Genomic DNA, 55807 nt, shown 5'->3' with positions numbered 1-55807 from the left:
GTTGGCGCGAATTTCCGGCTTCAGGTCTTCGACAAAGCCGCGACCCAACCAAGGGTTTTTCATCACCACGGCCAGCCCGACCATGGTCACAGGCTTGTCCGTAGCCTTGCCGCCTTCGATAAAGGTTTCTTCGACATAGCTGACGATCTTGCGAATTTCGAAACTCATGGGCTGCTCCGTTGGGGATAAGAGTGTCTGTGCGTATGATGGTATACCATAATATCGGAAGCACAAGTCCTTGAAATGAGTTTCTGGTTCAAAGGCGATAAAAGGGAGGGAGGTATTGCCCGTTGCCCGGAGTACTGCCGGTCACACTGGCTAAAATTAACCTGCGAGATGCTCGCGCTCTGCGTGATGTTGCTTGGGCGCCATACCCGGTGGCCTTTCGGGTTATGGGCGCGGAGCGGACAGGGTTGCGCGCTATTGCCGCGCAGGTGCGCGAGGTCTTGGCGGCTAGTCCCATGATGAGAACCCTGCCAGCGATGTACTCCCTCTGGTTCAAGATCAGAGCTGAGTCTGCAAGTGATGTGGATGCGCGTACTCAATCCGCATGAGCAATGCCAGCCTGGGCCATTGGAGTGTCGCGTGACGGCCGTCGATAACAATCACATCCCGCCATCCCTGCGCAAAGGCCCATTCAACTCAAGCTGAACGCTGAGCGATTGTCAGTAATATTGCGAAGCTCACGAGTAGGCCGCCAAAAATCCGGTCAATCCATTGTCGTGCGGCCATCAATTTCTCGCGCACCCTCCCGGCTGAGAAGCACAGCGCGATGAGGCTGAACCACACCGCGTGCGCCCCAGCGATGAACAGTCCATATGCAATTTGCACTGTCAAGGCGGTGTCCGGCCGTACTACACCAATGAACACACTAACGATGAAGATCGATGTTTTAGGATTCAACGCGTTCGTGAGAAATCCCGTACGCAGAGCTGCCAGATCTGACATGGCGGGTGGCGGTGCGTCTAGCTGTTCAATAGCCGGTTTGGAACGAAGCATTTTGATGCCTAGGTAGACGAGATACGCCGCTCCAGCCAGCTTCAGCGCATTGAACAACCAAGGCGTTTGTTGAAGCACTAACCCTAGTCCGAGCAGCGTATAGCACACGTGGACAAGCACCCCCATACCAATTCCCACCGCTGTGAGGACGCCTGCTCGTCGAGACAATAGCAATCCGTTGCGGCAAACCATGGCGAAATCCGGTCCTGGACTGATGCATGCGAGTATTGTAATGGTGATTACGGCTATCCATTCGCTCATGCTGTACCCTTCTAATTGTGGTGATAGAGAGCGATATTTACAGATGATTTACCTTGGTACTAACGATGATTTCTGAAGGAAATAGTGACTACGACTCACTAATTTCTAAGGCTCGCATGCCTTCTCTACTTGCGTTGCGTTGCTTCGAATCAGCCGCACGGCTCGAAAACTTCGCCCGAGCGGCTGACGAACTGCATCTGACCCCGGGTGCCATTAGCCGCGCAGTGCGCTTGCTTGAAGAGGATTTGGGCGTTGACCTGTTCGAGCGGCGTAGCCGAAGGGTTTTTTTGACGGATGCCGGAAGACACCTGGCGAAAGCGGTTAGTGAAGGGCTTGGGTTGATGAACCAGGCAGTTGGCGAGATACGCACCGATGCCCGTCGTGCTCGTCAGCTTGTCCTGTCCTGTGAGCCAACGCTTTTAATGCGATGGTTGATCCCTCGTTGGAGCGACTTCAAAACACATCATCGAGGGTTAGAAATCCATTTAGTGGCTGGCGGCGGCATCTTTTCATTCGACCATGGCATAGATTTGGCCATTCGACGGGACGATTTTCCTCGCCCCCCCGGATATCATGCCGAGACTCTATTCACAGAGAAGGTCGGCCCTGTATGCAGGCCAGAAAAGGCAGATCAGTGGTTCGGCAAAAGCAGGAAAGATCTGCGCTCCTCGGCTCCATTGCTTCAGACAACTAGCCGGCCTAATGCTTGGCAGGAGTGGGCTGGCGCAAAAGGACTGCCCATTCCTGAGATGGACATGCAATCTTTTGAGCACTTTTATTTCAGCATCCAGGCGGCTGTCGCAGGCCTCGGAGTAGCCATTGGCCCGTGGCACTTGGTGCGCGACGATATCCAGAGCGGTGTGTTGGCCGCGCCATTAGGATTTGTTGAAGACGGCTCCCGCTACTGCCTGTTATCTCCCACAGCTCCTAAGCCAGGCAGCCTGGAAATGGATTTACTTAAATGGCTGCAGGCAATGGGCTGAGGCTTGGCGATCTTCAGTTGCATCCACTGCGGACCAGTAGTTCCTGTGGGCAACAACTGCTATTGCTCGTCAATCGGCCAGCATCGATGAATGCAGCGCATCGATGCTGGCCTCGACACTACTTGACCACCTCGACCTCATAATTCGCATAGCCAAACTCGTTGCTGCGAGCCGCCACGTATTTGCCGTTTTGCTCGAACACCGTGGCCTCGAAGGGCGTGCCGCCGAGTGTTGTCAGCAGATGGCCGTCCTTGATTTCATACTTGGCCGGAACGCCAAACTGGCCGGCATGCAGCATGTTCAGGTATTCCCCTTGTGCAGGCGGCTTGCCGTCGACGCTGGTGACCAGACGTTGGCCGTCGGTGCCATAGACGATCTCAAACGTCTGGCCGGTGACGGTATTGCGCACCTTGATGGTTTTGCCCACCACATAGGTTTGCAGTTGCTCGTTGGTGAGTGCTTTGGCCCCTTCGGTTTTCAGTTGATCGATGGTTTTACCGCCGGCGATGGACTTGCTGTCCTCAGCATTCGGCGTGTACCAGATCGGCGAGGTCCAGGCACGTTCCTGGACGGTGGCCGAGACATCCGCCGGCGGCGGTACTTGCAGCTTGGCCGCGTCATAGGTGCTCCAGCGCGGTGTCGGGATCTGTAGCACGCGGGCGTAGTAGAACGCGTGCTGCGCCGGATCGAAATCCGGATCGACCCAGACTTTTTTCAGCTCGGTGGCACCAATGGTGTTGGTGTAAGTCGCCTTGGAAACGTCAACTGTCGAGCCCACCGACGGCACGTTGCCGGTCGCCTGGTCCGGTTGGCGATCCCCGGACCAGACGACGTCATAGATCTTCTCGAAGGTCTGACCGTTTTTGGTCCAACCCTTGATGATCTGGATGCGGTCGAGGTTGCCGTCGTCTGCATCCTTGACCGCCCACACTACAAAGGACGGCGCCGCTTTACCCGGTTTTGCCGGCAAGTCGCCGCCCATAGGCACGCCCTTGGCGTAAGCAGTTTGAACCCAGTCTTTTTCGTTCCAGACACTGCTGTCGAAACCCCAGCCACCAAACAGGCGCACGGGGATGCGCACGCCGCTGGTGCCATAGACTTCCTTGCGTTTCATGGCATCGAAGATCGATTCACGGGTGTTTTCTTCCGCCCAGACACCGGCCAATCCCGACGTGCTGGTTTGCAAGGCCACCATGCCGGAGTTTTCCTTGCCGGAAATACGCGCCGCCGGGGTGCTGTCGGTAAACCCGTGGGAGCCGAAGTTGTTGCTCTGCGAATAGGGAATCACCCCGTTGTGCGAGTCGCTGGCACCGACCACGCCCATTTTGTAGGGGTTGTATCCGCGGGCTTCCTGCAAGGCCATGCCGTTCTGCCAGGCTTGCCTGATGTAACTGCCATTGAGTTTCGACGTGCTGTTGTCGATACCAAGCAGGAAACTCATGATTTCATAATTGGCAAATTCGTCGGTCGGCGACAGTTCGGGGTGGGTTTCGGAGGTGCCCTTGACCTGATGAATTTCGGTGAGGGATTCATTGCGCATCCGCGTTTCGGCCCAGGCGGCATCGATGGGGCGACCACGATCATCAACATCCACCGGAAACATCAGGCCGTTGCTGAGGTTGCCGTTGTGGGAGATCGCCAGCACCTCATTGCCCTTTTTGCGTTGATCGTCCATCCAGCCCCACAAATCCTCCGGTTTGTCCGAGTCGAGGGCCGTGAAGGGCAGGTCCGGCACCTTCTTCGAATCGCGGAAAAATATATTGCGGTGCATGTTTTGATTGTTCGGTGCCGAGGTCCATTCATAGGCGACGAACGTGGTGAACTTGCCGGGCTTGTAGTACTTGTCGGCGATGGCGATGTTCTGCTGCCAGATGTTGCCGGCCACCTTCGGATCAATCAGCTCCTTGATCGGGTGGCTCAAGCTGCCGGCGATCCATTTGAACACTCGGTTGAAATCTTCCGGGGTCTTGGCAATCAGCTTTTGCGCGATGGGCTGCTTGCTGAAGTCCGACTTCGGATCATTGGCCAGGGCGATCACGCCCACGTATTCCGAGTGGTCGGTCACGCCATGGAAATCCAGCGGTCGGCCTTTGAGCTGCACTTCAACCCCCATCGGATGCTTGACCGGCATCCCAAGTGAGTATTGGTATGTCTGCTCGGGATCGACCTGATGGTTGCCGATCAGGTAGGCATCAATCGACCAGGAGGTATGCGAGTGCGTCTGGCCAAAGTAAACCTCGCGATCAGGGATTCCCTCTGCCAAGGCTAGTGTGCTGAAAGCAAGCACGGCGCTACTTAACAGTGACGGCACGATGATGGGTGTATGGGGTTTCATATTCCACCTCTTGGGAATACGGCAGTGATAGGGGGCAACTCAGGTCCAGAAACTCCAAACTCTCTCGAAAAACCAGAAGGCAGCCAGCGTGCCCAACCCGTAGGACGCAACCGGTTGGGCATACAGAAGCGCGGACCGTGGCAATCGACAATGCAGCAACAGTGCGCGAAGGCTCAGCGCGGCGGCGACAAACATCAGTTGGCCGATCTCGACGCCGACGTTGAAGGTGAACAGCGCCAAAGGCAGGTCGTGCCGGGGCAAGCCGATTTGCGCCAGCGCCCCCGCAAAACCAAAGCCGTGCAACAGACCAAAAAAGAACGCCACGACCCAGGGCCATTGAATGGTGAAGCTGGTTTCACCACGATTCTTGCGGGCGATTTCCACCGCTAGCAACAGAATGCTCAGTGCAATCGTCGCTTCCACAGGCGGGCCGGGAAGCCGCACTGCGCCCAGTGCAGCAAGCACCAGCGTGATGGAGTGGGCGAGGGTAAACGCGGTGATGGTCTTCACCAGCATCCACCCGTTACTCACCAGCAGCAGAAGGCCGAAGACGAACAACAGGTGATCGACCCCCCCGAGGATGTGCTGGATGCCATGGACCAGAAACGCACCGGCCACCGAGAGCATTCCCGGCGTGCCAGTGATGTCTATCCAGGGTTGTGCGGGGTGGACGAGGGTGGTCGTCAGGCTGCCGTCCAGGCGCGAGACACGCACCAGCACATCGGTGATGCTCGCTTGCAGGCCGATAAATTCAATGCGTTGCCCAACCAGTCCCGTGGGACCCGCATCAATGATTCGGCGCTCGATCAGTGAATCGTTCAGTTCGCTTTCAACCGGCTCAACGACAGTGCGCACACCGTCGGCAAACTTCAGCGCAATCGGCAAGCGCATGCCTGAAAGCACCGGGGTGCGCCACATGACGTCATAGCGCCCGGTGGTCGTTTCGTTGATTTCCAGGTAAGCAGGGCGGGACTCATGGGCCATGGCCGTCAGCCCCATGAACCAGAGCAACAACAGCCAGACCATGTGTTTCATCACGGCCGCTCCGTTTGAGCAGCGACAATCCCGCTGGTGGACGTCGGCATCATCACCACGACGTCATAGCGTGCTTTCAGTGCATCGAAACTCGCGCGTTTCGATGCGCTGCGTTGCTCGGACAACCAATCGGACTTGAGCTGCCGGGCCACGGTTTCGAAGGGCGGTGGTGGTGGTTTGGCCAGCGAATCAATCCACACCAGGTGCCAGCCAAAACCGGACTCCACAGGGCCTACCCAACTTCCGGGCGTTTGCTTGAACAATGAAATGGCAAACTTTGAACCAAAGACTCGCGCCACCTGAGTCTGGGATTGTTCGGAGTAGGTGTTTTTAAACATGAAGGCATCGCCTTCTCCACTGTTCTGATCAGTCAGGCCACTTAGCGCAGCTTGAGCCTGCGTTTGTGCATCAGCACCGCGTTTGTCCGGGGCGAAAAATAAATGACGGAAAGTCGCCAATGGTGGCAGGGCATACGCGTCCTGACGCTGGTTATACCAAGCCTCAAGTTCACCGGGTGCAGGCTCGCGAAGTGACGCGACATCTTCGGCGAGGAAATCCATCTTTTGCGCCAGTCGGCGGCGAATGATGGTGTCGTCTTTATCCAGGCCAAGTTTCAGCGCTTCGCGATAGAGGATTTCCTCTTTCACATAGTCATCTATCAGGCCCTGCAACTGTTGCTCCGATGCCGGTCTTTGCCATCGCGCCAGCCACGAGATCGCGATCCGTTGGACAACTTCAGGCGTGATTTCGATGCGTTGGGGATTTTGATCGACGGGGGAACGGTGCAAACCTCCGTACAACACAAAGAGTGCAAAACCGGCGATTAAAAAGTGCAGTAATGGCTGGCGAAGGCATCGTTTGAATGACGAAAGTCGAGATGCTTTAAGTTCGGAGACGGTTAAGTTCATGACTTATTGCCCCACGCTATACTCGGATAGTTTCTAAGCAGAGTGGAGTATTGCTGCTGGATTGGAACTTTCCACCAAGGTTAATCACGATAGGCACTAAGCGTTAGTCGCAATCGGATTAACCTGTTCACCGGGTAGTGCAGTTACGTGGCTGCGCAGCCCGGACTGGAGCGTCCGTATGATGAAAGGACTGCTGGTTTTCGCCGCGATTATCGAGGCCGCCACTGGCGTGGGGCTGTTGTTTGTCCCGTCTCTGGTCGGGCATCTGCTGCTTGGCATCGAACTGACCGGTGTCATCGTCCGCGTGGCCGGCATTGCCCTCATTGCCCTGGCAGTCACCTGCTGGCCAGGCCCTCCCATGCTCGGCATGTTGATCTATAACGCAGCCGTTGCGTTGTATCTCACCTACGTTGGCTTCTCCGGTGACGCGAGCGGGATTCTCTTGTGGCCAGTGGTTATCTTGCATGCAGTGATGACGGTACTTTTGATACGAGCAATGACGAGGCAGGTCACGCATTGAGCGCCGTCATTATCGACGCCATCGTTTTCGCCTGCCTGTTCGCTGCCGCGCTGATAAGAATGCTGCTGCACATGCGATTGCCGATTCATCCCCTGGATGTCGAGTCCAAAGAGCGCGTGCAGAGGCTAAAGCCACGTATTCACCACTCGTCTATCCAGCTCCTCCCAATCCGCCATGCCCAATACACGTGTAGTGTTCAACCCGCGCAAATAGCCGCGTAACTGATTGGCGGTGGCCTGTACAAGCTCCCGGTCGGGCGCTTTTTCGCACAACAGTACGGTTTCGTATTGGGTCAGGTACTCGGCCACCCGGTCTCGGAAATCGGGCAAAACGGCGTCGCGTATCAGGTCAAATGTTCTCAAGGAGAGATCCTCATCAATCTTTCTGGTTGTGATTGAGTGTGCATCCGTCGGCACGGCGCGCAACTATTGCTAGAAGTAATAGTGAACATTACGAAACGCAAGTTCTGCTTTCTCGGCAGCAGGCGGAAAATCGCCTCCATGACGACGTTCGTGACGAAGTCCCGTTGCTTGTTGTACCGAACCTTTTATTTTCAGGATGAGACCGATGCGCCCTTTATTCGTGCCCGCCATGATGTTTGCCGCTTTGCTCGCCGGTTGTGCCTCCACGCCGAACGATCCGACCCTGACCTTGCAGACCAGCAAGACCCCGGCCCAATACGCCGACTGCGTCGTGCCGAAATTGCAGGGCAGTGCGTTGAACCCGACTGTCTCGCAGACCCAGCGCAGCTACCGGATCGTCGTGCCGAGCAAAGTCTCGGCGGATAACGTGCTGGAAGCCTACAAGACCGGGAACGGCGGCAAGGTGTTCATCTACGAACGGCATTTGCTGGCCTCGAACTTCCTGCCTTCAAGTTTTGAACGCGCCGCGCAGGATTGCATCTGACCTGGACCGTAAACGCTTCTCACCGTGCTCCTTTGGTTGGCCGCAACCAACCAGTTTTTTGCCCCGCACCGCATTCGGTGGCGGGGCTTTTTTTCGTCTGCTGTGTCGTATTGATGATGGTTTACATCAGCTGGCTTCTAGCAGGAGGCTGCAATGTCCCACGTCAACATTATCTGGGTGATGGCCGCATCAATGACCTCATGCGGCGTGTTATCACGAGCGAGGATGGAAATGCCCTGCAAGAAACTGTCGAACACCGCAGCCATCGCGGGCGCGTGAGTATTGCCCGGCAACTGACCGGCACTGACTCCCCGCTCGACACACGCCAAAATCCCCGCACGCGTCCGGGCGCGAGATTGGGTCAGGGCATCGACCACCCGAGCATTCTCCGGGCTGGGTGCGCTCATCACACCGAGGGTCACCATGCAGCCCTTGGGATGACTGTCCTCACATTGCATGCGCGCCGACTGGCGTAGCGCAGTCTCGATGGCCTGGTGCGGCGGCAGACTCTCGTCCCACAGACATTCGGTGACCTGAGCGAAGGTCGCCAGGTAACGCTGCACGCACTCATCAAACAACGCTTCCTTGGAACCGAACGCTGCGTAAAAACTTGGCGCGGAAATCCCGCTGCCCAGTCCGGCTTTCAACTGTGCGAGCGAGGTCGCGTCGTAGCCGTGTTGCCAAAACAAATGCATGGCCTGTTCCACAGCGTGGTCGCGGTCGAAGGTGCGGGGGCGGCCCATTTGCGCCATTTCAAGGCTCCTCTGGATGACGAGATAAATACTAGTCGATACATAAGTCGTTGACAACGGACACGGGCAGCCCTCAACATTTGTATCGATCAGTATTTAAATCTGAATCCTCACTCAGGAGCCTCCCATGACACCCTCAATTACATTATCGGCAGCGCCCGACCGCCTGCCCATCGGTGCGTTGCTCGCGCTGGCCATGACCGGCTTCATCTGCATCGTCACCGAAACATTGCCCGCCGGCCTGTTGCCGCTGATCAGCGAAGGCCTGGCAATTTCCCCTTCGATGGCTGGCCAGATGGTCACCGCTTATGCGCTGGGCTCGGTGCTGGCGGTCATCCCCATGACCATCGCCACCCGCGGCTGGCGCCGCCGTAATGTGCTGTTGCTGACTATCGTCGGTTTCTTGCTGTTCAACTCCATCACCGCGTTGTCATCGCATTACGGCGTGATCCTGGTGGCGCGCTTTTTTGCTGGCGTCGCGGCTGGCCTGGCCTGGAGCCTGCTGGCCGGCTACGCCAGGCGTATGGTCGCGCCCCATCAGCAAGGCAAGGCGCTAGCGCTGGCCATGGTCGGCACACCGATAGCGCTTTCACTGGGTGTACCACTCGGCACCTGGCTGGGTGGCCTCGTGGGTTGGCGCACCACTTTCGGCATCATGTCCGTCCTCACACTGGTGCTGATCGCCTGGGTACTGGTGAAAGTCCCGGACTACCCACCTCAAGCCGCCAGCCAGCGCATGTCATTGCGTACCGTGATGACCACGCCAGGCGTGCGACCCGTGCTGGCAGTGGTCATCAGCTGGATGCTGGCGCACAACATTCTCTACACCTACATCGCACCCTTCGTGGCGCCAGCAGGGTTGGCGGATCGGGTGGATGTGGTGTTGTTGGTGTTTGGTATTGCGGCGTTGGTGGGGATTTGGCTGACTGCCAAAAGGGTTGAGGTATCGTTGCGCAAAACGGTGTTGGTGAGCCTGGCAGCGTTTGCGGCGGTGTGTGTAATGTTTGGCCTTTTGGGCCGCGTGCCGGAGATGATCTATGTCGGCGCAGCGGTTTGGGGGGTGAGCTTCGGCGGAGCGGCGACGTTGCTGCAAACGGCGCTGGCGGATGCCGCGGGGGATGGGGCAGATGTGGCGTTGTCGCTGAATGTAGTGGCCTGGAATAGTGCGATTGCCGCGAGTGGTGTCGTGGGCGGAGTGTTGTTGGACAGGTGGGGCGCCGCCTCTTTTCCATGGGCAATGGTGGTGTTGGTCGGGGTGGGGTTCGTGATTGTCTGGGGGGCTCGGGTTCATGGCTTCAAATCGGGCGCGCGTGCGGCTGGAAGGCCTGTGGTTGCGGGGCACTGACCATAAAAAAGGGTTGAAAAGAAGGCTTTGGAAATCGCTAGAAGAAAGCACAAAAAACGTTAGTTAATCGTTCTTTCTGCTGGCTTTCAGGCTCATTCAACCTGGCTTCTACCCGGCATCTCTATACCGTGCTGATGCACCCGCCGATACAGCGTTGCCCGAGAGATGCCCAAAGCCTTGGCGGCGGCGGTGGGTTTCCAGCGATGACGCACCAGGGCATCGAGCAGTGCTTGGCGTTCGGGGCTCGCGCCGCAATCGTTGGTGTCGCTGAAACTTGGGCCGTTAAGCCTGTGGCCTTGCAGTTGCTCGGGCAAATGACTGACCTGAATCAGGTTTGAATCGCACACCGCACAGGCATAACGCAGCACGTGGCGTAACTGGCGAACGTTACCTGGCCAGCGGTAGCCAAGCAGGCATTCCAGCGCCGCGCCTCCCAGGTGCATGGGGTCTGCGCAAAGCGTCGATTCTTCATCGAGAATCCTGTTGATCAGCGCCAAGCGGTCACTGCGTTCGCGCAGCGGCGGTAACTGGAAGCGGGCTCCACTCAAACGAAAGTACAGGTCTTCGCGAAATTCGCCCGCGGCGACCAGTGCTTCCAGATCGCGGTGACTGGCGCAGATGACCTGAAGGTCGATCGCTTTGCGCCGTGAAGCTCCCAGTGGCGCCACTTCACCTTCGGCCAGAACCCGCAGCAGGCGGGTTTGCAAGGGCAGGGGCATGTCGCCGATTTCATCGAGAAACAGCGTGCCGCCGTCGGCCTGCTCCAGCAGACCTTGCATGCCCTTGCTCGAGGCGCCCGTGAAAGCACCGGCGACATAACCAAATAATTCGCTTTCGATCAGGTTCTCCGGGATCGCCGCGCAGTTCACTGCAACGAACGGACGCTCACGGCGCTGGCTGGCCTGATGTAACTGACGGGCGAAGACTTCCTTGCCGGAGCCGGTCTCGCCCTGGATCAGCACCGGCAGGTTGCGGTCTTTGACCCGCACTGCAAGGCGCAGGCTTTCTTCCAGTCGCGGATCGAACTCGGCGGGTGTCAATACAGGACGCAATGGGGTGCGTTTCACCCGACGTGGACCGCGGAGTCGTCCATGCAGCGCAGGGTGGCCTCCTTGGCCGTGAAGCACGCAGAGCGATTCATCGCTGGCCCGATGCAACAACTGCTGATCGAATACCTGGCCGATGTGTTCCGGCAGATGGCCAAAGCTTTGCAGCAGCAGCTGCCTTGCTGCCGGGTTCAGTGCCTGCAAACGGCCGTCATCATCCCAGGCGAGCAAGTAATCGGGTTGGCTGTCGACGTAGCCGGGGCTGTTGTGGGCTCGCAGCACCCAGTAACCCTGGGCACTGTTCATGAAAAACGCCTGTTCGATTTCCCGTGCGCTTTGCACCACCATCTGCCGGATCAAATGTTGGGAGCGGCGGTCGTCCGGGGAACTCACTGCGGACACGTCGAGCACTCCGAGCAATTCGCCTCGCGGGTCGAAGACCGGCGCGGCCGAGCAGGTAAGGCCGATGAACGCGGCGCGAAAGTGATCGCGTTTGTGCACCGTGATCGGTGTTCTCGCTGTCAGCACCGCAGCCACGCCACAGGTGCCTTCTTCGCCTTCTGACCAGCAAGTGCCCAAGTACAGGCCGGCTTTACGGCAGTCATTGCGGATGGAGGTTTCCACGCGATAGTCGATGGTCTGACCCTGGGCATCGGTCAGCAGCACGCAGTAGTTAGCGTCACGCACGCGACCGTGGAGGCGGGCGACTTCTTCGCTGGCGATGCGCAAGAACAACTCGGAACGCTCGCGGCATTCCTGCAGCACGTTCTGCGAAAGGATCCGTGGCCCTTGCAATGAGCCAGGGTCCAGATGGTGTTGCTCCATGGAGCGGCGCCAGGAGTCGAGTATCAAGCCCGGCACAGGCAACTGCGGCAGGTGTTCGGCGTTTTTCAAAACACGGCTGACGCAATCCACATGCGCCTTCGAGTGTGCGGAAAGCATTAAGGCCTCCGGTTCCATCTTCTTTTAGTTGTGCGGCTATTAAGCGCCGTTCATTGGTCGCCGACAAGGGCCGGGTCTCACAGGGTTGGCGGTGAGACGCAACGTCTCACGGTCTCGCCGCCGCCTCGTGCAGCCTGACATGACGCGTCTCATTCGGGCTTGATTCGACCACCCTCGGGTTCTCGCCGGACCGCTCTACGACGGGCTTGTGCAGGTATTTTGGCGGATCTGGCATCGGCCTTGCTCTAGCTCTGGCAACCAGCCCGACTGGCAACCCAAAAATAAAAAGAGGTGCCCGATGTCCTGTCCAGCCCCTTTCCCTGTTCTGCCCGCGGTGGCGTCATGAGTCGTGCGCCGCTGACCGTAGGCATCATCGCCAACCCGGCATCCGGTCGGGACGTGCGGCGCCTGACCGCCAGCGCCGGGCTATTTTCCAGCACCGACAAGGTCTCGGTGATCCAGCGCTTGCTGGCTGCCTTTGGCGCCACTGGCATCGAACGGGTGCTGATGCCCACCGACATGACCGGCATCGCCGCCGCCGTGCTGAAAAACAGCCACGGTCGCCAGGCTCGCAGCAGTCACTGGCCGGCCCTTGAGTTCCTCGACCTGACCCTGCGCCAAAGTGTCGAGGACACCCGTCACGCGGCGCGCTGGATGGCCGAACGCGGCGTTGCCCTGATCGCCGTGCTGGGCGGCGACGGCACTCACAAGGCGGTGGCCGCCGAAGTCGGCGACATTCCGCTGCTGACCCTGTCCACCGGCACCAACAACGCCTTTCCGGAACTGCGTGAAGCCACCAGCGCCGGGTTGGCCGGCGGGCTGTTTGTCAGTGGGCGGATCCCGCCCGAGATCGCCTTGCGCCGCAACAAACGCTTGCTGGTGCGCGAGCCGGGTCGTGGCCTGTGCGAGATGGCCCTGGTGGACGTGGCGGTGTCCTCGCTGCCCTTTGTCGGCGCCCGGGCCATCAGTCGCGGATCTGATCTGGCCGAGGTCTTTGTGACCTTCGCTGAACCGCAGTCCATTGGCATCTCGGCCCTTTGCGGCTTGTGGTTTCCGGTGTCACGTCAGGCTCCGGGCGGGGCCTGGATGCGCCTCGATGCGCAATCACCAGAAGCGCTGCTGGTGCCTCTGGCTCCCGGCCTGCTGCAAGGCTGCGGCGTACTCGCTGCCGCGAGCCTTGAACTCGGCGTCGCCCACGGCCTGTGCCTGGCCAGCGGCACCCTGGCGCTGGATGGCGAGCGCGAGATCGAATTCAACGCCCATGACCGGCCCACGGTCACCCTCGATGCCGACGGTCCGCTGAGCATCGACGTCAATGCGGCCCTGGCCTATGCCGCGCAACAGCGACTTCTGGCCATCGGCCGTGAACACCCGCAACACCCTTTGAACCTTGCACCTTGAAACTTGAGCCTCAAGACACCCTGGAGAATAAAAATGTCGACACAGCTGACCGCTGATCAATTGCTGCATGCCTACCAGGTGATGCGCACCATCCGCGTTTTTGAAGAACGCTTGCACGTGGAATTCGCTACCGGCGAGATTCCAGGTTTCGTCCATCTGTATGCCGGCGAAGAAGCTTCAGCCGCCGGGGTCATGGCCCACTTGGGTGATGACGATTGCATTGCCTCCAACCACCGTGGTCACGGTCATTGCATCGCCAAAGGCGTCGATGTGTACGGGATGATGGCCGAGATTTACGGTAAGAAAACCGGGGTCTGCCAAGGCAAGGGTGGCTCCATGCACATCGCCGATTTCGAGAAGGGCATGCTCGGTGCCAACGGCATAGTGGGGGCCGGTGCGCCGCTGATCGTAGGCGCGGCCCTGGCCGCCAAACTGAAGGGGACTGACAGCGTTGCGGTGGTGTTTTTCGGTGACGGCGGCTCCAACGAAGGGGCGGTCTTCGAAGCGATGAACATGGCCTCGGTGTGGAATTTGCCCTGCCTGTTCATTGCCGAGAACAACGGTTATGCCGAAGCCACAGCCTCCAACTGGTCGGTGGCCTGCGATCACATCGCCGACCGCGCTGCCGGTTTCGGCATGCCCGGGGTCACGGTGGACGGCTTCGACTTCTTCGCCGTTCACGAAGCCGCCGGTGCCGCCGTGGAGCGAGCCCGGGCCGGGGAGGGGCCGTCACTGATCGAGGTCAAGCTGACTCGCTATTACGGTCACTTTGAGGGCGACGCCCAGACCTATCGGGCGCCGGACGAGGTCAAGCATTTCCGTGAGCACAACGACTGCCTGATGCAGTTTCGCGAGCGCACTCTCCGTGCCGGGCGGGTGCAGGCCAGCCAGTTGGACCAGATCGACAGCGAGGTCGACCTGCTGATCGAGAACGCCGTGCGCAAGGCCAAGTCCGACCCCAAACCGAGCGCGGCCGATCTGCTCTCCGACGTCTACGTTTCCTATCCCTGAACACGCCCCCTATAACAAGAATCGAGACCTTCATCATGGCGAGAAAAATCAGTTATCAGCAGGCAATCAACGAAGCGCTGGCCCAGGAAATGCGCCGCGACCCCAGCGTGTTCATCATGGGTGAGGACGTCGCCGGCGGTGCCGGTGCCCCCGGTGAAAACGACGCCTGGGGCGGGGTGCTGGGCGTGACCAAGGGCCTCTATCACCAATTCCCTGGGCGAGTGCTGGACACACCATTGTCGGAATTGGGCTATGTCGGTGCTGCGGTGGGCGCCGCGACCTGTGGTGTGCGCCCGGTGTGTGAGTTGATGTTCGTCGACTTCGCCGGTTGCTGTCTGGACCAGATCCTCAATCAGGCGGCCAAGTTTCGCTACATGTTCGGTGGCAAGGCCTCCACGCCACTGGTGATCCGCACGATGGTCGGCGCCGGGTTGCGGGCCGCCGCCCAGCACTCGCAGATGCTGACCTCGTTGTGGACCCACATTCCGGGGCTGAAAGTGGTTTGCCCGTCGTCGCCTTATGACGCCAAAGGCCTGTTGATCCAGGCCATCCGCGACAATGACCCGGTGATCTTCTGTGAACACAAAATGCTCTACAGCATGCAGGGTGAAGTACCGGAAGAGCTCTATACCATTCCCTTCGGCGAAGCCAACTTTTTGCGTGATGGCAAGGACGTGACGCTGGTCTCCTATGGCCGCACCGTCAACACGGCGATGGACGCCGCGCGCAATCTGGCCGCACGCGGCATCGACTGCGAGGTGATCGACCTGCGCACCACCAGCCCATTGGACGAAGACAGCATTCTCGAAAGCGTGGAAAAGACCGGGCGCCTGGTGGTGATCGACGAAGCCAACCCGCGCTGTTCCATGGCCACGGACATCTCGGCCCTGGTGGCGCAAAAAGCCTTCGCCTCGCTCAAGGCGCCGATCGAGATGGTAACCGCGCCGCACACGCCGGTGCCGTTCTCTGATGCCTTGGAGGACCTCTATATTCCCGACGCGGCGAAGATCGAAAGCGCCGTGCTCAAGCTGATTGAGTGGAGCAAGCGTTCATGAGCCAGATCCATACCCTGACCATGCCCAAGTGGGGCCTGTCCATGACCGAGGGACGGGTCGATGTCTGGCTCAAGGAGGAGGGCCAGGTTATCGCCAAGGGCGACGAAGTGCTGGACGTCGAAACCGACAAAATTTCCAGCAGTGTCGAGGCACCGTTTTCCGGGGTGCTGCGCCGGCAGATCGCCCGCCAGGATGAAACCCTCGCGGTGGGTGCGTTGCTCGGCATCGTGGTCGACGGCGAAGCCAGCGAGGCGGAGATCGATGCGGTGGTCGAGCAGTTTCAAGCCGCGTTCGTACCCGGTGACGGTGCCGAAGAAGACAGCGGGCCGAAACCGCAAAAGGTCGAGCTGGACGGGCGGTTGATCCGTTACTTCGAGCGCGGCGATGGAGGTGTGCCGTTGGTGCTGGTCCATGGCTTTGGCGGTGACCTGAACAACTGGATGTTCAATCACGAAGCATTAGCCGCCGGCCGCCGGGTGATTGCGCTGGACCTGCCGGGCCATGGCGAGTCGACCAAACAGCTGGAGCGTGGAGACCTGGACGAGCTGAGCGGCGTAGTGCTGGCATTGCTCGATCACCTGGAGATTCCCGCAGCGCATCTGGTGGGTCACTCCATGGGCGGCGCGGTGTCGCTGAACACTGCGCGTCTGGCTCCGCAGCGGGTACGGTCCCTGACCTTGATCGGCAGCGCCGGTCTGGGCGAGGACATCAACGGTGATTACCTGCAAGGCTTTGTCGAGGCTAGCAACCGCAATGCCCTCAAGCCACAGTTGGTGCAACTGTTCTCCAACCCCGAGCTGGTCAACCGGCAGATGCTCGAAGACATGCTCAAGTACAAGCGCCTGGAAGGGGTGGACGCGGCATTGAGAATGCTGGTTTCGGGCCTGTTTACCGAGGGCAGGCAACAACTGGATCTGCGCCATGTGGTGCAAGAAGGCCAGCAGCCGGTATTGCTGATCTGGGGCAGTGACGATGCAATTATTCCGATGAACCACAGCGCCGGGCTGAAGGCCCAGGTCGAGGTCCTGCCAGGTCAGGCGCACATGGTGCAGATGGAAGCGGCCGAGCAGGTCAACCGATTGATCCTGGACTTTGTGCAACAGCACTGATGCCTTCTCCTGGCAGCCTCTCACGGGGTGCCAGGACCAACGATTTCAAGGAGATTTTGCTATGAGCCTTTCAATCAATCCGGTACGCAGCATGCGTGCAGCGGTCTGGCATGGCCGCAACGATATCCGCGTCGAAGACGTTCCGCTGCCAATAGCACCGCCCGCCGGCTGGGTGCAAATCCGTGTGCAATGGTGCGGAATTTGTGGTTCCGATTTGCATGAGTACGTGGCCGGGCCGGTGTTCATACCGGTCGACGCGCCGCACCCGCTGACCGGGATCAAGGGCCAGTGCATTCTCGGACATGAGTTTTGCGGTGAGATCGTCGAACTCGGCGCCGATGTCCAGGGTTTCACTGTCGGCGAACCGGTGGCGGCCGATGCCTGCCAACATTGCGGCACCTGCTACTACTGCACCCATGGGCTGTACAACATCTGCGAGAACCTGGCCTTCACCGGGCTGATGAACAATGGCGCCTTCGCCGAACTGGTCAACGTGCCGGCCAATCTGCTGTACAAATTGCCGGCAAACTTTCCTGCCGAAGCCGGGGCACTGATCGAGCCGCTGGCGGTGGGCATGCATGCGGTGAAAAAAGCCGGGAGCCTGCTCGGGCAGAATGTGGTGGTGGTCGGTGCAGGCACCATTGGCCTGTGCACCATCATGTGCGCCAAGGCTGCCGGTGCGGCTCAGGTGATCGCTCTGGAAATGTCTGCAGCACGCAAGGCCAAGGCCCTGGAAGTGGGGGCGAACCACGTGCTCGATCCCAATGAGTGCGATGCGTTGGCTGAGGTGCGGCGCCTGACGGGTGGGCTCGGGGCGGATGTCAGCTTCGAATGCATCGGCAATAAACACACGGCCAAACTGGCGATCGATCTGATCCGAAAGGCCGGCAAGTGCGTACTGGTGGGGATCTTTGAGGAGCCCAGCGAGTTCAACTTCTTCGAGTTGGTGGCTACTGAAAAACAAGTGCTGGGCGCGCTGGCCTATAACGGTGAGTTCGCTGATGTGATTGCTTTTATCGCTGACGGTCGGCTGGACATCACACCTCTGGTGACCGGGCGCATTCAGTTGGAGCAGATTGTGGGGCAGGGCTTCGAGGAACTGGTCAACAACAAGGAGCACAACGTGAAAATCATCGTGTCACCTGCTCGAGTCTGAAGCGGGTGAATCTGGCGATGGTTCAGGTTGTGTGAAAACGCACAACGTTTTGAACGTGTGCCTGAATGTTGGCCCCGCGCAATCTTGTGCCCGCGATCCCTCGATGTCTCGTCGCATCAGGGTGAGGCAGGGCACGCGGGGCTTACATTCCGAGTACAAAAAGGCCAGCAGGAAGGCCCGCGTCGCCATTGCGCACTCCGTCAGAATGGGCTCGCCGTGGGCCGAACGATCAGCTCGCTTACATCCACGTCCGCAGGTTGTTCCACGGCATAGGCAATCGCTCGTGCGATGGCGTCGGCCGAAATCGCGATCTTGCGAAACTCTTTCATCTCGGCGCGACCGCCCTCATCAGAGATGCTCTCGGCCAGCTCGGACTCAGTAACACCAGGAGCGATGACGGTAACCCGAATATCGCCTCCAACCTCTTGACGAAGGCCTTCGGAAATGGCCCGGACAGCGTATTTGGTGGCGCAGTAAACGGCCGCAGTCGAACTCACGGCATAGGCACCAATAGAGGCAATATTGATGATCTGCCCAGCCCGTTGGCGCTGCATCAGCGGCAACGTGGCAGCGATACCGTGCAGAACTCCGCGAATGTTCACGTCAATCATACGGTCCCACTCATCCACCTTGAGTGCCTCAAGTTTGGAAAGAGGCATCACGCCAGCGTTATTCACCAACACATCAACACGACCGAACCGGGTAACGGCGAAGTCGATGAAGTCTTGGACATCCTTTCGGTCCGTGACGTCCAGAGCACGGAATTCAGCGCTGCCGGAGGAGGCGTTGATATCGCCAGCAATCCTTTCAAGTCGGTCAGTACGACGGGCGCCGAGCACTACTTTCGCGCCTTGGCTAGCCAGCAGTCGCGCGGTAGCCTCACCGATACCGCTGCTTGCGCCGGTGATTGCGATGACTTTGTCTTTGATGTTCAACATGATTGGTTTCCTCTTCTGTTTGCCCAGGAAGCGGGTCTGGAAACAAGGTTAAGGACGGGCAACAACTTTCCGTTAGTCGAATACTCCGTAACCTTTGCCTATTTCTGCGGCACGCCTTTGCACTGAGGTTTAGCTCACCCGTTCATAGGGCATCTGTTGTCGCGCAGCCTTCAGGGCTCTCGCCCACCAGTTCAGCTGTACCAGCATTCGAGCCATTGGAAGCCTGGCTTGATCAGGCTGACGTATAACCCCGGCCTCATCGATTAGCGCCCAAGGATTAGGGAAGGACACGAAATTGCAGATGGGTACCGCGTGTTGCTCGGCCAGTGCCTGGCGAAGCTGATCAATCGCGTAACGTCCACCCGACGCCCCGCCGTAGCCGACGAATGCCACCGGTTTTGCGTGCCAGCGAATCGAAACCTGGTCAATGAATGCCTTCAGCTCGGAGTGATAAACATTGGTCAGTTCCGATGTAATGATCAGGAATGCATCAGCCTCGGCCAAATGGCGAAGACTTTCCTGTCGCTGCATCACGGCCTTATTGTCTGGCTTGGCTATGAGGTTGGCAGGTTCCATATACCAAGGCGCGAACTCAGCACGTTGCGCTAAAACATCAGAAACCCATTTCAGCAGTGCAGTGTTCAGTCCTTCTTCATCCTGAGCACCGTGAATCAGGACCAGTTTTATCTCGCTATTCATCTCACCCTCCAAACTTGGTATCCAAGTGGTGGCATGTCGTTTGCTGAATTTCACGTCCGCCTTTCAGGCTCTGGATTAGAGTATGAGTGGCAACGCGGCAGATATAGCCGGTCCTGGGGCATACAACTTGTGACTTGAATTCATATGAGACGGTTGGACATAAACTGCTTCGCCGAAATGAACGTGTTCGTCAGGGTCGTTGAAGATGGCGGCTACACGGCTGCCGCCAAGAACTGTGCGATGACCCCATCAGCGGTCAGCAAGCTCGTCTCAAGGCTGGAAAACCGCTTGGGAACGCGTTTGCTCAATCGCTCAACAAGGCGGCAGTTGCTCACGCCTGAAGGGGCCGCGTTCTATGAGCGCAGCCTGACTATCCTGGCGGCGGTCGATGAGGCTGAGCAGGAGGCAGCAGCCAGCTCCGCACCTCAGGGAACAGTGCGGGTCAATTGCAATGTCGATATCGGGCGTCTGTTTCTGCTGCCTCTATTGAAGACGTTCTTGCAGCACCACCCTGGAGTATCGGTGGAGGTTTTCCTCAGCGACGAAGTCGTCGACCTGATCAGCGCACGGGCTGACGTGGCCATCCGCAGCGGACCGCTCAAAAGCTCCAATCTCGTGGCCAGGCGTTTGGGCGAGACGAGAGGTCTTATCGTGGCATCGCCGGCCTACCTTGCAGCACGCGGCATACCCAAAACTCCAGCCGAGCTTGTAGACCACAACTGTCTGGGGTTCACCTTCAGCCCACCGATGATGGAGTGGAGCTTCGTCAGCGCAGACGGCCAGCTAACACCGGTGTCCGTTACCGGCAACGCACGGACCAGTGACGGTAATGGAGTACGAGAACTTGCAATCCTCGGGCTCGGCCTCGCGCGCGTAGGGTTTTGCCAGGTCGAGCACGATCTGGCGGACGGGCGCCTTGTCCCGGTTTTAGAGGACTTCATGCCCATCGCGAAGACTGAAGTGCATGCGGTTTACGTAGGGCAGGGAGGAAAGTTGCCCACACGTGTCAGAGCCTTCATGGACTTTCTGGCGACAAACCTCAAGATCCACTAATCGCGCAGGGGCTGAGCAGGCGGGGCGGCTTACATGCGCAGGCGGGATACTCGATTCGAGCGAGCGCCTCGCAGAAACGGTAGGGCATGTCACGCTTGGCGGTAGGCGCTGGGCGTGACCCCCACCTCCCGACGAAAAACCTGGGAGAAATGGCCGGGGCTGGAATAACCGACTTCCAATCCGACATCAATAATGCTGCGATTGGTCTCAAGCAGTAGATGCCGGGCGCGACTCATGCGCAGGCGGATGAAGTACTGCGATGGTGACAGCCCCGTGGCACGTTTAAACATCCTGCTGAAGTGATACTCGCTCAAATCGGCGATATGAGCCAAATGGGCAAGGCGGAAGTCATCGGCCAGGCGCTCGTTCATGGCATCGATGACGCGGCGCAGTTTGTAGGCTTGTAGTGCGTTGCTGCGTCGGGTAGTGCTCTGCGGATCGAGATAACGGCGTAACAGATGAACGGTCAGCGCCTGAGCCAGGCTGTGTACGAACAACAGGCTGGGCGTACGCTCCTCGGTTAGCTCGAAGCGCAACTGATCAAGCATGAAATTTACCCGCTCATCCTGGGCACCGGAGATCTCGAGGAAGGTCACCGGATCGGTGTGCTCGCCCAGAAGATCACGGACAGCCCGATCGATCAGTGGAAGGCCGAGATACAGATGCATCACTTCGAAGGTGTCGCACCCCATAGTCTGCCAACGCATCTCGTAAGGCTCGCTTGTGTTGGTGAGAAAGAAGTCGCCAGCCTGCACATTGACGGCTTTCCATTCCCCACCGAGGGAGCGCTCCTCGACCCTGGCCGTTCCTGCCAGGACCAATACCAGCAGCGGCTCGACCACCGCGGGCACTAGTATCGGCTCGACGGTACTGTGATGGCTGAACAACTGCACCATCACATCCTGCATCTGCGGGAGCAGCGCATACACCTGCGGTGTTCCCGGCAGATGATGCGGCATCGATTCGGCCGTGATGCGCTGAGCACCCTTCGGTTTCAGGACTTCATTTTCAGGCTGGTGCACAGGAGGCTCCATCGAAACACCCTCAGATGGGGGGCTGGCGTCGATAGAATACCGTAGCCTCGGCTTCCATCAGAGGCTTTAACGTTGGCGCAAAACTCCGACAGCTTCGGCAAGCCTGCGAAAGCCCAACCCTCCCTATTGCGAGACAGTGAAGCCGTCGATAACGACAGCGCCTCACGGGCGCTGAGCCGCCGAATATCTCGTCGGCTTGCAAGGCAGGAGAGCACCATGACTGAGATCAATCACAGCATTCCCAACGAAGTCGAAGGCAAGGTTGCGCTGGTCACCGGCGCCGCCAGTGGCATCGGCAAGGCTATCGCACTGTTGCTGCACGCGCGTGGCGCCAAGGTCATTGCTGAAGACCGCAATCCCTGCGTCGAAGAACTCGCCCGCCCCGGGTTAGTGCCGCTGGTAGCCGACATCACCGAAGACGGCGTCGCCGAGCGCGCAGTCGGTTTGGCCGTCGAGAAGTTTGGCCGGCTGGACATTCTGGTCAACAACGCCGGGATCATCATCAATAAGTTAGTCATCGACATGACCCGCGCAGACTGGGAGCGCATCCAGGCGGTCAACGCAACCGCGGCCTTCCTGCATTGCCGCGAAGCGGTCAAGGCGATGATGCCCAACAAATCGGGAGCTATCGTCAACATCGCCTCTTACGCATCCTATTTCGCATTCCCAACCATTGCCGCTTACACCGCTTCCAAAGGCGCATTGGCCCAGTTGACCCGCACGCTGGCGCTCGAGGTGATTGAGCATGGCATTCGAGTCAATGCCATCGGTGTCGGCGACGTGGTGACCAATATCCTCAACGACGTGGTTGACGACGGCCCTGGCTTCTTGGCCCGGCACGGTGAAGCTGCCCCCATCGGTCGTGCTGCACAGCCAGAGGAAATCGCCGAAGTTGTGGCATTTCTCGCCTCGGACCGCGCAAGCTTCATCGTCGGCTCCGTGGTCATGGCCGACGGCGGCATGACCGTCACCGCCGGTTGATCAACTGACCCGGCATTTAGCCTTTTGACCGCCATCCCAGGCGCCTGAAATGTAAAGCCCGCAGGAGCGGGCTTTTTTACGAAAGTTGATGGGTTATCGGTTAAACCGCTCGACCAATGAATACTGGGTTTTAGCGGTCTGGGTTAACTCCTTGCTCAGCTCTGCCGAATGCTTGGCTTGTTCAGATGTTTGGTCCGCCAGATTGGCAATGGTCGTGATATTGCGGCTGATTTCCTCGGCGACGGCGGTCTGCTCTTCAGTCGCAGCGGCAATCTGGGTAGTCATGTCCGTGATGTTCGCGACGGCCTCACTGATGCCGACTAATGCCTTGTCTGCCTCGAGCACCCACGTCACGCCTTCTTCGGCCTGTCGATGACCGCTTTCCATGGTTTTAACCGCGTTGCTGGATGAGACCTGCAACTTGGAAATCAGGTTATGGATTTGGATCGTGGACTGAGTCGTGCGCTGGGCCAACTGACGCACTTCATCCGCGACTACCGCGAAGCCTCGACCCATGTCGCCCGCGCGGGCGGCTTCGATGGCTGCGTTGAGCGCGAGCAGGTTAGTCTGATCGGCAATGCCTTTGATGACATCCACCACCGCCCCGATCTCATGGCTGTCCTTGGCTAACTGCGCCACCGTCAGCCCTGTCTCGCCCACCACGACGGAGAGGCGCTGAATGGCTTCTCGAGTGTCTCGGGCCACTTCGCGTCCACGTCCGGTCAGCACATTGGCCTCTTGAGTGGCGTCAGCAGTACGCTGGACGTGGCTGGCGACCTCCTGCGTGGTGGCCGCCATTTGATTGACTGCGGCCGACACCTGCTCGGTCTCGACCCGTTGACGGTCCAGTCCACGAGAGCTATCGGCGGCGAGGCCATCGGATCTCCCCGCCAGACTGGTCAGTTGTTCTGCCGTGTCTTGTAGCCGCGTGAGGCAGGTCTTGAGCCTGGACGCCTGACTGACAAATGCCGTTTCAAGGCGTGCCTGAGCACCGCGTTCATCGCTGTACATTTTGGCCAGTAATGAGTCGGAGGTAGAGGCCTCAGCCATTTCCAGCAGATGCAGCGCCCCTCGGTTTTGCCTGCGGGACACAAGCAACCCGATCGGAATCGATACCCCGACGGCCAAAATGAAAGCCTCAGGTGCGCCGAGGAACATGCCACCCAGCGTCCCCACCAACCCGATCGTGACAACAGGCAACCAGGCGAGCAGGGCGGGTTGCCATTGATCGCTAGCAGGGATGGCTGATTTTCCAAGGCTGATGCGTTTATAGAGGGCTTCGGCGCGACGGATTTGCTCGGCCGTCGGCTTGACCCTGACCGATTCATAGCCAACGACCTCACGCCCTTCGAAAATCGGCGTGACGTAGGCGTTGACCCAGTAGTGGTCGCCGTTCCTGGAGCGATTCTTGACGATGCCCATCCACGGCTTGCCTTGCTTCAGCGCGCCCCACATATGGGCAAAGATGGCGGAGGGTACATCAGGGTGACGAACGATGTTTTGAGGCGCGCCGATCAGGTCGGACTTGTTGAAACCACTGATATCAACGAAGGCGTCATTGCAGTATGTGATGACGCCCCGTGCATCCGTTGTCGAGATGAGTTTTTGTTGAGGTCCAAGGGCAACCTCGCGCTGCGTAACCGGTTGGTTGTTTCTCATTTGTATTGCTCCTATGCCCTATGCTAGAGGCATCGGCAGCAAGGAGTGAAAGATTAAGAAGTAATTCCACAAGGACAGGTTATGCGTCGGAAAAGAAGGTGTTGAGCCAATTTGGCGGTTAAGTCTGGAATGCCGGAAGACAAGTTCCCCGCTGCTATCAGGCTACGTTCATCGCGAGTGCGCTGCCGTGCTCGCGACCACGAGCGTAATTGGGTTGTTCGCGTTGGTGGCAGGGTGCCACAATAGTTTCTTTTGGCTGAGTCATGATCAGGTGGATCACATGGATGGCCCAGGCTCTGGGATTGACCAAGAGTTTTTCATCGCCGAGCAGGTGCGAACTGACCGATTGCATCAACTGTTTCGCCAATCATTTTCTGCGGTTTTTGGTAGTTACCTCGCTGCCATCATGCTGTGCTGGCTGTGTTGGGACCGTTTTGAACACAGCGTTATTTTTTGGTGGCTGGCCTTACTGAGCGGGTCGACGCTACTACGCATCTCGATGTTTGTTGCCTATTTTCGCAGCGACGAAAGTGAACGTACGCCTCAACGCTGGGAAGGCAAGTACTGGAGCACGCTCGTGCTGTCCGCCAGTATCTGGGGAGGCGGCGCATTCGTTGTCATGCCAGCAGACGATCTTTTGTCGCAGGCGCTGGTCATGCTCTTTACTGTCGGGATGTCTGTCAGCGCGGTCTCCTGCTACTCGGCCTACCTTTCTATGACACTAGTGTCCATGGGACTGGTTCTGTTGCCGTGCACCGCCTGGCTGCTGTTTCAATCGTCCACGATTCAAGTCGGCATGGCACTTTCGGTGCTGGTGTTCGCGTCATTTGTTGCCCGTGCGACACGAAAAATGTCCGAAGCACTGGAAACCGCCTTTCGACTAACCCGAGAAATGGAACAGGCGAACAGCATTTCCACCCGAGCAGCACAAACCGATGAGTTGACTGGCCTGAAGAGTCGACGAGCTTTTTTCGAGCATGCCCAGCAGCTGTACAACGAATGTGAAACCAACCGGTCAGGGTTGTGCGCCGTGATGTTGGACATGGATCACTTCAAACATATCAACGACACCTACGGCCATCAGGTTGGGGATCAGGTTTTGCGCCAAATGGGTGTGGTCATCAGTTCATCCTTTCGTGCCACGGATATCCACGGCCGGCTAGGTGGGGAAGAATTCGCCATTCTGCTCCCGGACACCTCCATTGAGGTCGCCGTCAAGATTGCAGAAGAGCTCATCCAGACTGTTGCTGGATTGATGATCGAGCCTGTTCACTGCATAACGGCCAGCCTCGGCGTAGCGTCGACGGATGCCGGTATTCACGATCTGCACAGCTTGATGAACAATGCCGATAAAGCACTGTATCGAGCCAAGGCGCTGGGACGTAATCAGGTCGCTGTTGCCCAACCATCGCGATGACCTTCGCGCAGGATGATCTGCCCGCTTGCATCACCGCGGATGCGCGCTTGGGCATGTCGAAATCAGACTCGCAAGTGGCGCACTCAGGCTATTTTCGCTGGAGCCAAGACGCGTAAGGTGGCGCGTCACTTCATGGCCGTGTGCAGCCGTGATGCCTGATCTAGAAACTCAGGAGCGTTTGAGGTGCGCCGCGTTGGTGAAGCGGCAACAGGAAGCAATGATGATCGCCTGACCCTCAGTCAGTACGCCCTAACGTCGATCACCAGAGAACAAAAAATAACGATGAATAACCCGAACTCCACAGTTTCGAACGGTCAGTTGGCGCAGGGTTTCAAACCGCGTCACGTCACAATGCTTTCTATCGCGGGGATTATCGGCGCAGGTTTGTTTGTTGGTTCCGGACATGCCATTGCGGCCTCTGGTCCGGCGGTATTGCTGGCTTATCTGTTTTCCGGCCTTTTGGTCGTTCTGGTCATGCGCATGCTGGGCGAAATGGCGGTTGCCAACCCGGACACCGGGTCGTTTTCCACCTACGCCGACCAGGCTATCGGGCGTTGGGCAGGCTTCACCATCGGCTGGCTCTATTGGTGGTTCTGGGTGCTGGTGATACCCATCGAGGCGCTCGCGGCCGGGCATGTATTGAACCAATGGTTCCCGCAGATCGATACCTGGTTGTTTGCCTTGCTGTCGATCATTCTGTTGGTCGTGACCAATCTGTTCAGCGTGTCCAAATACGGCGAGTTCGAATTCTGGTTTGCGATGGCCAAGGTCGTGGCGATCATCGGCTTTATCGGCCTTGGTTTTGCGGTGTTGATGGGTTGGATTCCCGAGCGCGAAGCCAGCGGGTTGAGCCGAATCATGGAGGAGCATGGCGGGTTTGCGCCCAATGGCTTGTCAGCGGTCGTAGGCGCGTTCATCACCATCATGTTCAGCTTCATCGGTACAGAAGCGGTGACCATTGCCGCCGCCGAATCCAGCAATCCTGCGCAGAACATCGCCAAAGCCACACGTTCGGTTATCTGGCGCATTGGGGTGTTCTACCTGCTGTCCATTTTCGTGGTCATTTCCGTGGTGCCCTGGAACGATCCGTTGCTGGCGTCGGTGGGCTCGTACCAGCGAGCGCTGGAACTGATGAACATTCCCCACGCCAAGTTACTGGTGGATGTGGTGGTCTTGATTGCCGTGGCCAGCTGCATGAACTCCTCGATCTATATTTCCTCGCGCATGCTGTTCTCGCTGGGCAAACGCGGTGATGCACCGAAGCCGCTGAAGGTGACGTCATCGGCGGGCGTGCCGAGAGCTGCGGTGATCGCCAGCACCATACTGGGTGCCGGCGTGACCTTGTTCAGCTATTTCATGCCTGCCGGACTGTTCCAGTTCCTGCTCGCCAGTTCCGGCGCCATCGCCTTGCTGGTGTATCTGGTTATCGCCGTGTCGCAATTGCGCATGCGCAAGATTCTGCGTCGGCAGAATGTCACGCTGACCTTCAAGATGTGGCTGTTTCCCTGGCTCACCTGGTTGGTCATCGTGTTCATCTGCGCCGCGTTGGCGGTGATGATGGTGACGCCCGAGCACCGTATGGAGGTTTCTTCGACCATCGGTCTTGCGTTAGCCATTTCCTTTATCGGCCTCGTGACCACGCGTCACCATGGGCAGCCGCAGCGGGCGGTGTCGGCGGAAAGTGCATAGCAGCGTTCTCCAGCGTAAATCTGCTGGCGACCTCATCAGTGCTCGAGCAGTGGCGAGGCGGCAAAAGCCGCCTGCGCCACGGGCCATTACCGTCACTGCGAGAATAATCTTCGATGGCATACGACACCTCCAAGGCCGCTCCTCCCCAAACTGTCGGTTTCTTGCTGCTGGACCAATTCACGTTGATCTCCCTGGCGTCAGCAGTAGAGCCTCTACGCATGGCCAATCAGTTGACCGGTCAAGAGCTCTATCGTTGGCATACTCTGAGTTCGGGGGGAGAGCAGGTCTGGGCAAGCGACGGCATGCCGATCACTCCGGACACCTCGATCATTAACGCACCGATGCTTGATACCGTGATCGTCTGCGGTGGCATTGGCATTCAAGGCGCTGTAACCCGGGAGCACGTAACCTGGTTGCGAACCCTGGCGCGACGTTCGAAGCGGATCGGAGGCGTGTGCACTGGCAGTTGGGCCTTGGCCAAGGCGGGCCTGCTCGATGGCTTCGATTGCAGTGTGCACTGGGAATTTCTGGCCGCCATGCAGGAAGCTTTTCCGCTAGTGAACCTCAGCTCCAGTTTATTCACCCTCGACCGAGATCGCTTCACCAGCTCCGGTGGAACCGCGCCAATGGACATGATGTTGCACCTGATCAGTCGTGATCATGGTCATGAGCTATCGGCGGCCATCTCCGAAATGTTCGTCTACGAGCGAATCCGCAACGAGCAGGATCACCAGCGCGTGCCCCTCAAGCACATGCTCGGTACCCATCAACCAAAGCTGCAGGAAGTGGTCGCCTTGATGGAGGCCAATCTGGAAGAGCCGATTGATCTGGACGAACTGGCGAATTACGTCGGCTTGTCCCGTCGCCAGCTTGAGCGGTTGTTTCAGAAATACCTGCATTCTTCACCTTCGCGGTATTACCTCAAACTGCGCCTGATTCGCGCACGTCAGTTGCTCAAGCAAACGCCGATCTCCATCGTAGAGTTGTCGGTGGTCTGTGGCTTCGTGTCCACACCCCATTTTTCCAAGTGCTATCGCGAGTGTTTCGGCATTCCACCCAGCGACGAGCGCTTGGTGGCGGAATCGCAACCCCTCGTGACAGCAAGATCGATTGCGCAGGCATTGCCCTTGGCAAGGCCGATGAGCTTGCTGGATCAGGCACGTGATGAATCAACCTTCGCAAGTATCAAGATTTTGAAATCCTGAACAATGCGGGTGATCTTTTCGGGATGGCTCGGCGTGGCGACATCAACGAAATGGGATGAACTATCAGGGGATTGCTCGCCACTTCGATCAAGAAAGCGAACAATCCTCCTGTTCTTTCAATCGAATCCTCAATCGCTCACCTCATTTGTCATCATGCGTTTCAGGCGCACCCAGTCCTGGAATGCAGCGGCTCGCTTCGCGTCAGCCTTGGCCTTTGCCTCGGTGAATCGTGCCCATGCTTCGGGGCTTCGGTCGTCTTGAATCAGTTTGTACGCTTCCATATCGAGCCGATCGGCTTCGTGGAATTGTTCGGCATTGGTGGCGATTTTATCGTCCCAATAACGCTCATCGGTGAAGCTCAAAATTCGCTCGCTCATTTTCGCGATCCTCTCCTGTCACTCATGAACGAATGATTATGTGCGGTTAAAAAAATTCCTTCGGCAAGACGGTAGGAACTTACGCCTGTACGGGTTGAGACAGATCGCAGGGCAGTCGACACAAAAAAGCACAACGCCTCCACAGTGGGAGGCGTTGCAGTTTCAGCGATACCGCTGGTGTTACCTGAGGTCGAAGCGATCCAGGTCCATCACTTTGGCCCACGCGGCGACGAAGTCTTTCACGAACTTCTCCTGCGCATCAGCGGTTGCATAGACTTCAGCCAACGCTCGCAACTGCGCATTCGAGCCGAAGACGAGATCGACGCGGGTGCCGGTCCATTTCAATTCGCCGGTGTTGCGATCGCGCCCTTCAAACTCCTCATTAGCCTCCGACACCGGTTTCCATTCCACGCCCATGTCCAGCAGGTTTTTGAAGAAGTCGTTGGTCAACGCTTCCGGTTGCTGGGTGAAGACACCGTGCCTGGTTTGTCCGACGTTGGTGTTCAACACACGCATGCCGCCAATGAGCGCGGTCATTTCTGGCGCGGTGAGTGTCAGCAGTTGTGCCTTGTCGATCAACAGATGCTCGGCCGGGACGCTGTATTTGCCTTTGAGGTAGTTGCGGAAGCCATCGGCGATGGGTTCGAGGAAGCCGAAAGACTCCACGTCCGTCTGCTCTTGGGAGGCATCCATCCGCCCAGGTGAGAAAGGCACCGTCACGGTTTGACCGGCATTTTTCGCCGCCTGTTCGACGCCGGCGTTACCGGCCAGCACGATCAGGTCAGCCAGCGAGATTTTCTTGCCGCTGTTGTTGAACTCGCTTTGGATACCCTCGAGTTTCGCCAGCACGCTCGCCAGTTGCTCAGGCTGGTTGGCCTGCCAGAACTTCTGCGGAGCCAGGCGCAGGCGCCCACCGTTGGCGCCGCCGCGTTTGTCGGAGCCACGGAAGGTCGAAGCCGCCGCCCAAGCCGTTGATACAAGCTGCGAGACGCTCAGGCCAGAATCGAGGATTTTGCTCTTGAGCGCAGCGACGTCGCTGTCGTTGACCAAGGCATGATCGACGGCTGGAATCGGGTCTTGCCACAGCAGCTCTTCGCTTGGCATTTCCGGGCCGAGGTAGCGGGAGAGGGGGCCCATGTCGCGGTGGATCAGCTTGAACCAGGCGCGGGCGAACGCGTCGGCCAACTGGTCTGGATTGGCCAGGAAGCGCCGCGAAATCGGTTCATAGATCGGGTCGAACCGCAGCGCCAGGTCGGTGGTCAGCATGGTCGGATTACGCCGCTTGGACGGGTCGTGAGCATCCGGAATGATGCCGGCACCGGCGTTGTTTTTCGGTATCCACTGGTTCGCACCGGCCGGGCTTTTGCTCAGTTCCCACTCAAAGCCGAACAGGTTTTCCAGATAGTTGTTGCTCCATTTCGTGGGCGTGGTGGTCCAGGTCACTTCCAAGCCGCTGGTGATGGTGTCCGGGCCTTTACCGGTGCCGAAGCTGTTCTTCCAGCCAAAGCCTTGTTGTTCGAGGCCAGCGGCTTCGGGCTCGGCGCCGACATTGTCGGCAGGTCCGGCGCCGTGGGTCTTGCCGAAGGCGTGGCCGCCGGCAATCAGTGCCACGGTTTCTTCATCATTCATCGCCATGCGACCGAACGTTTCGCGGATGTCCTTGCCCGCAGCGACCGGATCCGGGTTGCCTTCCGGGCCTTCCGGGTTGACGTAAATCAGGCCCATTTGCACGGCAGCGAGCGGGTTCTCCAGGTTGCGCCCCTGTTCAGTGCGGCTAGCCTCGTTTTCCCCTGGCTCAGCTACAAGTGGGCCTTCGCCGGGTTCTTGCATGGGCTCGTCTTTTTTGCCGTAGCGGGTGTCGCCGCCCAGCCACTTGTTTTCCGAGCCCCAATAGACGGCTTCATCCGGTTCCCAAGCGTCTGGACGACCGCCGGAAAAGCCGAAGGTCTTGAAGCCCATGGACTCCAGTGCGACGTTGCCGGTGAGGACGATCAGGTCGGCCCAGGAAATTTTGTTGCCGTATTTTTGCTTGATCGGCCAGAGCAGCCGACGTGCCTTGTCGAGGCTGACGTTGTCCGGCCAACTGTTGAGCGGCGCGAAGCGTTGCTGGCCGGAACCGGCGCCGCCACGACCGTCACCGGTGCGGTACGTACCGGCGGAGTGCCAGGCCATGCGAATGAACAGTGGCCCGTAGTGACCGAAGTCCGCCGGCCACCAGTCCTGGGAATCGGTCATCAACGCTGTCAGGTCGCTTTTGACCGCTTCAAAGTCCAGGCTCTTGAATGCTTCGGCGTAATTGAAGTCCTTGTCCATGGGGTCGGACAGGGAGGAGTGCTGATGGAGGATCTTCAGATTCAGTTGGTTCGGCCACCAGTCGCGGTTTGTCGTGCCACCGCCAGCGGCGCTAATAAACGGGCATTTCGATTCGTTTGCCATGTGTGAGCTACCTTTGGTCGTATTCATCCGGCTATCCGGCCCAGCGTGGGCGTTAAACAGCAACGGGCGAAACCAATGACACAGGCTGCAGGGCCAGCAGTTTGATCAACTGATTGTTTTTGATCGCACGGGAATTCTGAACAGCGGCAATCGAGTTGCCTGCACGGTGGCCTACGGCAGGTTTAGTCAGGCTTCTGACCCATTCCTATCTCCTTATCAGTTCTTGACCGGCCGGCTTATGGTGCCGACGCTCGGATAAGGTTAGACCCCAGTTGGGAAGTCAGCTAATAGGGGGAGTATTAGGGCGTAATAGGCAGAGTCTTTTACGGGGGGGCGGGGGAAGGCCCCGCGTCTATTTGCAGCATAGACGCGGGAAAGCCGTTACTTGCGCACGTTCTGGTACAGCATCAACCTTGAGGTTTCGTGCATGGCGCGGGTCAGTTGCGACAGGCGTTTGAACTCTTCCGGGTTTTGTTCGGCGACGTTGTCCAGCGGCGTCGGTGAGGCCAGGTCATGGAGGCTTGGCGAGCTGCCGTCATGCTCCATCTGCACCATGTAGTGTTGAGTCACGCCGGCAATCAGCGGGAATGTTCCCTCACGCAGCACCAACGGCACCACGCGTTCACCCTCAGGCGCGGGCTGCTGAATGTCACGGCCCATGCCGCTGTTGCGGAACTCAAGACCGGCCATGCCCGCCACGGTGGGCAGCAAGTCCACCAGGCCGACCGCTTCTTCGACCTTGCGCGTGCCGAGCAAACCCGGTGCGTGGATGATCATCGGCACCGCGTTGCTTTCCAGGCCCAATTGTTCATAAGCCGGTGCCAGGAACGGAATCTGCGCGATGCGGGTGTTGTGGTCGCCAAACAGCACGAAAATGGTGTTGTCGTACCAGCCGCCGGCCTTGGCGATTTCCATCAAGCGACCGATATTGAAGTCCAGCAAGCGCACGGCGTTGTATTGCTCGACACTGCGCGACCCTGCGGCCTGAACTTCGGCCAGGGTAGGGTGCTTGACCTCGAAGCCATCGTTGGTCTTGGGAATCGTGAAGGGACGATGGTTGCCAGCCGTCTGCACATAGGCGAAGAACGGTTTGTCCTTGGGCAGTGCTTGCAGGATCTGGTCGGTTTCCTTGAACAGGTCCAGGTCGGAAATCCCCCAGACATCCACCACCGGGGACTTCCAGTCCCGCTCTTCGAACAAGCGAACGCCGTCGATGCTTTGGCGGATCAAGGCATTCATGTTGGCCCAGCCGGAGTTGCCGCCGATGGTGTAGATCTTCTCGTAACCGGTGAAGGCGTTGATCAGTGTGTTTTGCTTGGTGATCAACGGATTACGCGTCGCGGTTTCCTGGCGGGTGACGTCAGGCACACCGCTGATGCTGGCCCAGACGGTTTTTGCGGTCCCCGTCACCGGCACATAGAAGTGCTCGAAAAACCAGCTCTGCGTGGCCAGACGATCGATATTGGGCGTCGGATTGATCGGGTTGCCGTAGGCCCCGACGGCGCTGGTGCCCAGCGATTCGAGCATGACGAACATCACGTTCGGCGGCCGGGAGCCCGGTATTTTGTAAGGTTGTGGCGCCTGGTGACGAACGAAATCAAGGGTTTGCGGGTCGGGCTTGTCCACGCCCAGGTAGTTGGCCATCACCGCGTAGTGTTCGCGCACTTGCGCTTCGTCATAGCGCGACTGGCCGACCTTGACCGTGTCGTAGAGGAACAACACCGGGTTCAGGCCCAACGCAGCGATCTGGTTATTGCCCGAGAAGAACGCATCGCTCCAGCGCAACGGGACCGGGTTTTCAAGGTTCATGTTTTCGACACGACCTAAAATGCCCAGCAGCACCACCACGACCATCACCGCGCCACCCAACGCCGCAGAGAGTCGGCGTATGACTTTGCGGGGGCGGTCCAGCGTTACGCGTTCCAGACGCACCAAGGCCAGTGTCACCAACGCGACCGTTGCCAGCCAACCCAGTGAAATCCAGATCACCGGGTAGGTCTGCCAGACCATGTCACGGGATATTTGCGCATCCTCGATGAAGCGCAGCACGGTGGCGTTGATCCTCACGCCCAGGTAGGCGTAATGGCCAAAGTCGATGATGTAAATCAGCAGCAGGACGCTCAGTGCTGCGACCAGATACACGCGGGCGATGCGGCGAAGCAGGCGGCTGTTGATCAGGTTCCAGCGCGGAATCCAGGCCAGTAACGCCAACGGCAACATCGCCAGGATGGCCAGGCGCAAATCGAAACGAAAGCCAATCCCCAGGGTTTCCAGGACGTCATTTTTGTCGATCAGGGCGTTGGCGTCGAAACCGGAATAGCCGAAAAAGAACATGACCCGAAGCACAGCAAACAGCGCGAAGGTAATCGCTGTCGCGCCCAGCCAGTAATGTAAACGTCTCGAGTGCAGCCAACCCATCCCTGTTCCCCTGTTAATAAAGTCGTTAAATCTCAAACGGAACCGGACGCTGCACCGCGGCGCTTGGTAGCCCGGCCATACGTCCAGCGTACGGCAAGCATCAGCAGTGCCACGCAGCAATACAGGCCCAGCAGCGGATCAACCAGGTAATCCCAATAGTTTTGCGAAGGTTTGATCCCGGCGATGAAGGCCAGGGTCGCGCTGGCCAGCATTACGACGGCCAGGCCGTTGCGCAGGTAAAACAGGCCCAGGGTCAGCACGCCGAGGAAGATCAACATGACGCGCGGGCTGTAGCCAAACCGATAGGGGTCCAGATCACTCATGCCCAGGGTTGCCGGGTACAGCACCACGGCCATCGCGGCAAAGAGGATCAATACCCCGGTTTTACCCCGCGCAGGGGGCAGGACATCCAGCCGACGCAAGCAGCCCCACGCCATGAACACCATGGAGGTGATCGCCAGGTCATCAATGTAGCTGCGCAAATAGGCGGCTAACGATAACCCGTCCAACGCTATGAAGCTGACGGCCAGCAATGCGGCCAACAGGGCGATCCGCCAGCTCCTGTGCAAGCCGAAAGAAGGCAGCATCAGGAAGATGATCATTGCGAAGCTGACATGGGCTTGCCACAGACTGATCATTTGCGACGCTCGTTGAGCCAGGCATCGTTGAAGGTGACGTGCTTGATGAAGGTGTTGTTCCAGGAATAAACCAAGTGATACATCCCGTCGGGGCTGCGGATGAAGTACGGGTATTCATATTCAAATTCACACCCCTGGCTTTTACAGACACGGTTGTCGAGGTTGTCCAGGAACTGTGCCTCCAGCGGTTGGCGAAGCGCGCCGCTGGAACCGCGAAACTCTTTGCCGATGATTTCCTTGTAGGCCTCGGGCGAAAACGGAGCACCTTCGGGGTCAGGGGACTTGTCCAGGTCCCGCAATGAACGCCAATCGTCCATTTTTGCGTCGGTGCCATACAGGCTCAGCTTGAAGCGCCCCTCCTGCAGGTCGTTGAGCGCCACCAGCAACCCGTGTTCGGGCGTCGCGACGGCGGCCAACGAAGAGTTCGGGTTCGAGGGATCGAGCGGATAAGGCTCGCTCCAGGTTTGACCGGCGTCTTCGGTGCGGGTCGCCAGCACACGGTGGTGGGTGTCGCCGGCATAGCGCAGCAAGGCGATGCCGCGCTGGCCATCCAGTGGAACCACCGTGGGTTGCAATGAGTTTTTGCCATGGCTGATGCGGAATTTGTCGATCACATCGCCGTCTGCGCTCAAGTAGAGGTACTCGGCAAACTTGCCCAGGAACTCGTGGTAGACCGGCAAACCGATGGAACCGTCGGCATGAAATACCGGTGCCGACCGGACCAGGGTGCTGATGTTCAGAAAGGGTGAAGTGATCAACTGCCGCGGGGCGGACCAGCTTTCACCGAAGTCATCTGACACCATCACATTGACCGCGCTGCCGGCCCAGCCACCCATGGACACCGACACGTAGAACAGCCACAGGCGATTATCCGGCGCGAGGGCAACCACCGGATTGCCCAGCTTGCGAATGTATTTTCGCGTGCCCTGTTGGGTCGAATCCCGCGTCGCCAATACCTTTTCTGCCCCCCACTCGCCGGTTTTCGAGTCGAACCGGGCAGAGCGCACCTGCACATCGGCTGCGCCTTCGCGGGAGCCGGCGAACCAGACCGTCATCAGGCTGCCGTCGGGCAGGGCGGTCACTGCCGAGGAATGCACGAAATCCACCAGCCCGGACGAGGCGAAGCGGCTGGTATAAATGGGCTTGGCGACTTGGCCAGCCACTGCCATCACTGGACTTATCAGGGCAAAGGAGGAATGCGTATTGGCAGGATTGACGAACCATGCAGCCGCAAACAGGCAAGAGAGTGAAAGGTATGCACCGAGGGCACGAACGCTAGGAAGTTTGATGCGCATCATTACGGCTTTGGCATCTCATGGCCCGATAAAGCGCACAAACTAACACTCGGTAGTACAAGATCGGATTTAATGAATTTCTAATTTGTAAGCAATTGTTTGTAGCGTGCTGCGTTGTCGAGGAACCATATCCGATCGAGTGGCGAAGACTAGCGGAATAGACGGTTTTCGCTGTGGCCAACGGCTATTTGCCGAGCCTTTGCGCCATTGGTCGCAAAAGCCGGACCTAAGCCGTGGTGAAGCTGAAAAGGAAACTTTTATCCATCCCCTGCAAAAAGTAATCTGTCATCCCGACATTTGGATGGATCCAGACCATGCACTTCACCTACCGCCCCGTCCGCACTGAAGATGTCCTGACGATTTGCGATTTTCCTCAAAATCCCCAAGAGCTGTTTTTTATGTTCCCGAAGGCGCAGTACCCGCTGACGGCAGATCAACTGCAGGCTTCGATTGCTCAACGTTCCGACTCAACGGTGGTTGAGGCGGACGGTTCTGTGATGGGCTTTGCTAACTTTTACAGGTTTGAGCGCGATGGCGTTTGCGCGATCGGCAATGTGATTGTGTCACCCACGGGTCGAGGGAAAGGGGTCGCGAAGTTTTTGGTGCAGACGATGGTGGAGTTGGCGTTCGAACGTCATCGGGCATGTGAAGTGCAGCTTTCGTGCTTCAACGAGAATACGGCGGGGTTGCTGCTGTATCCGCAGCTCGGGTTTGTGCCGTACGGGGTCGAGGAACGATTGGCGCCGGACGGGCGTCGTGTGGCCCTTATACATTTGAGAAAGACCGGGAGCCACGCGGGGCTCTGAGTATTTTCAGGTCTGGTTTGGTCAGGCTGAGCAACCGTTTTAAATCACCGATAAGAACAACCGATCCCCGCTTGAGGATTTGCCGGAGGCGGCTTCCTTCGTGCTTGTGCATCGTGAGATAGACTCAACAGCGAACATCCGACGGTGGGAGTGACAACGGTGGCGGGATTGCGATGGACTCGCTGATCACGGCCGCAGCGCAGGCGCTGGCGGCGGGTGATCCGCTCGGTGCGCTGAACCGGGTCGCGTTGCGCGACGATGCGCCGGCGCTGGCGTTGCGCGGGATTGCGATGGCGCAACTCGGCGATCTGGTGCGAGCCAAGGCGCTGGTGCAGAGGGCGGCGCGGGCCTTTGGACCGAAGGAGGCCTTGGCTCGGGCGCGGTGTGTGGTCGCCGAGGCCGAGATCGCGCTGGCCTCCCGGGAACTGGGCTGGCCGGTGAAGGCACTCGAGACGGCGCGGGTGACGCTTGAGGCACATGGCGATCGGGTGAACGCCACTCATGCGCGGTATCTGCAGATTCGGCGTTTGCTGCTGATCGGGCATCTTGAAGAGGCCGACGTGCTGCTCGCCGAGCTTGATCCCGCGCCTTTGCCGCCGGCCTTGCGCACTGCTCACGAACTGGTCGTGGCAGGGATCGCGATGCGACGACTTGAGACGAACAAGGCGCGGTCTGCACTCATGAGGGCCGAGCATGCCGCGCGCGACGTCGATATTCCTGCGCTGACGGCCGAGGTGGAAAACGCGGCCCTTGTCCTGAACACGCCCGTCGCGCGTTTGCTTGCCCATGGCGAAGAGCGGCCACTGTTGCTGGAGGAGGTGGAAGCGTTGCTCGCATCCACGTCGCTGGTCGTCGACGCCTGTCGCTACGTCGTGCGTGGCGCTGGCATGTCGGTTTCCCTCGCCTCACGCCCGGTCTTGTTCACCCTCGCGCGGGCACTGGCCGAAGCATGGCCGGCCGACGTGTCGAGGGAAGCGCTGGTTGCCCGGGCCTTTCGTTTGAAGCACGCCGACGAGTCCCTTCGCGCACGGTTGCGAGTCGAAATCGGGCGACTGCGTGCGGCGTTGAAACCCTTGGCCGGCGTGATTGCAACCAAACGCGGGTTTGCCCTGGTGGCGCTGGTTGCCTCTGACGTGGTGGTGCTGGCGCAACACGTCGAAGAGAAACACGCGCAGGTGTTCGCGTTCCTCGTTGACGGTGAGTCGTGGTCCAGTTCGGCCCTGGCCCTGGCCCTCGGTGCCAGCCAGCGCACGGTGCAACGGGCACTCGACGAACTGGCCCGGGAGGGCAAGGTGCAGTCGTTCGGTCGCGGTCGGGCACGGCGCTGGATGACTCCGCCGCTGCCGGGTTTCGCGACGACCTTGTTACTCCCGGGGCCACTGCCGGGTGACTAGGATGAACGCCACACACCCGTAACGAGGAATGCCAACATGAAACAGTCAGCAGCTCAAATCCTCCGTGAATATGGACCCTTTGCCGGTGTCGACAAGGTGCATGGCGTCACCTGGGACGGTCAGCACGTGTGGTTTGCCACCGGCGACAAACTCAATGCCCTGGACCCGGCGAGCGGCAAGACACTGCGTTCAATCGATGTCGCCGCCCATGCCGGCACCGCCTTCGACGGCCAGCACCTGTTCCAGATCGCCGAGAATCGCATTCAGAAAATTGACCCGCAGACCGGCCGTGTACTCGCGACAATCCCGGCGCCTGGCGAGAGTGACTCAGGGCTGACGTGGGCGGAGGGAACGTTGTGGGTCGGCGAATATCGGGATCGCAAGATCCATCAGATCGATCCCGAGACCGGCGCGATTTTGCGCACCCTTGAATCCAACCGCTTTGTCACCGGGGTGACCTGGGTCGAGGGCCAGCTGTGGCATGGCACCTGGGAAGAAGACGAGAGTGAGTTACGCCATATCGATTCGACCACTGGCGAGGTGCTGGAGAGTGTGAAGTTGCCGGCCGGCGTCGGGGTGTCGGGACTTGAATCGGATGGCGGCGATCAGTTTTTCTGCGGCGGTGGTGGCAGTGCAAAGGTGAGGGCGGTGCGGCGCCCGAAATGAGGCGCCGCGCAATCACTCAAGGCGCGCCAAACAACATTGTCCAATAAACGCCTCGATCACTGCGTGCGTCAGTGGCATAGGCTGCACCCATCTGGGTAAACATCGGGTTCATCAGGTTGGCGCAATGCCCCGGGCTGGCCAGCCAGCCCGACATGGCCTTGCTCGGTGAGCCTTGGCCGGCAGCGATGTTCTCGCCGATCTGCCGGCCACGGAAACCTGCGGCTCTGGCCCGGTCCGCAGGCATGTCACCGTCGGGGTCCTGGTGGGCGAAGTAGTTGCCGTAGGCCATCGCCTTGCTGTGCCCTTGCGCCGCTGCGCCCAGGGCTGCGTTCCAGGCCAATGGCCGTGCGGCGCCGAAGCGCTGACGACCGCAGAGGCGCGGTTTTGAACGTGCCGCATTGACCTGGGCCAGCAACGCTTTGCTGACGGCTCGCGTATCACCCGCGCGACTGTCCAGCACGGGCTGCGCCAGCACCACCTGCCACTCACTCCGGGCGCGGCTGACGCCAATGTCGGCATATTGAGTATCGAGCAATGCCCCGCAGTAATCGCTCTGGAGCATGTCGAAGGCCTCATCGGCATCCTGCGCACCGACCACGCGAATCGTGCGCACGGTCACCGCCTGATAGCCCGATGCCTTCAATCGATCGCGCAAACCGCCGCCATAGCCGATCGGTAAGGCCAGGTTCGACTTCAATGCCAGCGGCGTTAACGCTCGCCCCGCGCGCCCCAAGCAGCGATCGGGATGAGCGCGGTAGTCGTTGATGGCTTCCACCAACTGCCTTTCGGCACCGGCGTGGGCGGGGTTGGCGAACAGGGAAAGCAAAGGAATGAAACAGAGCGAGGCAACGCGAAAAGACAGGCGGGGTTGGCGCATGGATGAATAGCTCTGAGCGGGCAAGTGGAATTCACGGCTCGGCTATGACTGGCACTTCAATACAAGGTTCACGGACGAAAGAGACATATTTGCGCTGGGATCAGCGCGTCCGCCAATGAGCAGCCGCTGGCCAGCGGGCTAAAGAAGAATGCCAGCGCGCCAGTGGCGGAAACTGGCAGCAACGCTTGTCGCGCCCACTCACTTCGAAAACTTTCGTGCCCCGGCCACGCAAAGGATCACCGCGACGGTAACCCCCAGCATGCCGATGCTGACGTGCTCGTGAAGCAGCGTGGCCGCCAGCGCCAAACCAAAAAACGGCTGCAGCAGTTGCAACTGGCCGACGGCGGCAATCCCCCCTTGGGCCAGCCCGCGGTACCAGAACACAAAACCGATCAGCATGCTGAAGATCGATACGTACGCCAGGCTGAACCACGCCGACGTAGAAATTCCCGAAAACGAAGCCGGAGCCATGAACCAGGTCAACGGGACCATGACGGGCAGCGACAGCAGCAACGCCCAGGAAATCACCTGCCAGCCGCCCAGGGTTCTTGAAAGCTTCGCCCCTTCGGCATAACCCAGCCCGCAGGCGAGGATGGCCAGCAGCATGAGGATGTCGCCGGTCGGCGAAGCGGTCAGGCCCTGAGAGAGCGCAAACCCCACCACCAACGTGCTGCCCAGCACCGAGAAAAACCAGAACACCGGCCGTGGTCGTTCCCCGCCGCGCAACACACCAAACACCGCAGTGGCGAGCGGTAACAAACCAACGAAGACGATGGAATGCGCCGACGTCACGTACTGCAACGCCAACGCCGTCAGCAGCGGAAACCCCACCACAACGCCCATTGCCACGATCGCCAAAGGCATAAGCTGATGCTTGGCGGGGCGTTTTTCTTTAAACAGCACCAGCATGCAAAGCGCCAGGAGCCCGGCAATCGCCGCTCGGGCAACGGTCAGGAACACCGGGTCGAATTCCAGCACGGCCAACCGGGTGGCCGGCAGCGAGCCGCTGAAAATCAGCACGCCGATGAACCCGTTGAGCCATCCGCTCGCGGTCTTTTCCGTCATTGGGTTTTGCAGGGTCCGTTCCATTTCAAGGCACTCTGAATTTGCAGAGATCCATCGTATGAGCGACGATCACTACAATCAAAAAATTGTCATGGATACATCTCGACATGCCTCGCTCACGATACAAGTCATTAGTGGATGCTTTGGCGGCTGACATCCGCTCAGGCCGATTGTTGCCGGGCACGCGTTTGCCGACGCATCGGCAATTGGCGGCGAAAGAAGGGCTGGCGCTGGTAACCGCCAGTCGCGTCTATGCAGAGCTCGAAGCCATGGGGCTGGTCAGCGGCGAGACAGGGCGAGGCACGTTCGTGCGGGAAACGTCGTTGCCGCCGGGCTTGGGCATCGACCAGAAAAGCGTGGCCGTGGGCATGACCGACCTCAACTTTAACTATCCGTCCCTGCCAGGGCAGGCAGAACTCTTGCGAAATGCGCTGCGTCAGCTCGCCTCGGGCGGTGATCTGGAATCCCTGTTGCGCTACCAGCCACACGCCGGGCGCCTGCATGAGCGCGCCTCGGTGGCGCGTCATCTGCTCGCCCGAGGCCTGACGGTGGAGGCCGAGCAAGTGTTGATGGTCAGTGGCGCCCAGCATGGGCTGGCCGTGACGATGATGGCGCTGCTGCAACCCGGTGATGTGATTGCAGCGGATGCACTGACCTATTCAGGCTTCATCGTGCTGGCCGAAGCCTTGCACCTTGAAATCGTGCCTATTCCCGTGACCGAACAAAGACCTGATCTGGAGGCGCTGGACAGCCTGTGCCGGAATCGCCGCGTGCGGGCGGTGTACTCGATGCCGACGCTGCACAATCCACTGGGGTGGGTCATGAGTGCCCATCAGCGCGATTTGCTGGTGACCATCGCGCGCAAGCATGACTTGCTGATCATCGAGGACGCCGCCTATGCCTTCCTTGCCGAGAACCCGCCGGCACCGATAGCGCAACTCGCCCCCGAACGGACCGTCTACGTTTCAGGGCTTTCCAAGAGTGTGGCCACTGGGCTGCGTGTAGGTTTCGTCGCCGCCCCGATCGAAAAAGTGCCCGCGCTGGAGCGCACGATCAGGGCGACCACCTGGAATACCCCAGGCGTGCTGACGGCCATCGCGAGCACGTGGCTCGACGATGGCACCGTCATGCAACTGGAAGCGGAAAAACGCCAGGATGCGCAGGCCAGGCAAATCATGGCCGCAGAAGTGCTGGCGGGCCTTCCATGTATTCGCCACCCGTCGTCGTATTTTCTTTGGCTGCCTTTGTCTGAAGATGCGAGGGCCGACCAGATCGCCGCGGCCTTGCTGCGGGAAAAAGTCGCGATTTCAACCGCTGAGCCGTTTGCCACTTCTGCCCATGTACCGCATGCGATTCGCCTGGCGCTGGGGTCCGCTGAGATGGGCGCACTGCGGGAGGCGCTGGAAAAAGTGAAGTGGGTGATTGGGGCTTATTCATAGCCCGAAGTCGCCCGTCGCCACCTGTTTTGAAAAGTACAGTCGGCTACTGGCCACTCACAACCCGTCGCCCAGCACCTTGAGGTACTCGGGGCTCTCGGATATCGAGTTGTGCCCCGTACCCGGTATGACCTTCAGCGTTGCCACCCCTTTGGCGAAATGTGTGAAGAGCCGCTCGGTGCTGGAGCGCGGTATCACTTCGTCGTGCTCCGCCGCGATCAACAGCGTCGGCACCGTGATGTGGGCGGCGTACTTCCAGGATGCAAAGGTGTCCTTGAGCAACCACTTCACCGGGAAGATGGGGAATTGCCGTGTAGCGAGTTCTTCGACACTGTTGTAGGGCGTGATCAGCACCAGACGTGCCGCCGGGCGCTGACTGGCGAGGCGCACGGCGACGCCCGAGCCCAGGCTGCGACCGACCACCGTGATGTGCGGATGGGTGGCATAGACCAGGTCAAACAAGGTCAGGGCGTCGCGCGAAATCATCTCCTCGGAAGGCGATCCGGAACTGCCGCCGTAGCCTCGGTAGTGCATCAAGTAGACGGCGTGATCGGCAAAGGCTTCGGAAAACGAAGGCAGGCTTCGGGAGACGTCCTCGGCATTTCCGCCGAAATAGATCAATGCTTTGGCCCCCTCGTGCGGCCTGACGGACACCAGCACCTGCGCGTCGTCGACCGACAGCGTGAGCAGCGTTGCCGAGGTGCCGATGGCGCGGGGTTGCGGGAAGTAAATGAGTGCGCGCTGGAACACGAACAGCGCAGCGCAGAGCGCCAGATACACGACGGCGATGATGACGACGATTGACACCAGGATTCGTGGCATTCGGCTAACTTTAGTGGGCGGCATTGACGGCTCTGGCCGAAAGACGGCGATCGCTTGATTGCTGTCAGAGTGTAGTAGACCGCTTGCGCGACGCACCGGGAGGGCTCCAATGCCCATCGCTGTGAAATGGCTCAACGTCCTGCCGTCGGAAAGAGCGGCGCTGAGGCTGGGTTTCGCCTTCCATTTCTGCGTGCTGGCCAGCTATTACCTGGTGCGACCGCTGCGCGATGCCTTGGGCCTGGAAGGCGGCGCCGACAAGTTGCAGTGGCTGTTCACGGCGACCTTCGTGGTGATGCTATTGATGGTGCCGTTGTTTGGCGCATTGGTTTCGCGGTTGCCGGCCACTCGTTTCGTGCCGTTGATCTATCGGTTGATCGCTTTGTCTATGCTGGTGTTTGGCGTGTTGATTGCCAACCACGTTGCGCCGGTGGCGGTCGGCCGGGTGTTTTTCGTCTGGATCAGCATCTACAACCTGTTCATCGTCTCCATCTTCTGGAGCGTGTTGGTGGATCGGTTTTCCAGCGAACAAGGGCGGCGGCTGTTCGGCTTCGTCGCGGCCGGAGGAACGCTGGGTACGTTTATCGGGCCTTTGTTGGCGGCGACCATGGCCACCCGGTTTGGCCCGGTGGCATTGACCCTCGCCGCCGCAGTGCTGCTGGAAGTTGCGGTGCGCTGCTACCGGGCGCTGCTGTCCCGTACCGAAGCGCAATCCGGCCGTCGGTCGCTGGCGGACCGGCGCATGGGCGGCGGCATGCTCGCCGGCATCACCCTGATTCTGCGCTCGCCGTATCTGCTGGGGCTGGTGCTGTTCATGCTGTTGCATACCAGCGCAGCGACCTTGTTGTATTTCGAACAGGGACGAATTGTCGCTGGTAGCTATGCTGATGTGGCCAGCCGGACGCAATTCTTCGCCGTCGTCGATTTGATCGTGTCGGCGCTGACGTTGGTCTTGCAGTTGCTGTTGACGGCGCCGTTGATCCGCTTGATTGGCATCGGCGGGGCGCTGGCAGCCTTGCCGTTGGCGACTATCGTGGCGTTCGCCGCCATGGCCCTGGCGCCCGTGCCGGCAACCGTGGCGCTGGCGCAGGGGCTGCGCCGTGCGGTCGAGTTCGCCATCGTGCGGCCAGCGCGGGAAGTGCTGTGGACCGTGGTCAGCCGGGAAGAAAAGTACAAGGCCAAGAATGTGATCGAGACCTTGGTGTATCGCGGTGGAGATGCCGCCAGTGGCTGGTTATCCGCCGGGTTGACGGCGCTGGGAGCGGGCTTCGGTCTGGTGGCGCTGGTGATCGTGCCGTTTGCCGGGTTGTGGGGCGGGTTATGCGTGTGGCTGGCCAGGCAGCAGGCGCAAAGGGCTGACAGCAAAAATGTGGAAGGACAATTCCATGAGCCACACTGATGGGTACTCGCGTCGAAAAATACTCACACTGGCTGCCGGTGCTTCGGCGGTTTTCACCTTCGATCCAGCGTTTGCAGCATTCACGCCGTCGACCGAAACAGGAGGCAAGAACATGCTGACCCGGGCCATTCCATCCAGCGCCGAACTCCTACCGATTGTCGGGTTGGGCACGTATCGCGGTTTTGATGTCGAGCCTTCAAGTCCGGACTACAAGCAACTGCCTGCGGTGCTGCGTGCGTTGTTCGAGAAGGGCGGGAAGGTGATCGACAGTTCGCCCATGTACGGCCGCGCCGAGCAGACCACCGGTGAACTGTTGTCGGTGCATGAGCCGCGCTCGCCGGCCTTCCTGGCCACCAAGGTATGGACCCGTGGCCGCGAAGAAGGCATCGCGCAGATGGAACAGTCCTTCAAACTGTTGCAGACCGACCGGATCGACCTGATGCAGATTCACAACCTGCTGGACTGGAAAGCCCATTTGCCCACGCTGCGAAAATGGAAGGAAGAAGGGCGCATTCGTTACATCGGCATCACTCATTACACGGCGTCGGCGTATGACGAGGTGGAAGCGGTGCTCAAGGCCGAGCCGTTGGACTTTTTGCAGATCAACTATGCCCTGGACGATCGCGGCGTCGAGAAACGTATCCTGCCGCTGTGTCGCGAGCGGGGCGTGGCGGTGATCTGCAATCGGCCCTTCGGCGGCGGTGATTTGCTCGCCCGTTTGAAGGGCAAGCCACTACCGGGTTGGGCTGCGCAAGTGGGGGTCAACAGCTGGGCACAACTGGCGCTCAAGTTCCTGCTGACGCATTCGGCGGTGACCTGCGTGATCCCCGGCACCGGCAACCCGCGTTACATGGCGGAAAATGCTGGTGCCGGTTTCGGTCCGATGCTGACGGGGGCGCAGCGCGAGCAGTTGATTGATGTGGTGGGTTAAACGAATTGTCGAGGCTTGTCAGGTATTGTCCGAAGGCTATCTGCAATGCCCCCCAACATCATAGTCGCCGTCCGGGAGGGTTAAGCGCGCGGTGCTAGACTTTCAGGGTGGAATAGACGATCGAACAACCTGATCCGGCGGTGCGAGGACGAGAACGCTGGAGGTATGACATGACGACTCAATCGCTGGCTAAAGAACACATCAACGTGGTGGTCCGCAATTATGTGGAAGGCATGGTGTTCGCCGATGAAGCCTTGCTGCGACAAGCCTTTCATCCTTCTTGCCGCATCATCGGCCATTACGAAGACAAGCTTGAATGGTTAACCCTGGAGGAGTTTATCGGCGCGATCAAGGCCGAAGGGCCGGCACCCAAAGAGGTCAAACCGTTTTGGGAAGTGCAAAGCATCGATATCACGGGCGATGCCGCCGCGGTAAAAGTCATTGATGAATATCTCGGCATGCGATTTACCGATTACCTGTCGCTACTGAACATCAACTATCGCTGGATGATTGTGAACAAGCTGTATTACCTGAACGAATAGCGCGCGAGCCGGGAGCCCAAAGGCTCCCGGGTATCGTTATGCAATCAGCGCCGATCCAGCCACACCGTCTGGGCATTGCAGAATTCGCGCACACCGAAATGCGAGAGCTCACGGCCAAACCCGCTTTTCTTCACGCCGCCAAAGGTAACGCGCGGATCGGAGGCGCAATAGCCATTGATGAACACACCACCGGTTTCCAGTTCATCGGCCATCTGCTCGGCAAGCTCGACGTTGCGTGTGTAGATGGTTGAAGCGAGGCCGAACTCACTGTCATTCGCCAGTGCCAGAGCATGGGCCGCATCGCGTGCCGTGATGATCGAGGCCACCGGGCCAAACAGCTCCTGTTTGAACGAGGTCATCTGGTCGGTGACATCACCGAAGACCGTGGGCTCGTAAAAGTTGCCAGGGCCTTCAGCCTTCTTGCCGCCCATCAACAGCGTCGCGCCTTCTTCCAGGGTGTCGCGCACCTGTTGATCCAGTTCATCACGCAGATCAAAGCGAGCCATCGGACCGATGTAAGTGTCGCCGGCCAGTGGATCGCCGACCACCAGTTTTCGCGTGGCTTCGACGAACTTGCGCGTGAATTCCTCGACGATGCCTTGCTCGACGATCAAGCGTTTGGCTGCCGCGCAAACTTGCCCGGTGTTCTGGTAGCGGCCAATCACGGCGGCTTTGACCGCTTCGTCGAGGTCGGCATCATTAAGGACGATGAACGGATCGGACCCGCCCAGTTCCAGTACGCACTTCTTCAATGCAACGCCGGCCTGCGCGCCGATGGCCATGCCGGCTCGCACACTGCCGGTGAGGGTGACTGCCGCGATGCGCGGGTCGGCGATCGCGGTGGAGACGCCGTCCGGCGTGACATTGATGACCTCGAAGACACCTTCAGGGAAGTCGGCCTGCTTGAAGGCCTCATGCAACAGATAGGCGCTGCCCATCACGTTGGGCGCATGTTTGAGCACGTAGGTGTTGCCGGCGATCAACGCTGGAACGGCGCCGCGCAGGACCTGCCAGATCGGGAAGTTCCACGGCATCACGGCGAGAATCGGGCCGAGCGGGCGGTATTCAATGCGCGCCTTGCCGCCTTCCACCAACGTCGGTTCCGCGCTCAGCATCGCCGGGCCGTGTTCGGCGTACCACTCGCAGAGTTGCGCGCATTTTTCGATTTCGCCGCGCGCCTGAGTGATCGGCTTGCCCATTTCCAGGGTGATCATGTTGGCCATCGCGGCGGCGTTGCCGCGCAATGCTCCAGCCAGGGCGATCAACAACTGCGAGCGTTGATCAACCGGTTTGCTGCGCCAGGCGCGGTACCCGGCAGCGGCGCGGGACAGGGCGGCATCCAGTGCCGATGCGGATTCGAAAGGGTAGTGGCCGATCTGCTCGCCGTTGGCGGGGTTGATCGAAATGGCATGGGTGAGGCTGGAAACTTGGGTCATGGCACCGTCCTGCGAGGTGGGGATGCGCTCAGGTTACGGTGGCGATTGTTTTCTGGAAACTGAATAATACTGAGCATAACGTTCACGTTTGGAGAATGATTTGGATCTGGTACAGCTGGAAATTTTCAAAGCCGTCGCCGAGCACGGCAGCATCAGCGCGGCGGCTCAGCACATCCACCGGGTGCCGTCGAACCTGACGACGCGGATCAAGCAGCTGGAGCTGGATCTGGGCGTAGACCTGTTTATCCGCGAGAAGAGTCGCCTGCGTCTGTCGCCGGCCGGCTGGAGTTTCCTCGACTATGCCCGGCGCATTCTCGATCTGGTCCAGGAGGCTCGCGCGACCGTGGCGGGCGAAGAACCGCAGGGATCGTTTCCGCTGGGGTCACTGGAGAGCACCGCTGCGGTGCGTATCCCTGAGCTATTGGCTGCGTATAACCAGAAGCACGCCAAGGTCGAGCTGGACCTGTCCACCGGACCTTCGGGGACCATGATCGACGGCGTGTTGTCGGGACGACTGGCGGCCGCGTTTGTCGACGGGCCGGTGCTGCACCCGGCATTGGAGGGCGTGCCGGCGTTCGAGGAAGAAATGGTGGTGATCGCACCGCTCAACCATTCCCCGATCCATCGTGCGCGGGACGTCAATGGCGAAAACATCTATGCCTTTCGCTCCAATTGCTCCTATCGACACCACTTCGAAAGCTGGTTCGCCAAGGACGCGGCGGTGCCCGGCAAGATTTTCGAAATGGAGTCCTATCACGGCATGCTCGCGTGCGTCAGCGCCGGTGCTGGTCTGGCGCTGATGCCCCGCAGCATGCTCAACAGCATGCCCGGATGCACCACGGTGAGCGTCTGGCCGCTATCGGAATCGTTCCGCTATTTGCGCACCTGGCTGGTGTGGCGCCGGGGGACGGTGTCGCAAAGCCTGACCATGTTTGTACGCTTGCTGGAGGAGCGCGGGGTGGTGCGGGATGAAGCGGTGCGCTAGTGCACACGCCGGCTCATTCCCCGGCTTTCGTCGACTTGATCAGATTGCCGCGCAACTTCACGATCGCCTTCTGCAGGAGCGCGAACTCGTCGAGCGTCAGGCCTGTCGCGTCGGCGAGGCCCATTTCCGGTTGGCTTTCGCGCAGCTGTCGACCGTTCTTCGTCAGGCTGATGCGCACCTGGCGCTCGTCCTCGGGATCGCGCTGCCTTTGCAAAAAGCCCATCGCTTCCAGCTTCTTCAGGATCGGGGTCAGCGTGTTCGATTCCAGAAACAGCTTCTCGCCCAGGCTGCCGACGGTCTGATGGTCTTCCTCCCATAGCGCGACGATGGTGATGTATTGCGTATAGGTCAGCCCAAGCTGCTCGAGTATTGGCTTGTACGCCTTGCCGAAGGCCAGGTTGGTGGAATAGACCGCAAAACACAGAAATTCGGAAAGCTTCAGGTTGTCGGGGACGACGTTGTCGGTGGGTTTCATGTACATCCTCGTTGGCCAAAGACGAATGGCTCGCAAAAAAGTGAAATATAACTCGTGTGCGATTGTATCGGCATGACTCTAACTGAGGTAGCAACCGGTTCGACGGCGAAAGTCGAACCGGTCGTACGTTGCATCACGCGGTCAGGGCGTTGATGACCACGTTGATATTGCCGCGCGTTGCCTTCGAGTACGGGCAGATTTGGTCGGCGGCGTGCGCCAGCTCCGTCGCGACATCTTGCGTCAAGCCTGGCACGCGAAGGGTCAGCCGGGCCTGGAGGAAGTAGGCCGGGCCGGTTTGGCCCAGATCGACCTCAATATCGATGGCCAGATTGGGCGGCAGTGTCACCTGCATATTTTTCGCCGCCAGTTCGACGGCAGCGGTGTAGCAGGCCGACCATGCGCCGGCGAAAAACTGCTCTGCAGTGGGGTGCGGCACAATGGCGGCGAACTCGTGTGCCAGCCGAGGGTTTCCAGGCGACGAGAGCTGCATGGCGAGGCCGCGGGAAGAGTTGTTACCGTCGCTGAATGTGGTGTGGGTTTTGCCTGTAGCCAGGACTTTTTCAATCTTGTTCATGGTTGTGTCCTCAATATTTGGTAGGGGTTGTGATTCGTATGCGCTTAAAGCGTATGCGATATATATGGCGCACTTGAATGCCGATCGAAGCGGTGCGTCAAGCCGTGAGGACGTTCAGGGCCACGTCAATGTTACCCCGCGTCGCTTTTGAGTACGGGCAGATTTGATCGGCGGTGTGCGCCAGTCTCGTGGCGATATCGTGGGACAAACCCGGCACCCGCAGGGTCAATCGAGCCTGTAGGAAATAGGCTGGACCGGTCTGACCCAGATCGACTTCGATGTCGACAGACAGATCCGACGGCAGCACCACATTCATCTCACCGGCCACCAACCCGACGGCGGCGGTGTAGCAGGCCGACCAGGCGCCGGCGAACAGTTGCTCGGCAGTCGGGTGCGGCTGGGTGGCTGCAAACACGTGGGCGGGCTTGGCGATGCCGGGTGTCGACAAGGTGATGTCGAGGCTGCCGTCATGGCCGCGCGAGGTAGTGCCAGCGTGGCTGACGGTGGTGTGGGTTTTGCCGGTGGCCAGTACTTTTTCGATCTTGCTCATGGAATGAATCCTCAATGTTTCAATAGGTGCGGCTTGTGTGTCGTATACGTTTGTATCGTATGCGATTGAAATAATACTCGCGCAGAGCTCAATCAGTGTCAAGGGGCGGTGGCAGGTCCAGCCGACGAATGGCTTATTGGCGGGATATGCCGAATTCGTCGTCGACCGGGCTTAAAGCGATCAAGCCGTGGCGTCAGGAATGGGTCAGTCTGAACGGTCTGTCCAAGGAGTTGACGATGAAACGACTGTCCCTGGCCGAAGCTCACGAGCTGGCCGAATCGATCTTGCTGCACAACGGTTTCAACCTTGCCCACGCTCAGGCGGTGGCCGCCACGGTGATGGCCGGCGAGCGCGATGGCTGCGCCTCCCATGGTTTGTATCGGGTATTGGGGTGTGTGAATTCGCTCAGGGCCGGCAAGGTGGCGGCCGATGCCGAGCCACGGGTGATCGATCAGGCCCCGTCGATCGTGCGGGTCGATGCGGCGGGTGGTTTCTCCCAGTTGGCGTTTCAGGCGGGTCTGCCATTGCTGCAGGAGAAAACCCGGGCAAACGGGATTGCAGCTCTGGCGATCAATCGCTGTGTGCATTTTTCCGCCCTGTGGGTCGAGATCGAGCAGCTCACTGCTGCCGGCCTCGTAGCGCTGGCGTGTAATCCCAGCCATGCCTGGGTCGCGCCGGCGGGGGGCAGTCAGCCGGTGTTCGGCACTAATCCCATTGCGTTTGGCTGGCCGCGTTTGGGCAAGGATCCGTTTGTGTTCGACTTCGCCACCAGCGCGATTGCCCGTGGCGATATCGAGTTGCATCGACGTGCCGGCAAGGCGATTCCCGAAGGTTGGGGCGTCGATGCAGACGGGCAGCCGAGTACTGATGCGAACGTGGTACTCGATGCCGGCGCGATGCTGACGTTCGGTGGGCACAAGGGTTCGGCGCTGGCCGCCATGGTGGAATTGATCGCCGGGCCGTTGATTGGTGACCTGACCAGTGCCGAATCGTTGGCGTACGACGCGGGCAGCAAATCGTCGCCGTACCACGGCGAGCTGATCATCGCCCTCGATCCGCGACGCTTTCTCGGCGAGGCCACCGAGCAGCATCTGGCCCGTGCCGAAGTGATGTTCCAGAGCATACAAGGGCAGGGCGCGCGCTTGCCGTCGCAACGGCGTTACGAGGCGAGAGCGCGCAGCCTGGTGGAGGGCGTGCAGATTCCCGAAGCCTTGTACAACGACTTGAAAGCCCTGCTGGATTGAAGAAACGGAGGGCAACCAACCCCCCTGTGGGAGTGAGCCTGTTCGCGATGGCGGCGGTACATTCAGCACTGCTGCCAACTGACCCACCGCTATCGCGAGCAGGCTCACTCCTACAGGAGGTCGCTACTCGATTGAGTGGTTTTACAGCGGTTCGCGGTGGCTATTGCCATCGACCAGACGGGCAATGCCCAGCGAATTGGCATTTTTCAGCGCGTCGGGCAAGAGCGCATCCGGGCAGTTCTGATAGCACACCGGGCGCAGGAAACGCTCGATGGCCAGGCTGCCGACCGAGGTGCCACGAGCATCGGAGGTGGCCGGGTAGGGCCCGCCGTGTACCATTGCATCGCAGACTTCGACGCCGGTCGGGTAGCCGTTGAACAGCACCCGGCCGACTTTCTGTTCAAGCAGCGGCAGAAGTTCGCCATGGGTTTGCAAGTCACCGGCTTCGGCAATCAGAGTGGCCGTGAGTTGGCCGTGCAAACTCTGCAATGCCCGTTGCAGTTCGGCCTTGTCGGCCACTTCTACCAACACGGTAGTCGGCCCGAAAACTTCTTCCTGCAACAGCGGATCGCCACTGAGCAACAGGCTGACGTCGGCCTTGAACAGCTGCGGCTGGGCCTGCTTGCCCTGTTGTTCGTGGCCGGCCAGGTGGCTGATGTGCGGATGCGCGTGCAGCGCCTGCACGCCCTTGACGTAGCTGGTTAACGTCCCGGCATTGAGCATGGTTTGCCCCGGCTGGTCGGCCATTGCCGCACTGAGTGATTCAACAAATGCGCTGAACTCGGGGGAGCGAATGCCGATTACCAAGCCGGGATTGGTGCAGAACTGCCCGCAACCGAGCACCACTGACGCGGCGAGTTCACTGGCGATTTTCTCGCCCCTCAGTCGCAGGGCTTCGGGCAGCACCAGCACCGGATTGATGCTGCTCATTTCGGCGAACACCGGAATCGGTTGAGGCCGTGCAGCGGCCATGTCGCAGAGGGCACGACCGCCCTTGAGCGAGCCGGTAAAACCCACTGCCTGGATCGCCGGATGCTTGACCAACGCTTCGCCGACACCCGCGCCGTAGATCATGTTGAACACACCCTTGGGCATGCCGGCTTGCTCGGCGGCGCGCAGGATCGCATCGGCCACGAGTTCAGCAGTCGCCATATGCCCACTGTGGGCCTTGAACACCACTGGACAACCGGCGGCCAGGGCGGCAGCGGTGTCGCCACCGGCGGTGGAGAACGCCAACGGGAAATTGCTCGCACCGAACACCGCGACCGGACCGACGCCGATCCGGTACTGACGCAAATCCACACGTGGCAGCGGCTGACGGTCGGGCAAGGCGCGGTCGATACGCGCACCGTAGAAATCGCCACGGCGCAGGACCTGAGCGAACAAGCGCATCTGACCGCTGGTGCGGCCGCGCTCACCCTGAATGCGCCCGGTCGGCAGCGCCGTCTCACGGGTGACCAGGGCAACGAACTCATCGTCCAGCGCATCCAGTTGCGCGGCGATAGCCTCGAGGAATTCTGCGCGGCGGCTCGCCGGCAAATTGCGAAAGGCCGGGTAGGCTGCCGCCGCGGACTGGGCAGCGGCGTCCACTTCCTCAACGGTGGCTTGCGTGAACGAGTAGGGCAGCGCTTCACCGGTGCTGGCGTCATGGCTTTGCACGGTGATGTTGCCGACGGCACTGCGTGCGCCGCCGATGTAGTTGTGGCCGATGATGTGGGGCATGGAAAACTCCCGTCGAAATGGGGGCAAAGGGAAAGGCGCGCCGGACACAAAACTGTGGCGAGGGATGGTGGGGCCGGCGCTGCGATCCGCGATGGCCCCCGCCCGGCAATCACTCAGAGACCGACGTCCGGCAGTTCCGGACGATTGGCCAGGGCCTTGGCCATGATCTGCTCGACGAAAACCCGATCGGCTTCCGGCAGGGCCAGGCGTGGAGGGCGAGTCAGGGCGCTACCGCGACCGGCGATGGCTTCGCACAGCTTGATGCACTGCACCAGGTCGGCACGGGCGTCGAGGTGCAGGATCGGCATCAGCCACTCATAGATCGGCATGGCTTCGGCGAAGCGACCGGCCTTGGCCAGGCGGAAAATGGTTTCGCCTTCTTTCGGGAACACGTTGGACATGCCCGAGACCCAGCCTTCGGCCCCCACGGCGATGCTTTCCAGCACCACGTCATCAAGGCCGGCGAACAGTACAAAACGGTCGCCCACTTCATTGCGCACGTCGATAAAACGACGGGTATCGCCGGAGGAATCCTTGAAGCACACCACGTTGTCGCAATCGGCCAGGGAAATCAGGATGTCCGGGGTCACGTCGTTTTTGTAGATCGGCGGGTTGTTGTAAACCATCAGCGGTACGTCGGCGTTTTTCGCCACGTAGCGGTAGTGCTCGGCGGTCTCGAACGGCTTGGAACCGTAGACCAGCGCCGGCATCAGCATGACGCCGTCGACGCCGACCCGGCGCACTGCGTTGGCCACCTTGGCCGCTTGAATGCTGGTGAATTCGGCCACACCGCAAATCACCGGCACGCGACCACGGGAAGCGTCGACCGCGACTTCGGTCACGGCGATTTTTTCTTCGGCGCTCAGCGAGGTGTTTTCCCCCACCGAACCACACACCACCAGGCCCGACACGCCGTCACGGATCACGTTGGAAATCACCTGATGGGTTTTTTCCAGGTTGATGGAGAAGTCGTCGTTGAATTGAGTGGTCACCGCTGGGAAAACACCACTCCAGTTAATGCGCTTGCTCATTGTTGCCTCCGGTTTGTTAATTGTATTTCGTATACGATATTTCAAGTGAATAGACTCGGCCAGTGCTTTTTTCAGTTACGAGGGGGTTTTTTGCTAGCCGTTTGTCAGAGTTTTGGATGAGGGTTTGTAAGGCTGTGCTCAGGCCCCAGGCCAAGTGTCAGAGAGGCGATAGCCTTGTGGCCACGGATCGCTCTGATCGAGCAGCAATTGGTGAGTGCCAGTGATCCAGGCCCGGCCGGAAATGCACGGGTAGATCGCCGGGCGTCCGGCCACTTCGGTCAGCGAATCGATGCGGCAGTGAAACTCGGAACCGATGATCGAACGGCCGATAAAACGTTCGCCGACCTGCATCAAGCCCTTCGCCTGCAACACCGCCATGCGCGCCGAGCAGCCGGTGCCGGTCGGCGAACGGTCGATCTTGCCAGGTTGGATCACCACCGCGTTGGCGCCGGTGGCGATGCCGTTTTCATAGACGAGGGGCGCCGCGATCTGGCAGAAGGAAATGTGCGACCACTCGGGGTTCAGCGGATGGACGAAGCCCAATTGTTCGTTGGCCGCGCGGGTGATTTTCAGCCCGACCTCGACTAGTTCGGCCGCCTCATCAGGACGAATGGAAAAGCCCAGGCGCTTGGCATCGGCGATCACAAAACTGTCGCCGCCGTACGCGGTGTCGACCTGCAATGAGCCGACGCCTTCAACTTCGATCCAGGCGTCGAGACGGTCAGCGAAGGAGGGCACGTTCTTGATTTCCACCCGTTCGACCTTGCCGTCACGGCAGTCGGCCACCGCTTCGATCAGCCCGCCCGGCGCTTCGAGCACCAGCCGGGTTTGCGGTTCGGTCATCGGCAGGATGCCGCTGTCGAGCAACACGGTGGCCACGCACAGTGAGTTGGAACCGGACATCGGCGGCGTGTCGGCCGGTTCCATGATGATCCAGGCCATCTGTGCCCGAGGATCCTTGGCCGGCACCAGCAAGTTGACGTGGCGGAACACGCCACCGCGCGGCTCGTTGAGGACGAAGTTGCGCAGGGTCTGATCCTTGGCAATCCAGCGCGACTGTTCCCACACGGTGGCCCCGGGTGGCGGCGCGACGCCGCCGACAATCACATCGCCGACTTCGCCTTCGGCGTGGCAGCTGACGACATGGATGACTTTCGATGAGCGCATGGTCTGCTCCTTGTTTTGTTTGTTAGGGCCTCATCGCGAGCAGGCTCACTCCCACACTGATTTTGTGTACACCACCAAACCCTGTGGGAGTGAGCCTGCTCGCGATAGGGCCATTAGCTATTTCACTGATTTCAGAAACGCCGCAGTTTCGGCATGCACCGGATTCCCAATCACCTGATCCGGCGAACCGATCTCATGCACCAGCCCATTGCGAAAGAACGCCACACGATCAGACACATCCCGGGCAAAGCGAATCTCATGCGTCACCAACACCATGGTCATACCGTCTTCGGCGAGCATGCGCATGGTGTCCAGCACCTCGCCCACCAACTGCGGGTCGAGGGCCGAAGTGGCTTCGTCGAACAGCATGTAGTCCGGCGACATGGCCAGGGCGCGGGCAATCGCCATGCGCTGTTGCTGGCCGCCAGAGAGCTTGCCGGGAAAGGCCTTGAGCTTGTCGCCCAGACCGACGTGGGTCAGTTGCTTGACCGCCAGTTCCTCGGCTTCGGCCTTGCTCTTGCCCAGTACTTTGCGCGGCGCCAGCATCACGTTTTCCAGCACGGTCAGGTGCGGGAAGGCGTTCCATTGCTGGAAGACGATGCCGATCTTCTGCCGCAGGCGGTTGAGGTCGGTGGCGCTGTGATGGACCTCGACACCGTCGACGCGGATGTTGCCTTTCTGGATCGGTTCCAGGCCGTTGATGCACATCAGCAGGGTCGACTTGCCCGATCCGGAGCCGCCGATGATCGACACCACCTCGCCCTTGTTCACCGTCAGGTTGACGCCCTTGACCACTTCGAGGTTGCCGAAGGATTTGTGTACGTTGTCGATCTCAATCATTTTCTTGCCACCTTCTTTCCAGACGAGCGCCGAGGCGAGCGACCACCAGGCTCATGACGTAGTAGATGAGGCCCGCGATGCACAGCACCAGCAGCGGTTCCTGAATGCGGGTCACGATGGTTTGCGAGGCGCGCAGCAGTTCGACGATGCCGATCCACATCACCAGCGCGGTGTCTTTCATCACGCTGAGCACCAGGTTCAGCCAGCCGGGAAACGCCACCCGCGTGGCCATCGGCAGGACGATC

At 59.6% G+C, this 55807-nt stretch carries 52 protein-coding genes and 2 pseudogenes (2 of these 54 running past the window's edge); 24 read left to right on the top strand and 30 right to left on the bottom strand.

The window, feature by feature from the left end; all coding sequences use genetic code 11:
* Positions 1–168: the 5' portion of an amino acid synthesis family protein gene (locus BLW70_RS21215; RefSeq protein WP_003182108.1), read on the bottom strand. Its footprint begins 423 nt before the window's first position; only the first 168 of its 591 coding nucleotides appear in the window; the start codon lies at positions 166–168; its stop codon lies beyond the left edge, outside the window.
* Positions 169–362: 194 nt separating this feature from the next.
* Here BLW70_RS21215 and BLW70_RS31545 point away from each other — a divergent pair.
* Positions 363–554, top strand: a pseudogene (locus BLW70_RS31545) (hypothetical protein); the annotation flags it as partial.
* A gap of 88 nt (positions 555–642) precedes the next feature.
* On the opposite strand, the gene BLW70_RS21210 reads toward BLW70_RS31545, so the two are convergent.
* Complete coding sequence (locus BLW70_RS21210; RefSeq protein WP_074877279.1) at positions 643–1260, bottom strand: LysE family translocator; 618 nt, start codon at positions 1258–1260, stop codon at positions 643–645.
* Between the two features lie 65 nt (positions 1261–1325).
* Between BLW70_RS21210 and BLW70_RS21205 the strand changes: the two genes are divergently transcribed.
* Positions 1326–2243 carry a LysR family transcriptional regulator gene (locus tag BLW70_RS21205; protein WP_074877277.1) on the top strand — a complete coding sequence of 306 codons (918 nt, stop codon included), beginning with the start codon at positions 1326–1328 and terminating at the stop codon, positions 2241–2243.
* A gap of 118 nt (positions 2244–2361) precedes the next feature.
* Here the strand turns inward: BLW70_RS21205 and BLW70_RS21200 are convergent, their stop codons facing one another.
* The 3 genes from BLW70_RS21200 to BLW70_RS21190 are packed head-to-tail and all read right to left on the bottom strand — an operon-like array spanning position 2362 to position 6521.
* Positions 2362–4578, bottom strand: coding sequence for a DUF3604 domain-containing protein (locus BLW70_RS21200; protein WP_074877274.1), 2217 nt, complete (start codon positions 4576–4578; stop codon positions 2362–2364).
* 39 nt (positions 4579–4617) lie between these two features.
* Entirely contained in the window at positions 4618–5613 is a 996-nt protein-coding gene (locus BLW70_RS21195) for a HupE/UreJ family protein (protein ID WP_074877273.1), read from the bottom strand.
* Positions 5613–6521, bottom strand: a complete 909-nt coding sequence (locus tag BLW70_RS21190) for a peptidyl-prolyl cis-trans isomerase (RefSeq protein WP_074877271.1) — start codon at positions 6519–6521, stop codon at positions 5613–5615. Before BLW70_RS21190 ends, BLW70_RS21195 begins: the two co-directional genes overlap by 1 nt.
* Before the next feature lie 178 nt (positions 6522–6699).
* On the opposite strand from BLW70_RS21190, the gene BLW70_RS21185 reads away from it, so the two are divergent.
* Positions 6700–7041 (top strand): hypothetical protein, encoded by a 342-nt coding sequence (locus BLW70_RS21185; protein WP_235865012.1) that lies wholly within the window; start codon positions 6700–6702, stop codon positions 7039–7041.
* A gap of 125 nt (positions 7042–7166) precedes the next feature.
* Here BLW70_RS21185 and BLW70_RS21175 read toward each other — a convergent pair whose 3' ends face one another.
* On the bottom strand, positions 7167–7403 hold the full coding sequence (locus BLW70_RS21175; RefSeq protein WP_074877267.1) for a hypothetical protein: 237 nt from the start codon (positions 7401–7403) through the stop codon (positions 7167–7169).
* A gap of 205 nt (positions 7404–7608) precedes the next feature.
* Between BLW70_RS21175 and BLW70_RS21170 the strand changes: the two genes are divergently transcribed.
* Positions 7609–7947: a YajG family lipoprotein gene (locus tag BLW70_RS21170; protein ID WP_074877265.1), complete on the top strand. Its 339-nt coding sequence runs from the start codon at positions 7609–7611 to the stop codon at positions 7945–7947.
* Positions 7948–8084: 137 nt separating this feature from the next.
* Here the strand turns inward: BLW70_RS21170 and BLW70_RS21165 are convergent, their stop codons facing one another.
* Positions 8085–8699 carry a TetR/AcrR family transcriptional regulator gene (locus BLW70_RS21165; protein ID WP_074877264.1) on the bottom strand — a complete coding sequence of 205 codons (615 nt, stop codon included), beginning with the start codon at positions 8697–8699 and terminating at the stop codon, positions 8085–8087.
* A gap of 127 nt (positions 8700–8826) precedes the next feature.
* Between BLW70_RS21165 and BLW70_RS21160 the strand changes: the two genes are divergently transcribed.
* A complete protein-coding gene (locus tag BLW70_RS21160) occupies positions 8827–10044 on the top strand; it encodes an MFS transporter (RefSeq protein WP_074877262.1) in 1218 nt (405 codons plus the stop codon).
* Positions 10045–10136: 92 nt separating this feature from the next.
* Here BLW70_RS21160 and BLW70_RS21155 read toward each other — a convergent pair whose 3' ends face one another.
* Positions 10137–12032 (bottom strand): sigma-54-dependent Fis family transcriptional regulator, encoded by a 1896-nt coding sequence (locus BLW70_RS21155; protein ID WP_074877260.1) that lies wholly within the window; start codon positions 12030–12032, stop codon positions 10137–10139.
* A gap of 342 nt (positions 12033–12374) precedes the next feature.
* On the opposite strand from BLW70_RS21155, the gene BLW70_RS21150 reads away from it, so the two are divergent.
* The 5 genes from BLW70_RS21150 to BLW70_RS21130 all read left to right on the top strand — a co-directional run bounded on the left by BLW70_RS21150 (position 12375) and on the right by BLW70_RS21130 (position 17764).
* Positions 12375–13433, top strand: coding sequence for an ATP-NAD kinase family protein (locus BLW70_RS21150; protein ID WP_074877258.1), 1059 nt, complete (start codon positions 12375–12377; stop codon positions 13431–13433).
* Positions 13434–13466: 33 nt separating this feature from the next.
* Positions 13467–14444, top strand: a complete 978-nt coding sequence (locus tag BLW70_RS21145) for a thiamine pyrophosphate-dependent dehydrogenase E1 component subunit alpha (RefSeq protein ID WP_008153706.1) — start codon at positions 13467–13469, stop codon at positions 14442–14444.
* A 35-nt stretch (positions 14445–14479) separates the two neighbouring features.
* On the top strand, positions 14480–15499 hold the full coding sequence (locus BLW70_RS21140) for an alpha-ketoacid dehydrogenase subunit beta (protein WP_054597393.1): 1020 nt from the start codon (positions 14480–14482) through the stop codon (positions 15497–15499).
* Positions 15496–16608: an acetoin dehydrogenase dihydrolipoyllysine-residue acetyltransferase subunit gene (locus tag BLW70_RS21135; protein ID WP_074877257.1), complete on the top strand. Its 1113-nt coding sequence runs from the start codon at positions 15496–15498 to the stop codon at positions 16606–16608. The genes BLW70_RS21140 and BLW70_RS21135 overlap by 4 nt, the downstream gene beginning before the upstream one ends.
* 91 nt (positions 16609–16699) lie before the next feature.
* On the top strand, positions 16700–17764 hold the full coding sequence (locus BLW70_RS21130) for a 2,3-butanediol dehydrogenase (RefSeq protein WP_235865047.1): 1065 nt from the start codon (positions 16700–16702) through the stop codon (positions 17762–17764).
* Positions 17765–17964: 200 nt separating this feature from the next.
* On the opposite strand, the gene BLW70_RS21125 is transcribed toward BLW70_RS21130, so the two are convergent.
* Positions 17965–18702 carry an SDR family oxidoreductase gene (locus tag BLW70_RS21125; RefSeq protein WP_074877252.1) on the bottom strand — a complete coding sequence of 246 codons (738 nt, stop codon included), beginning with the start codon at positions 18700–18702 and terminating at the stop codon, positions 17965–17967.
* Between the two features lie 129 nt (positions 18703–18831).
* Complete coding sequence (locus BLW70_RS21120) at positions 18832–19401, bottom strand: NADPH-dependent FMN reductase (protein WP_074877250.1); 570 nt, start codon at positions 19399–19401, stop codon at positions 18832–18834.
* 144 nt (positions 19402–19545) lie between these two features.
* Between BLW70_RS21120 and BLW70_RS21115 the strand changes: the two genes are divergently transcribed.
* Entirely contained in the window at positions 19546–20454 is a 909-nt protein-coding gene (locus tag BLW70_RS21115) for a LysR family transcriptional regulator (RefSeq protein WP_074877249.1), read from the top strand.
* 89 nt (positions 20455–20543) lie between these two features.
* Here BLW70_RS21115 and BLW70_RS21110 read toward each other — a convergent pair whose 3' ends face one another.
* Entirely contained in the window at positions 20544–21488 is a 945-nt protein-coding gene (locus tag BLW70_RS21110; RefSeq protein WP_074877247.1) for a helix-turn-helix domain-containing protein, read from the bottom strand.
* A gap of 216 nt (positions 21489–21704) precedes the next feature.
* On the opposite strand from BLW70_RS21110, the gene BLW70_RS21105 reads away from it, so the two are divergent.
* Entirely contained in the window at positions 21705–22469 is a 765-nt protein-coding gene (locus tag BLW70_RS21105; RefSeq protein WP_074877245.1) for an SDR family NAD(P)-dependent oxidoreductase, read from the top strand.
* A 93-nt stretch (positions 22470–22562) separates the two neighbouring features.
* Here the strand turns inward: BLW70_RS21105 and BLW70_RS21100 are convergent, their stop codons facing one another.
* Complete coding sequence (locus BLW70_RS21100) at positions 22563–23627, bottom strand: methyl-accepting chemotaxis protein (RefSeq protein WP_413037964.1); 1065 nt, start codon at positions 23625–23627, stop codon at positions 22563–22565.
* A gap of 234 nt (positions 23628–23861) precedes the next feature.
* Positions 23862–24128 (bottom strand): annotated as a pseudogene (locus BLW70_RS31540) (PAS domain-containing protein); the annotation flags it as partial.
* 280 nt (positions 24129–24408) lie between these two features.
* Here BLW70_RS31540 and BLW70_RS21095 point away from each other — a divergent pair.
* From BLW70_RS21095 to gbdR, 3 genes are all read left to right on the top strand, one after another.
* Positions 24409–25545 carry a GGDEF domain-containing protein gene (locus BLW70_RS21095; RefSeq protein WP_074877240.1) on the top strand — a complete coding sequence of 379 codons (1137 nt, stop codon included), beginning with the start codon at positions 24409–24411 and terminating at the stop codon, positions 25543–25545.
* Positions 25546–25827: 282 nt separating this feature from the next.
* Positions 25828–27234, top strand: coding sequence for a GABA permease (gabP, locus tag BLW70_RS21090; RefSeq protein ID WP_074880732.1), 1407 nt, complete (start codon positions 25828–25830; stop codon positions 27232–27234).
* A gap of 113 nt (positions 27235–27347) precedes the next feature.
* Positions 27348–28439, top strand: coding sequence for a choline metabolism transcriptional regulator GbdR (gbdR, locus tag BLW70_RS21085; RefSeq protein WP_074877238.1), 1092 nt, complete (start codon positions 27348–27350; stop codon positions 28437–28439).
* A gap of 128 nt (positions 28440–28567) precedes the next feature.
* Here gbdR and BLW70_RS21080 read toward each other — a convergent pair whose 3' ends face one another.
* From BLW70_RS21080 to BLW70_RS21060, 5 genes are all read right to left on the bottom strand, one after another.
* Positions 28568–28816: a hypothetical protein gene (locus BLW70_RS21080; protein ID WP_074877236.1), complete on the bottom strand. Its 249-nt coding sequence runs from the start codon at positions 28814–28816 to the stop codon at positions 28568–28570.
* A 180-nt stretch (positions 28817–28996) separates the two neighbouring features.
* Complete coding sequence (gene katG, locus BLW70_RS21075; RefSeq protein WP_074877234.1) at positions 28997–31252, bottom strand: catalase/peroxidase HPI; 2256 nt, start codon at positions 31250–31252, stop codon at positions 28997–28999.
* Positions 31253–31633: 381 nt separating this feature from the next.
* Positions 31634–33670: an LTA synthase family protein gene (locus BLW70_RS21070; protein WP_074877232.1), complete on the bottom strand. Its 2037-nt coding sequence runs from the start codon at positions 33668–33670 to the stop codon at positions 31634–31636.
* Between the two features lie 32 nt (positions 33671–33702).
* A complete protein-coding gene (locus BLW70_RS21065; RefSeq protein ID WP_074877231.1) occupies positions 33703–34308 on the bottom strand; it encodes a hypothetical protein in 606 nt (201 codons plus the stop codon).
* Positions 34305–35603 (bottom strand): sialidase family protein, encoded by a 1299-nt coding sequence (locus BLW70_RS21060; RefSeq protein WP_074880730.1) that lies wholly within the window; start codon positions 35601–35603, stop codon positions 34305–34307. The genes BLW70_RS21065 and BLW70_RS21060 overlap by 4 nt, the downstream gene beginning before the upstream one ends.
* A gap of 314 nt (positions 35604–35917) precedes the next feature.
* Here BLW70_RS21060 and BLW70_RS21055 point away from each other — a divergent pair, with 314 nt between their 5' ends.
* From BLW70_RS21055 to BLW70_RS21045, 3 genes are all read left to right on the top strand, one after another.
* Positions 35918–36409, top strand: coding sequence for a GNAT family N-acetyltransferase (locus BLW70_RS21055; RefSeq protein ID WP_074877229.1), 492 nt, complete (start codon positions 35918–35920; stop codon positions 36407–36409).
* A gap of 173 nt (positions 36410–36582) precedes the next feature.
* A complete protein-coding gene (locus BLW70_RS21050) occupies positions 36583–37803 on the top strand; it encodes a helix-turn-helix domain-containing protein (protein ID WP_074877228.1) in 1221 nt (406 codons plus the stop codon).
* Between the two features lie 36 nt (positions 37804–37839).
* Positions 37840–38469, top strand: a complete 630-nt coding sequence (locus BLW70_RS21045; protein ID WP_074877226.1) for a Vgb family protein — start codon at positions 37840–37842, stop codon at positions 38467–38469.
* A gap of 16 nt (positions 38470–38485) precedes the next feature.
* Here BLW70_RS21045 and BLW70_RS21040 read toward each other — a convergent pair whose 3' ends face one another.
* Positions 38486–39346 (bottom strand): CAP domain-containing protein, encoded by an 861-nt coding sequence (locus tag BLW70_RS21040; RefSeq protein ID WP_074877225.1) that lies wholly within the window; start codon positions 39344–39346, stop codon positions 38486–38488.
* A gap of 198 nt (positions 39347–39544) precedes the next feature.
* Positions 39545–40435 carry a DMT family transporter gene (locus BLW70_RS21035; protein WP_074877223.1) on the bottom strand — a complete coding sequence of 297 codons (891 nt, stop codon included), beginning with the start codon at positions 40433–40435 and terminating at the stop codon, positions 39545–39547.
* Positions 40436–40518: 83 nt separating this feature from the next.
* On the opposite strand from BLW70_RS21035, the gene BLW70_RS21030 reads away from it, so the two are divergent.
* A complete protein-coding gene (locus tag BLW70_RS21030) occupies positions 40519–41850 on the top strand; it encodes an aminotransferase-like domain-containing protein (protein WP_074877221.1) in 1332 nt (443 codons plus the stop codon).
* A gap of 54 nt (positions 41851–41904) precedes the next feature.
* On the opposite strand, the gene BLW70_RS21025 is transcribed toward BLW70_RS21030, so the two are convergent.
* Complete coding sequence (locus BLW70_RS21025) at positions 41905–42693, bottom strand: alpha/beta hydrolase (protein WP_074877219.1); 789 nt, start codon at positions 42691–42693, stop codon at positions 41905–41907.
* Positions 42694–42778: 85 nt separating this feature from the next.
* Here BLW70_RS21025 and BLW70_RS21020 point away from each other — a divergent pair, with 85 nt between their 5' ends.
* The 3 genes from BLW70_RS21020 to BLW70_RS21010 all read left to right on the top strand — a co-directional run bounded on the left by BLW70_RS21020 (position 42779) and on the right by BLW70_RS21010 (position 45538).
* Positions 42779–44065 carry an NTP/NDP exchange transporter gene (locus tag BLW70_RS21020; protein ID WP_074877217.1) on the top strand — a complete coding sequence of 429 codons (1287 nt, stop codon included), beginning with the start codon at positions 42779–42781 and terminating at the stop codon, positions 44063–44065.
* Positions 44052–44996, top strand: coding sequence for an aldo/keto reductase (locus BLW70_RS21015; protein ID WP_074877215.1), 945 nt, complete (start codon positions 44052–44054; stop codon positions 44994–44996). The genes BLW70_RS21020 and BLW70_RS21015 overlap by 14 nt, the downstream gene beginning before the upstream one ends.
* Before the next feature lie 170 nt (positions 44997–45166).
* Entirely contained in the window at positions 45167–45538 is a 372-nt protein-coding gene (locus tag BLW70_RS21010) for a nuclear transport factor 2 family protein (RefSeq protein ID WP_074877212.1), read from the top strand.
* Positions 45539–45582: 44 nt separating this feature from the next.
* On the opposite strand, the gene BLW70_RS21005 is transcribed toward BLW70_RS21010, so the two are convergent.
* Positions 45583–46974 (bottom strand): aldehyde dehydrogenase family protein, encoded by a 1392-nt coding sequence (locus tag BLW70_RS21005; protein WP_074877210.1) that lies wholly within the window; start codon positions 46972–46974, stop codon positions 45583–45585.
* 100 nt (positions 46975–47074) lie between these two features.
* Between BLW70_RS21005 and ptrR the strand changes: the two genes are divergently transcribed.
* Positions 47075–47959 (top strand): putrescine utilization regulator PtrR, encoded by an 885-nt coding sequence (ptrR, locus tag BLW70_RS21000; protein ID WP_046046804.1) that lies wholly within the window; start codon positions 47075–47077, stop codon positions 47957–47959.
* A gap of 13 nt (positions 47960–47972) precedes the next feature.
* Here ptrR and BLW70_RS20995 read toward each other — a convergent pair whose 3' ends face one another.
* The 3 genes from BLW70_RS20995 to BLW70_RS20985 all read right to left on the bottom strand — a co-directional run bounded on the left by BLW70_RS20995 (position 47973) and on the right by BLW70_RS20985 (position 49558).
* Positions 47973–48434 carry a MarR family winged helix-turn-helix transcriptional regulator gene (locus BLW70_RS20995; RefSeq protein WP_074877208.1) on the bottom strand — a complete coding sequence of 154 codons (462 nt, stop codon included), beginning with the start codon at positions 48432–48434 and terminating at the stop codon, positions 47973–47975.
* Positions 48435–48567: 133 nt separating this feature from the next.
* The gene (locus BLW70_RS20990) at positions 48568–49008 is read right to left on the bottom strand and encodes an Ohr family peroxiredoxin (RefSeq protein ID WP_074877206.1); all 441 of its coding nucleotides are present in this window, start codon (positions 49006–49008) and stop codon (positions 48568–48570) included.
* Positions 49009–49105: 97 nt separating this feature from the next.
* The gene (locus BLW70_RS20985) at positions 49106–49558 is read right to left on the bottom strand and encodes an Ohr family peroxiredoxin (RefSeq protein WP_074877204.1); all 453 of its coding nucleotides are present in this window, start codon (positions 49556–49558) and stop codon (positions 49106–49108) included.
* A 236-nt stretch (positions 49559–49794) separates the two neighbouring features.
* Between BLW70_RS20985 and BLW70_RS20980 the strand changes: the two genes are divergently transcribed.
* Entirely contained in the window at positions 49795–50802 is a 1008-nt protein-coding gene (locus BLW70_RS20980) for an Ldh family oxidoreductase (RefSeq protein ID WP_074880726.1), read from the top strand.
* A 141-nt stretch (positions 50803–50943) separates the two neighbouring features.
* Here the strand turns inward: BLW70_RS20980 and BLW70_RS20975 are convergent, their stop codons facing one another.
* The 5 genes from BLW70_RS20975 to BLW70_RS20955 form a co-directional block, all read right to left on the bottom strand.
* On the bottom strand, positions 50944–52524 hold the full coding sequence (locus BLW70_RS20975) for an aldehyde dehydrogenase (NADP(+)) (protein WP_074877202.1): 1581 nt from the start codon (positions 52522–52524) through the stop codon (positions 50944–50946).
* A 113-nt stretch (positions 52525–52637) separates the two neighbouring features.
* A complete protein-coding gene (locus tag BLW70_RS20970) occupies positions 52638–53555 on the bottom strand; it encodes a dihydrodipicolinate synthase family protein (protein ID WP_059402454.1) in 918 nt (305 codons plus the stop codon).
* Between the two features lie 138 nt (positions 53556–53693).
* Positions 53694–54722: a trans-3-hydroxy-L-proline dehydratase gene (locus BLW70_RS20965; RefSeq protein ID WP_074877201.1), complete on the bottom strand. Its 1029-nt coding sequence runs from the start codon at positions 54720–54722 to the stop codon at positions 53694–53696.
* Positions 54723–54839: 117 nt separating this feature from the next.
* Positions 54840–55562 (bottom strand): amino acid ABC transporter ATP-binding protein, encoded by a 723-nt coding sequence (locus BLW70_RS20960; RefSeq protein ID WP_008157200.1) that lies wholly within the window; start codon positions 55560–55562, stop codon positions 54840–54842.
* Positions 55555–55807: the 3' portion of an amino acid ABC transporter permease gene (locus BLW70_RS20955; protein WP_074877199.1), read on the bottom strand. The gene runs 398 nt beyond the window's last position; the window shows 253 of its 651 coding nt (coding positions 399–651); its start codon lies beyond the right edge, outside the window — the gene reads right to left on this strand; the stop codon is at positions 55555–55557. The genes BLW70_RS20960 and BLW70_RS20955 overlap by 8 nt, the downstream gene beginning before the upstream one ends.

The organism is Pseudomonas frederiksbergensis, from assembly GCF_900105495.1.
GTDB lineage: Bacteria > Pseudomonadota > Gammaproteobacteria > Pseudomonadales > Pseudomonadaceae > Aquipseudomonas > Aquipseudomonas frederiksbergensis.
Note: the sequence above shows the minus strand (reverse complement) of the source record. Positions and strands in the feature narration are given on the sequence as shown.

Excerpts from the sequence above, each read along its gene's own strand:
- BLW70_RS21005 (WP_074877210.1), bottom strand. The coding sequence starts at position 46,974 with ATGACCCAAGTTTCCAGCCTCACCCATGCCATTTCGATCAACCCCGCC.
- BLW70_RS21110 (WP_074877247.1), bottom strand. The coding sequence starts at position 21,488 with ATGGAGCCTCCTGTGCACCAGCCTGAAAATGAAGTCCTGAAACCGAAG.
- BLW70_RS20970 (WP_059402454.1), bottom strand. The coding sequence starts at position 53,555 with ATGAGCAAGCGCATTAACTGGAGTGGTGTTTTCCCAGCGGTGACCACT.
- gabP (WP_074880732.1), top strand. The coding sequence starts at position 25,828 with ATGAATAACCCGAACTCCACAGTTTCGAACGGTCAGTTGGCGCAGGGT.
- BLW70_RS21155 (WP_074877260.1), bottom strand. The coding sequence starts at position 12,032 with ATGCTTTCCGCACACTCGAAGGCGCATGTGGATTGCGTCAGCCGTGTT.
- BLW70_RS21150 (WP_074877258.1), top strand. The coding sequence starts at position 12,375 with ATGAGTCGTGCGCCGCTGACCGTAGGCATCATCGCCAACCCGGCATCC.
- BLW70_RS20960 (WP_008157200.1), bottom strand. The coding sequence starts at position 55,562 with ATGATTGAGATCGACAACGTACACAAATCCTTCGGCAACCTCGAAGTG.
- BLW70_RS21185 (WP_235865012.1), top strand. The coding sequence starts at position 6,700 with ATGATGAAAGGACTGCTGGTTTTCGCCGCGATTATCGAGGCCGCCACT.
- BLW70_RS21135 (WP_074877257.1), top strand. The coding sequence starts at position 15,496 with ATGAGCCAGATCCATACCCTGACCATGCCCAAGTGGGGCCTGTCCATG.
- BLW70_RS21200 (WP_074877274.1), bottom strand. The coding sequence starts at position 4,578 with ATGAAACCCCATACACCCATCATCGTGCCGTCACTGTTAAGTAGCGCC.
- BLW70_RS21120 (WP_074877250.1), bottom strand. The coding sequence starts at position 19,401 with ATGAATAGCGAGATAAAACTGGTCCTGATTCACGGTGCTCAGGATGAA.
- BLW70_RS21125 (WP_074877252.1), bottom strand. The coding sequence starts at position 18,702 with ATGTTGAACATCAAAGACAAAGTCATCGCAATCACCGGCGCAAGCAGC.
- gbdR (WP_074877238.1), top strand. The coding sequence starts at position 27,348 with ATGGCATACGACACCTCCAAGGCCGCTCCTCCCCAAACTGTCGGTTTC.
- BLW70_RS21115 (WP_074877249.1), top strand. The coding sequence starts at position 19,546 with ATGAGACGGTTGGACATAAACTGCTTCGCCGAAATGAACGTGTTCGTC.
- BLW70_RS21105 (WP_074877245.1), top strand. The coding sequence starts at position 21,705 with ATGACTGAGATCAATCACAGCATTCCCAACGAAGTCGAAGGCAAGGTT.
- BLW70_RS21055 (WP_074877229.1), top strand. The coding sequence starts at position 35,918 with ATGCACTTCACCTACCGCCCCGTCCGCACTGAAGATGTCCTGACGATT.
- BLW70_RS21050 (WP_074877228.1), top strand. The coding sequence starts at position 36,583 with ATGGACTCGCTGATCACGGCCGCAGCGCAGGCGCTGGCGGCGGGTGAT.
- BLW70_RS21010 (WP_074877212.1), top strand. The coding sequence starts at position 45,167 with ATGACGACTCAATCGCTGGCTAAAGAACACATCAACGTGGTGGTCCGC.
- BLW70_RS21015 (WP_074877215.1), top strand. The coding sequence starts at position 44,052 with ATGAGCCACACTGATGGGTACTCGCGTCGAAAAATACTCACACTGGCT.
- BLW70_RS21140 (WP_054597393.1), top strand. The coding sequence starts at position 14,480 with ATGGCGAGAAAAATCAGTTATCAGCAGGCAATCAACGAAGCGCTGGCC.
- BLW70_RS20975 (WP_074877202.1), bottom strand. The coding sequence starts at position 52,524 with ATGCCCCACATCATCGGCCACAACTACATCGGCGGCGCACGCAGTGCC.
- BLW70_RS21170 (WP_074877265.1), top strand. The coding sequence starts at position 7,609 with ATGCGCCCTTTATTCGTGCCCGCCATGATGTTTGCCGCTTTGCTCGCC.
- BLW70_RS21190 (WP_074877271.1), bottom strand. The coding sequence starts at position 6,521 with ATGAACTTAACCGTCTCCGAACTTAAAGCATCTCGACTTTCGTCATTC.
- BLW70_RS21160 (WP_074877262.1), top strand. The coding sequence starts at position 8,827 with ATGACACCCTCAATTACATTATCGGCAGCGCCCGACCGCCTGCCCATC.
- BLW70_RS20990 (WP_074877206.1), bottom strand. The coding sequence starts at position 49,008 with ATGAACAAGATTGAAAAAGTCCTGGCTACAGGCAAAACCCACACCACA.
- BLW70_RS21145 (WP_008153706.1), top strand. The coding sequence starts at position 13,467 with ATGTCGACACAGCTGACCGCTGATCAATTGCTGCATGCCTACCAGGTG.
- BLW70_RS21070 (WP_074877232.1), bottom strand. The coding sequence starts at position 33,670 with ATGGGTTGGCTGCACTCGAGACGTTTACATTACTGGCTGGGCGCGACA.
- BLW70_RS21030 (WP_074877221.1), top strand. The coding sequence starts at position 40,519 with ATGCCTCGCTCACGATACAAGTCATTAGTGGATGCTTTGGCGGCTGAC.
- BLW70_RS21025 (WP_074877219.1), bottom strand. The coding sequence starts at position 42,693 with ATGCCGCCCACTAAAGTTAGCCGAATGCCACGAATCCTGGTGTCAATC.
- BLW70_RS21035 (WP_074877223.1), bottom strand. The coding sequence starts at position 40,435 with ATGGAACGGACCCTGCAAAACCCAATGACGGAAAAGACCGCGAGCGGA.
- BLW70_RS21020 (WP_074877217.1), top strand. The coding sequence starts at position 42,779 with ATGCCCATCGCTGTGAAATGGCTCAACGTCCTGCCGTCGGAAAGAGCG.
- BLW70_RS21080 (WP_074877236.1), bottom strand. The coding sequence starts at position 28,816 with ATGAGCGAGCGAATTTTGAGCTTCACCGATGAGCGTTATTGGGACGAT.
- BLW70_RS20995 (WP_074877208.1), bottom strand. The coding sequence starts at position 48,434 with ATGAAACCCACCGACAACGTCGTCCCCGACAACCTGAAGCTTTCCGAA.
- BLW70_RS21095 (WP_074877240.1), top strand. The coding sequence starts at position 24,409 with ATGGATGGCCCAGGCTCTGGGATTGACCAAGAGTTTTTCATCGCCGAG.
- BLW70_RS21195 (WP_074877273.1), bottom strand. The coding sequence starts at position 5,613 with ATGAAACACATGGTCTGGCTGTTGTTGCTCTGGTTCATGGGGCTGACG.
- BLW70_RS20980 (WP_074880726.1), top strand. The coding sequence starts at position 49,795 with ATGAAACGACTGTCCCTGGCCGAAGCTCACGAGCTGGCCGAATCGATC.
- BLW70_RS21045 (WP_074877226.1), top strand. The coding sequence starts at position 37,840 with ATGAAACAGTCAGCAGCTCAAATCCTCCGTGAATATGGACCCTTTGCC.
- BLW70_RS21130 (WP_235865047.1), top strand. The coding sequence starts at position 16,700 with ATGCGTGCAGCGGTCTGGCATGGCCGCAACGATATCCGCGTCGAAGAC.
- BLW70_RS21210 (WP_074877279.1), bottom strand. The coding sequence starts at position 1,260 with ATGAGCGAATGGATAGCCGTAATCACCATTACAATACTCGCATGCATC.
- BLW70_RS20985 (WP_074877204.1), bottom strand. The coding sequence starts at position 49,558 with ATGAGCAAGATCGAAAAAGTACTGGCCACCGGCAAAACCCACACCACC.
- BLW70_RS21040 (WP_074877225.1), bottom strand. The coding sequence starts at position 39,346 with ATGCGCCAACCCCGCCTGTCTTTTCGCGTTGCCTCGCTCTGTTTCATT.
- BLW70_RS21065 (WP_074877231.1), bottom strand. The coding sequence starts at position 34,308 with ATGATCAGTCTGTGGCAAGCCCATGTCAGCTTCGCAATGATCATCTTC.
- BLW70_RS21165 (WP_074877264.1), bottom strand. The coding sequence starts at position 8,699 with ATGGCGCAAATGGGCCGCCCCCGCACCTTCGACCGCGACCACGCTGTG.
- BLW70_RS21060 (WP_074880730.1), bottom strand. The coding sequence starts at position 35,603 with ATGCGCATCAAACTTCCTAGCGTTCGTGCCCTCGGTGCATACCTTTCA.
- BLW70_RS21205 (WP_074877277.1), top strand. The coding sequence starts at position 1,326 with ATGATTTCTGAAGGAAATAGTGACTACGACTCACTAATTTCTAAGGCT.
- BLW70_RS20965 (WP_074877201.1), bottom strand. The coding sequence starts at position 54,722 with ATGCGCTCATCGAAAGTCATCCATGTCGTCAGCTGCCACGCCGAAGGC.
- BLW70_RS21100 (WP_413037964.1), bottom strand. The coding sequence starts at position 23,627 with ATGTTCCTCGGCGCACCTGAGGCTTTCATTTTGGCCGTCGGGGTATCG.
- katG (WP_074877234.1), bottom strand. The coding sequence starts at position 31,252 with ATGGCAAACGAATCGAAATGCCCGTTTATTAGCGCCGCTGGCGGTGGC.